Source organism: Pseudomonas lalucatii (genome assembly GCF_018398425.1).
In the GTDB taxonomy this organism is placed as follows: Bacteria; Pseudomonadota; Gammaproteobacteria; order Pseudomonadales; family Pseudomonadaceae; genus Aquipseudomonas; species Aquipseudomonas lalucatii.
This window is the reverse complement of sequence record NZ_JADPMV010000002.1, coordinates 944,874-1,000,298: the sequence shown is the minus strand read 5'-3', so window position 1 is coordinate 1,000,298 and position 55,425 is coordinate 944,874. Positions and strand designations below refer to the sequence as shown.

General features: G+C 67.4%; 53 protein-coding genes and 1 other RNA gene (2 of these 54 running past the window's edge). 41 read left to right on the top strand and 13 right to left on the bottom strand.

Going from position 1 to position 55,425, the window contains the following annotated elements; genetic code table 11:
- From I0D00_RS18100 to cysN, 3 genes are all read left to right on the top strand, one after another.
- Window positions 1-448 carry the 3' portion of a Nif3-like dinuclear metal center hexameric protein gene (locus I0D00_RS18100; RefSeq protein ID WP_213641201.1) on the top strand. Its footprint begins 311 nt before the window's first position, so the window shows 448 of its 759 coding nt (coding positions 312-759); the start codon falls outside the window, past its left edge; the stop codon is at window positions 446-448.
- A 234-nt stretch (window positions 449-682) separates the two neighbouring features.
- On the top strand, window positions 683-1,600 hold the full coding sequence (cysD, locus tag I0D00_RS18095) for a sulfate adenylyltransferase subunit CysD (protein ID WP_213641200.1): 918 nt from the start codon (window positions 683-685) through the stop codon (window positions 1,598-1,600).
- Between the two features lie 12 nt (window positions 1,601-1,612).
- Window positions 1,613-3,514, top strand: coding sequence for a sulfate adenylyltransferase subunit CysN (gene cysN, locus I0D00_RS18090; protein WP_213641199.1), 1,902 nt, complete (start codon window positions 1,613-1,615; stop codon window positions 3,512-3,514).
- Between the two features lie 94 nt (window positions 3,515-3,608).
- Here cysN and I0D00_RS18085 read toward each other — a convergent pair whose 3' ends face one another.
- Window positions 3,609-4,049: a Z-ring associated ZapG family protein gene (locus tag I0D00_RS18085; RefSeq protein WP_213641198.1), complete on the bottom strand. Its 441-nt coding sequence runs from the start codon at window positions 4,047-4,049 to the stop codon at window positions 3,609-3,611.
- Window positions 4,050-4,189: 140 nt separating this feature from the next.
- Here I0D00_RS18085 and I0D00_RS18080 point away from each other — a divergent pair, with 140 nt between their 5' ends.
- The 3 genes from I0D00_RS18080 (at window position 4,190) to zapE (ending at window position 7,458) form a co-directional block, all read left to right on the top strand.
- Window positions 4,190-4,819: an alpha/beta hydrolase gene (locus I0D00_RS18080; RefSeq protein WP_213641197.1), complete on the top strand. Its 630-nt coding sequence runs from the start codon at window positions 4,190-4,192 to the stop codon at window positions 4,817-4,819.
- Window positions 4,820-4,865: 46 nt separating this feature from the next.
- Complete coding sequence (locus I0D00_RS18075; protein WP_213641196.1) at window positions 4,866-6,224, top strand: tryptophan--tRNA ligase; 1,359 nt, start codon at window positions 4,866-4,868, stop codon at window positions 6,222-6,224.
- A gap of 139 nt (window positions 6,225-6,363) precedes the next feature.
- On the top strand, window positions 6,364-7,458 hold the full coding sequence (gene zapE / locus I0D00_RS18070; RefSeq protein WP_213641195.1) for a cell division protein ZapE: 1,095 nt from the start codon (window positions 6,364-6,366) through the stop codon (window positions 7,456-7,458).
- Between the two features lie 53 nt (window positions 7,459-7,511).
- Here zapE and I0D00_RS18065 read toward each other — a convergent pair whose 3' ends face one another.
- Window positions 7,512-8,417, bottom strand: a complete 906-nt coding sequence (locus I0D00_RS18065) for a GlxA family transcriptional regulator (protein ID WP_213641824.1) — start codon at window positions 8,415-8,417, stop codon at window positions 7,512-7,514.
- A 238-nt stretch (window positions 8,418-8,655) separates the two neighbouring features.
- On the opposite strand from I0D00_RS18065, the gene I0D00_RS18060 reads away from it, so the two are divergent.
- Window positions 8,656-9,792, top strand: a complete 1,137-nt coding sequence (locus I0D00_RS18060; protein WP_213641194.1) for an acyl-CoA dehydrogenase family protein — start codon at window positions 8,656-8,658, stop codon at window positions 9,790-9,792.
- Window positions 9,793-9,857: 65 nt separating this feature from the next.
- On the opposite strand, the gene I0D00_RS18055 is transcribed toward I0D00_RS18060, so the two are convergent.
- A complete protein-coding gene (locus I0D00_RS18055; protein WP_213641193.1) occupies window positions 9,858-10,895 on the bottom strand; it encodes an NADP(H)-dependent aldo-keto reductase in 1,038 nt (345 codons plus the stop codon).
- Window positions 10,896-11,143: 248 nt separating this feature from the next.
- Here I0D00_RS18055 and rplM point away from each other — a divergent pair, with 248 nt between their 5' ends.
- From rplM to I0D00_RS18020, 7 genes are all read left to right on the top strand, one after another.
- On the top strand, window positions 11,144-11,572 hold the full coding sequence (gene rplM, locus I0D00_RS18050) for a 50S ribosomal protein L13 (RefSeq protein ID WP_213641192.1): 429 nt from the start codon (window positions 11,144-11,146) through the stop codon (window positions 11,570-11,572).
- A 14-nt stretch (window positions 11,573-11,586) separates the two neighbouring features.
- Window positions 11,587-11,979 (top strand): 30S ribosomal protein S9, encoded by a 393-nt coding sequence (rpsI, locus tag I0D00_RS18045; RefSeq protein WP_213641191.1) that lies wholly within the window; start codon window positions 11,587-11,589, stop codon window positions 11,977-11,979.
- A gap of 254 nt (window positions 11,980-12,233) precedes the next feature.
- Window positions 12,234-12,827 (top strand): ubiquinol-cytochrome c reductase iron-sulfur subunit, encoded by a 594-nt coding sequence (gene petA, locus I0D00_RS18040; RefSeq protein WP_213641190.1) that lies wholly within the window; start codon window positions 12,234-12,236, stop codon window positions 12,825-12,827.
- Window positions 12,827-14,038 carry a cytochrome b gene (locus tag I0D00_RS18035; protein ID WP_213641823.1) on the top strand — a complete coding sequence of 404 codons (1,212 nt, stop codon included), beginning with the start codon at window positions 12,827-12,829 and terminating at the stop codon, window positions 14,036-14,038. The genes petA and I0D00_RS18035 overlap by 1 nt, the downstream gene beginning before the upstream one ends.
- A complete protein-coding gene (locus I0D00_RS18030) occupies window positions 14,038-14,817 on the top strand; it encodes a cytochrome c1 (protein WP_213641189.1) in 780 nt (259 codons plus the stop codon). The genes I0D00_RS18035 and I0D00_RS18030 overlap by 1 nt, the downstream gene beginning before the upstream one ends.
- A 92-nt stretch (window positions 14,818-14,909) precedes the next feature.
- A complete protein-coding gene (locus tag I0D00_RS18025) occupies window positions 14,910-15,527 on the top strand; it encodes a glutathione S-transferase N-terminal domain-containing protein (protein ID WP_213641188.1) in 618 nt (205 codons plus the stop codon).
- A 14-nt stretch (window positions 15,528-15,541) separates the two neighbouring features.
- Complete coding sequence (locus tag I0D00_RS18020) at window positions 15,542-15,955, top strand: ClpXP protease specificity-enhancing factor (RefSeq protein ID WP_213641187.1); 414 nt, start codon at window positions 15,542-15,544, stop codon at window positions 15,953-15,955.
- A gap of 48 nt (window positions 15,956-16,003) precedes the next feature.
- On the opposite strand, the gene I0D00_RS18015 is transcribed toward I0D00_RS18020, so the two are convergent.
- From I0D00_RS18015 to I0D00_RS18000, 4 genes are read right to left on the bottom strand one after another with little or no spacing between them, the layout of a single operon-like run.
- A complete protein-coding gene (locus I0D00_RS18015) occupies window positions 16,004-16,537 on the bottom strand; it encodes a BON domain-containing protein (RefSeq protein ID WP_213641186.1) in 534 nt (177 codons plus the stop codon).
- Window positions 16,534-17,127 carry a phosphoheptose isomerase gene (locus I0D00_RS18010; protein ID WP_213641185.1) on the bottom strand — a complete coding sequence of 198 codons (594 nt, stop codon included), beginning with the start codon at window positions 17,125-17,127 and terminating at the stop codon, window positions 16,534-16,536. Before I0D00_RS18010 ends, I0D00_RS18015 begins: the two co-directional genes overlap by 4 nt.
- Before the next feature lie 30 nt (window positions 17,128-17,157).
- Window positions 17,158-17,532, bottom strand: a complete 375-nt coding sequence (locus I0D00_RS18005; RefSeq protein WP_213641184.1) for a YraN family protein — start codon at window positions 17,530-17,532, stop codon at window positions 17,158-17,160.
- The gene (locus I0D00_RS18000; RefSeq protein ID WP_213641183.1) at window positions 17,529-19,340 is read right to left on the bottom strand and encodes a penicillin-binding protein activator; all 1,812 of its coding nucleotides are present in this window, start codon (window positions 19,338-19,340) and stop codon (window positions 17,529-17,531) included. The genes I0D00_RS18005 and I0D00_RS18000 overlap by 4 nt, the downstream gene beginning before the upstream one ends.
- A 124-nt stretch (window positions 19,341-19,464) precedes the next feature.
- Between I0D00_RS18000 and rsmI the strand changes: the two genes are divergently transcribed.
- The 18 genes from rsmI (at window position 19,465) to lpxC (ending at window position 38,785) form a co-directional block, all read left to right on the top strand.
- Window positions 19,465-20,337 (top strand): 16S rRNA (cytidine(1402)-2'-O)-methyltransferase, encoded by an 873-nt coding sequence (gene rsmI / locus I0D00_RS17995; protein ID WP_213641182.1) that lies wholly within the window; start codon window positions 19,465-19,467, stop codon window positions 20,335-20,337.
- A gap of 41 nt (window positions 20,338-20,378) precedes the next feature.
- Window positions 20,379-20,737, top strand: an RNA gene (rnpB, locus tag I0D00_RS17990) — RNase P RNA component class A.
- A gap of 306 nt (window positions 20,738-21,043) precedes the next feature.
- Entirely contained in the window at window positions 21,044-21,499 is a 456-nt protein-coding gene (gene mraZ / locus I0D00_RS17985; protein ID WP_213641181.1) for a division/cell wall cluster transcriptional repressor MraZ, read from the top strand.
- 2 nt (window positions 21,500-21,501) lie between these two features.
- A complete protein-coding gene (gene rsmH, locus I0D00_RS17980; protein WP_213641180.1) occupies window positions 21,502-22,443 on the top strand; it encodes a 16S rRNA (cytosine(1402)-N(4))-methyltransferase RsmH in 942 nt (313 codons plus the stop codon).
- Window positions 22,440-22,733, top strand: coding sequence for a cell division protein FtsL (ftsL, locus tag I0D00_RS17975; RefSeq protein WP_213641179.1), 294 nt, complete (start codon window positions 22,440-22,442; stop codon window positions 22,731-22,733). Before rsmH ends, ftsL begins: the two co-directional genes overlap by 4 nt.
- Window positions 22,730-24,460, top strand: a complete 1,731-nt coding sequence (locus I0D00_RS17970; RefSeq protein ID WP_215730971.1) for a peptidoglycan D,D-transpeptidase FtsI family protein — start codon at window positions 22,730-22,732, stop codon at window positions 24,458-24,460. Before ftsL ends, I0D00_RS17970 begins: the two co-directional genes overlap by 4 nt.
- Complete coding sequence (locus I0D00_RS17965) at window positions 24,460-25,923, top strand: UDP-N-acetylmuramoyl-L-alanyl-D-glutamate--2,6-diaminopimelate ligase (protein ID WP_213641178.1); 1,464 nt, start codon at window positions 24,460-24,462, stop codon at window positions 25,921-25,923. The genes I0D00_RS17970 and I0D00_RS17965 overlap by 1 nt, the downstream gene beginning before the upstream one ends.
- Window positions 25,916-27,286 carry a UDP-N-acetylmuramoyl-tripeptide--D-alanyl-D-alanine ligase gene (locus I0D00_RS17960; RefSeq protein ID WP_213641177.1) on the top strand — a complete coding sequence of 457 codons (1,371 nt, stop codon included), beginning with the start codon at window positions 25,916-25,918 and terminating at the stop codon, window positions 27,284-27,286. Before I0D00_RS17965 ends, I0D00_RS17960 begins: the two co-directional genes overlap by 8 nt.
- Window positions 27,287-28,369 carry a phospho-N-acetylmuramoyl-pentapeptide-transferase gene (mraY, locus tag I0D00_RS17955; protein ID WP_213641176.1) on the top strand — a complete coding sequence of 361 codons (1,083 nt, stop codon included), beginning with the start codon at window positions 27,287-27,289 and terminating at the stop codon, window positions 28,367-28,369. It abuts the gene before it with no gap.
- Window positions 28,370-28,375: 6 nt separating this feature from the next.
- Entirely contained in the window at window positions 28,376-29,722 is a 1,347-nt protein-coding gene (murD, locus tag I0D00_RS17950) for a UDP-N-acetylmuramoyl-L-alanine--D-glutamate ligase (RefSeq protein WP_213641175.1), read from the top strand.
- Entirely contained in the window at window positions 29,722-30,948 is a 1,227-nt protein-coding gene (gene ftsW / locus I0D00_RS17945) for a putative lipid II flippase FtsW (RefSeq protein WP_213641174.1), read from the top strand. The genes murD and ftsW overlap by 1 nt, the downstream gene beginning before the upstream one ends.
- Window positions 30,938-32,008, top strand: coding sequence for an undecaprenyldiphospho-muramoylpentapeptide beta-N-acetylglucosaminyltransferase (murG, locus tag I0D00_RS17940; RefSeq protein ID WP_213641173.1), 1,071 nt, complete (start codon window positions 30,938-30,940; stop codon window positions 32,006-32,008). Before ftsW ends, murG begins: the two co-directional genes overlap by 11 nt.
- A 13-nt stretch (window positions 32,009-32,021) precedes the next feature.
- On the top strand, window positions 32,022-33,446 hold the full coding sequence (gene murC, locus I0D00_RS17935; RefSeq protein WP_213641821.1) for a UDP-N-acetylmuramate--L-alanine ligase: 1,425 nt from the start codon (window positions 32,022-32,024) through the stop codon (window positions 33,444-33,446).
- Window positions 33,443-34,393, top strand: a complete 951-nt coding sequence (locus tag I0D00_RS17930) for a D-alanine--D-alanine ligase (protein WP_213641172.1) — start codon at window positions 33,443-33,445, stop codon at window positions 34,391-34,393. Before murC ends, I0D00_RS17930 begins: the two co-directional genes overlap by 4 nt.
- 3 nt (window positions 34,394-34,396) lie before the next feature.
- Entirely contained in the window at window positions 34,397-35,254 is an 858-nt protein-coding gene (locus I0D00_RS17925; protein WP_213641171.1) for a cell division protein FtsQ/DivIB, read from the top strand.
- 20 nt (window positions 35,255-35,274) lie between these two features.
- Complete coding sequence (ftsA, locus tag I0D00_RS17920; RefSeq protein WP_213641170.1) at window positions 35,275-36,522, top strand: cell division protein FtsA; 1,248 nt, start codon at window positions 35,275-35,277, stop codon at window positions 36,520-36,522.
- A gap of 54 nt (window positions 36,523-36,576) precedes the next feature.
- On the top strand, window positions 36,577-37,761 hold the full coding sequence (gene ftsZ / locus I0D00_RS17915) for a cell division protein FtsZ (protein WP_213641169.1): 1,185 nt from the start codon (window positions 36,577-36,579) through the stop codon (window positions 37,759-37,761).
- 112 nt (window positions 37,762-37,873) lie between these two features.
- Window positions 37,874-38,785, top strand: a complete 912-nt coding sequence (gene lpxC / locus I0D00_RS17910; protein WP_213641168.1) for a UDP-3-O-acyl-N-acetylglucosamine deacetylase — start codon at window positions 37,874-37,876, stop codon at window positions 38,783-38,785.
- Window positions 38,786-38,878: 93 nt separating this feature from the next.
- On the opposite strand, the gene I0D00_RS17905 is transcribed toward lpxC, so the two are convergent.
- Entirely contained in the window at window positions 38,879-39,331 is a 453-nt protein-coding gene (locus I0D00_RS17905; RefSeq protein WP_213641167.1) for a DUF721 domain-containing protein, read from the bottom strand.
- 81 nt (window positions 39,332-39,412) lie between these two features.
- Between I0D00_RS17905 and I0D00_RS17900 the strand changes: the two genes are divergently transcribed.
- From I0D00_RS17900 to I0D00_RS17870, 7 genes are all read left to right on the top strand, one after another.
- Window positions 39,413-40,339 (top strand): M23 family metallopeptidase, encoded by a 927-nt coding sequence (locus I0D00_RS17900; protein WP_213641166.1) that lies wholly within the window; start codon window positions 39,413-39,415, stop codon window positions 40,337-40,339.
- Window positions 40,340-40,457: 118 nt separating this feature from the next.
- On the top strand, window positions 40,458-43,193 hold the full coding sequence (secA, locus tag I0D00_RS17895) for a preprotein translocase subunit SecA (RefSeq protein ID WP_213641165.1): 2,736 nt from the start codon (window positions 40,458-40,460) through the stop codon (window positions 43,191-43,193).
- Window positions 43,194-43,393: 200 nt separating this feature from the next.
- The gene (gene argJ, locus I0D00_RS17890) at window positions 43,394-44,611 is read left to right on the top strand and encodes a bifunctional glutamate N-acetyltransferase/amino-acid acetyltransferase ArgJ (protein WP_213641164.1); all 1,218 of its coding nucleotides are present in this window, start codon (window positions 43,394-43,396) and stop codon (window positions 44,609-44,611) included.
- Window positions 44,612-44,749: 138 nt separating this feature from the next.
- Window positions 44,750-45,382: a glutathione S-transferase family protein gene (locus tag I0D00_RS17885; RefSeq protein WP_213641163.1), complete on the top strand. Its 633-nt coding sequence runs from the start codon at window positions 44,750-44,752 to the stop codon at window positions 45,380-45,382.
- Window positions 45,379-46,320: a Nudix family hydrolase gene (locus tag I0D00_RS17880; protein WP_213641162.1), complete on the top strand. Its 942-nt coding sequence runs from the start codon at window positions 45,379-45,381 to the stop codon at window positions 46,318-46,320. The genes I0D00_RS17885 and I0D00_RS17880 overlap by 4 nt, the downstream gene beginning before the upstream one ends.
- Window positions 46,321-46,400: 80 nt before the next feature.
- Window positions 46,401-47,519 carry an HPP family protein gene (locus tag I0D00_RS17875; protein WP_213641161.1) on the top strand — a complete coding sequence of 373 codons (1,119 nt, stop codon included), beginning with the start codon at window positions 46,401-46,403 and terminating at the stop codon, window positions 47,517-47,519.
- A gap of 145 nt (window positions 47,520-47,664) precedes the next feature.
- A complete protein-coding gene (locus I0D00_RS17870) occupies window positions 47,665-48,567 on the top strand; it encodes a pseudouridine synthase (RefSeq protein ID WP_213641160.1) in 903 nt (300 codons plus the stop codon).
- Here the strand turns inward: I0D00_RS17870 and I0D00_RS17865 are convergent.
- From I0D00_RS17865 to I0D00_RS17850, 4 genes are read right to left on the bottom strand one after another with little or no spacing between them, the layout of a single operon-like run.
- Entirely contained in the window at window positions 48,564-49,145 is a 582-nt protein-coding gene (locus I0D00_RS17865) for a cob(I)yrinic acid a,c-diamide adenosyltransferase (protein ID WP_213641159.1), read from the bottom strand. The two genes, I0D00_RS17870 and I0D00_RS17865, sit on opposite strands and share 4 nt — an antisense overlap.
- A gap of 2 nt (window positions 49,146-49,147) precedes the next feature.
- Complete coding sequence (locus I0D00_RS17860) at window positions 49,148-51,166, bottom strand: HAMP domain-containing sensor histidine kinase (protein WP_213641158.1); 2,019 nt, start codon at window positions 51,164-51,166, stop codon at window positions 49,148-49,150.
- Between the two features lie 48 nt (window positions 51,167-51,214).
- Window positions 51,215-52,144: a putative 2-dehydropantoate 2-reductase gene (locus I0D00_RS17855; RefSeq protein WP_213641157.1), complete on the bottom strand. Its 930-nt coding sequence runs from the start codon at window positions 52,142-52,144 to the stop codon at window positions 51,215-51,217.
- A 45-nt stretch (window positions 52,145-52,189) separates the two neighbouring features.
- A complete protein-coding gene (locus tag I0D00_RS17850; protein ID WP_213641156.1) occupies window positions 52,190-53,155 on the bottom strand; it encodes a GGDEF domain-containing response regulator in 966 nt (321 codons plus the stop codon).
- A gap of 150 nt (window positions 53,156-53,305) precedes the next feature.
- On the opposite strand from I0D00_RS17850, the gene I0D00_RS17845 reads away from it, so the two are divergent.
- Window positions 53,306-53,785, top strand: a complete 480-nt coding sequence (locus I0D00_RS17845; protein WP_213641155.1) for a YajQ family cyclic di-GMP-binding protein — start codon at window positions 53,306-53,308, stop codon at window positions 53,783-53,785.
- A gap of 139 nt (window positions 53,786-53,924) precedes the next feature.
- Window positions 53,925-54,752, top strand: a complete 828-nt coding sequence (locus I0D00_RS17840) for a mechanosensitive ion channel family protein (protein ID WP_213641154.1) — start codon at window positions 53,925-53,927, stop codon at window positions 54,750-54,752.
- Between the two features lie 36 nt (window positions 54,753-54,788).
- On the opposite strand, the gene I0D00_RS17835 is transcribed toward I0D00_RS17840, so the two are convergent.
- On the bottom strand, window positions 54,789-55,425 hold the 3' portion of the coding sequence (locus I0D00_RS17835) for a lipopolysaccharide kinase InaA family protein (RefSeq protein WP_213641153.1). 77 nt of this gene lie beyond the right edge of the window; the window shows 637 of its 714 coding nt (coding positions 78-714); its start codon lies off the right edge, out of view — the gene reads right to left on this strand; the stop codon is at window positions 54,789-54,791.

Genomic DNA, 55,425 nt, shown 5'->3' with positions numbered 1-55,425 from the left:
GCATCCAGAGGTCGGCAACAACGTGCAGCTGGCGCAACAGCTGGGGATCACCGTCGAGGGGCCGCTGGAGCCGGACAACCCGCGCACCGTCGGGCTGCTCGGCTCCCTGGCCGAGCCCATGAGCGCCCGTGATTTTGCCCGGCGGGTGGGGCAGGTGCTCGGCCGCGAGCCGCTGCTGGTCGAGGGGGCGGGCCTGGTCCGCCGGGTCGGCTGGTGCACCGGCGGCGGCCAGGGCTACATCGACCAGGCGATCGCCGCCGGGGTGGACCTGTACCTGACCGGGGAGGCTTCCGAGCAGACCGTCCATAGTGCCCGGGAGAACGGCATCAGCTTCATCGCCGCCGGTCACCACGCCACCGAGCGCTACGGTGTCCAGGCCCTGGGCGACTACCTGGCGCGGCGCTTCGCCCTGGAGCACCGCTTCATCGATTGTCCCAACCCGGTCTGAGCCAGGTGCGACAGGGGCGGGCGCCGCGCCCTTCCCCTGTCTCGGCATGGCCTGCCGGCCGGGGACTCCAGGGTGAGCGGGGGGGGCGGCGCGCCTCGGGCGTGCGAAACTGCCGGCATAAAGCTAGATTTTTTTGATCTAACTGCTCGCCTGTATAGAAGCTTGTGTCGTGCTAGAGTGCGGCCTCGTCCCCCCGGCCCGCCGGCCCAATCACTCAGCAATCCGTGAGTAGCCATGCTCGACAAACTGACGCACCTCAAACAGCTGGAGGCGGAGAGTATCCACATCATTCGTGAAGTGGCCGCCGAATTCGACAACCCGGTGATGCTCTATTCCATCGGTAAAGACTCCGCCGTGATGCTGCATCTGGCGCGCAAGGCGTTCTTTCCCGGCAAGCTGCCGTTCCCGGTGCTGCACGTCGATACCCGTTGGAAGTTTCAGGAGATGTACCGCTTCCGCGAGCAGATGGTCAACGAGTATGGACTGGACCTGCTCACCCACATCAACCCCGATGGTGTGGCCCAGGACATGAACCCCTTCACCTACGGCAGTGCCAAGCACACCGACGTGATGAAGACCGAGGGCCTCAAGCAGGCGCTGGACAAGTACGGCTTCGATGCCGCCTTCGGCGGTGCCCGGCGCGACGAGGAGAAGTCCCGGGCCAAGGAGCGCGTCTACTCCTTCCGCGACAGCAAGCACCGCTGGGACCCGAAGAACCAGCGCCCCGAGCTGTGGAACGTGTACAACGGCAAGGTCAAGAAGGGCGAGTCGATCCGCGTGTTCCCGCTGTCCAACTGGACCGAGCTGGACATCTGGCAGTACATCTACCTGGAGCAGATCCCGATCGTGCCGCTGTACTTCGCCGCCGAGCGCGAGGTGATCGAGAAGAACGGCACCCTGATCATGATCGACGACGAGCGCATCCTCGAGCACCTGTCGGACGAGGAGAAGGCCCGCATCACCAAGAAGATGGTGCGCTTCCGTACCCTCGGTTGCTACCCGCTGACCGGCGCGGTGGAATCCACCGCCACGACCCTGCCGGAGATCATCCAGGAGATGCTCCTGACCCGCACCTCGGAGCGCCAGGGCCGGGTCATCGACCACGACGCCGCCGGTTCGATGGAAGAGAAAAAACGCCAGGGCTACTTCTAAGGATTCCGCACCATGAGTCATCAGTCTGATTTGATCGGCGAGGACATCCTCGCCTACCTGGCCCAGCACGAACGCAAGGAACTGCTGCGCTTCCTCACCTGCGGCAACGTCGACGACGGCAAGAGCACCCTGATCGGGCGCCTGCTGCACGACTCCAAGATGATCTACGAGGATCACCTGGAGGCCATCACCCGCGACTCGAAGAAGGTCGGCACCACCGGCGAGGACGTCGATCTGGCGCTGCTGGTCGACGGCCTGCAGGCCGAGCGCGAGCAGGGCATCACCATCGACGTGGCCTACCGCTACTTCAGCACGGCCAAGCGCAAGTTCATCATCGCCGACACGCCGGGCCACGAGCAGTACACCCGCAACATGGCCACCGGCGCCTCGACCTGCGACCTGGCGATCATCCTGGTCGATGCGCGCTACGGCGTGCAGACCCAGACCAAGCGGCACAGCTTCATCACCTCGCTGCTGGGCATCAAGCACATAGTCGTCGCGGTCAACAAGATGGACCTCAAGGACTTCGATCAGGGCGTGTTCGAGCAGATCAAGGCCGACTACCTGAAGTTCGCCGAGCGTGTCGACCTCAAGCCGACCACCCTGCACTTCGTGCCGATGTCCGCGCTCAAGGGCGACAACGTGGTCAACAAGTCCGCGCGCTCGCCTTGGTACGAGGGCCAGTCCTTGATGGAGATCCTCGAGACCGTGGAGGTCGCCGGCGACCGCAACTTCGACGACATGCGCTTCCCGGTGCAGTACGTCAACCGGCCGAACCTGAACTTCCGCGGCTTCGCCGGCACCCTGGCCAGCGGCATCGTGCACAAGGGCGACGAGGTGGTGGTGTTGCCGTCGGGCAAGGGCAGCAGGGTCAAGTCCATCGTCACCTTCGAGGGCGAGCTGGAGCAGGCCGGGCCGGGCCAGGCGATCACCCTGACCCTGGAAGACGAGATCGACGTGTCCCGCGGCGACATGCTGGTGCATGCCGACAACCGTCCGCAGATCCGCGACAGCTTCGACGCCATGCTGGTATGGATGGCCGAGGAGCCGATGCTGCCGGGCAAGAAGTACGACATCAAGCGGGCCACCAGCTACGTGCCGGGGACCATCGCCACCATCGCCCACCGGGTCGATGTGAATACCTTGGAACAGGGCGCGGCCAGCAGCCTGCAGCTCAACGAGATCGGCAAGGTCAAGATCGCCCTGGATGCGCCGATCGCCCTCGACGGCTATGACTACAACCGCACCACCGGCGCTTTTATCGTGATCGATCGCCTGACCAACGGCACGGTCGGCGCCGGCATGATCGTGGCCGAGCCGCGCGCCGCGCAGAGCGTCCAGGGTCATCACGGCAAGTTGGCCCACGTCGCCACCGAGGAGCGCGCCGCACGCTTCGGCCAGCAGCCGGCCACCGTGCTGTTCAGCGGCCTGTCCGGCGCCGGCAAGAGCACCCTGGCCTACGCCGTGGAGCGCAAGCTGTTCGACATGGGCCGCGCGGTCTACGTGCTGGACGGCCAGAACCTGCGCCACGACCTGAACAAGGGCCTGCCCCAGGATCGCAGCGGGCGTACCGAGAACTGGCGTCGTGCCGCCCACGTGGCGCGGCAGTTCAACGAGGCCGGCCTGTTGACCCTGGCCGCCTTCGTCGCCCCGGACGCCGAGGGGCGCGAGCAGGCCAGGGCGCTGATCGGCGCCGAGCGCCTGATCACCGTGTACGTCCAGGCCTCGCCGCAGGCCTGCCGCGAGCGCGATCCGCAGGGCCTGTACGCCGCGGAGGGCGACAACATCCCGGGCGAGTCCTTCGCCTACGACGTGCCGCTGGATGCCGATCTGGTGATCGATACCCAGAGCCTGTCGGTGGAGGAGGGGGTCAAGCAAGTGCTGGCGCTGCTGCGCGAGCGCGGCGCGATCTAAGCGTCCGCCCGGCAACGAAAAAGCCCCGCTCTCGAGCGGGGCTTTTTCGTGTTGCGGACATCGGTGCGGGTGTTTCCGCTTGTGCCGGCAGGCGTTACTTCTTGTTCTTCAGGCCGTAGCTTTCGTCGAGCATGCCCGGTACATCGGCACTTTTCGGCGCATAGTCCTTGGGCATTTCCTGGTGCGCCGGCGCCTTCAGGCGCTCGCGCTTCTCGCCGCCCTCGCTGGCGAGCAGGGTGGCCAGCAGGCGCTGCCGGGTCAGCTCGTCCAGGGCCAGGCGGTTGGCGCCTTCGGACAGGTGCTGTTGCACCTCCTGCTGGCTCTGGCTGAGCTTCTTCACCAGGCTGGCGGTGGTGTTGAAGTGGGTCACCACCTCGCTCTGGTAGGCGTCGAAGCGCGACTGGATTTCGTCCAGCCGGCGCTGCGTGCGGTTTGGCGCCGCATTGGGGGCCAGGCGGGCGATCAGGAAGCCGATGGCGACACCGACTACCAGGGTGAGGGCTGGCACCAGCCAGGCTGTGAGTGTCTGTTCCACGAGTCCTTCCTCTCTAAACGGCTTTGCTTTACGTTAACGGCTCGAACCTGCGCTGTATACCGCAATGCAATGCCCGGATGTGTGCGGCGCAGGCTGTCAGCTAGACGTGTCGACCCTGCCTGGGGTCACGGAGTTAACCGTTGCTCAGTCGCGAAACCCCTCTCTTCATCGATGGCCCCTGCGGCCAGCTGGAAGCCCTGTCCCTCGCCGTGGCCGACGCCCGGGGCGTGGCGTTGATCTGCCACCCCAATCCGGTGCAGGGCGGCACCATGCTCAACAAGGTGGTCTCGACCCTGCAGCGCACCGCCCGCGACGCCGGCCTGGCCACGCTGCGCTTCAACTACCGGGGCGTCGGTGCCAGCGCCGGCAGCCATGACCTGGGCGGCGGCGAGATCGACGACGCCGAGGCCGCGGCGCAGTGGTTGCGTGACCGGTATCCGCAGCTGCCCCTGACCCTGCTGGGCTTCTCCTTCGGCGGTTTCGTCGCCGCCAGCCTGGGCGCCCGCCTGGAACACCAGGGTATCGAGCCGGCCCACCTGTTCATGGTGGCGCCAGCGGTGCAGCGCCTGAGCGCCGAGCACCCGGCGGCCGCGCGCTGCCCGCTGACCCTGATCCAGCCGGAGGACGACGAGGTGATCGAGGCGCAGGCGGTGTATGACTGGTCGGCGGCGCTGCAGCGTCCCCATGAGCTGCTGAAAGTGGCAGAATGCGGGCACTTTTTTCACGGCAAGCTGACCGACCTCAAGGAACTGCTCGCGCCGCGACTCTGACTTTCGATTGCCGCCTGCCAGGCGCCTCAGACAACAAGCGAACGCCATGACCACTCGTATCCTCACCGGCATCACCACCACCGGCACCCCCCATCTGGGCAACTACGCCGGCGCCATCCGCCCGGCCATAGTCGCCAGCCGCGCCGCGGATGCCGATTCCTTCTACTTCCTGGCCGACTACCACGCCCTGATCAAATGCGACGACCCGGCGCGCATCCAGCGTTCGCGTTTGGAGATCGCCGCCACCTGGCTGGCCTGTGGCCTGGACGTCGACAGGGCGACCTTCTACCGCCAGTCCGACATCCCCGAGATCCCCGAGCTGTGCTGGCTGCTGACCTGCGTCGCCGGCAAGGGCCTGCTCAACCGCGCCCACGCCTACAAGGCCTCGGTGGACAAGAATGTCGAGGCCGGCGAGGACCCGGATGCCGGCGTGACCATGGGCCTGTTCAGCTACCCGGTGCTGATGGCGGCGGACATCCTGATGTTCAACGCGCACCGGGTGCCGGTCGGCCGCGACCAGATCCAGCACGTGGAGATGGCCCGCGACATCGCCCAGCGCTTTAACCACCTGTTCGGCCAGGGCAGGGAGCTGTTCACCCTGCCCGAGGCGGTGATCGAGGAAGACGTGGCGACCCTGCCGGGCCTTGACGGGCGCAAGATGAGCAAGAGCTACGACAACACCATCCCCTTGTTCGGCAGCGCCAAGCAGCTCAAGGACGCCGTCGCCCGCATCGTCACCGACTCGCGCGCCCCGGGCGAGGCCAAGGACCCGGACAGCGCCCACCTGTTCACCCTCTACCAGGCCTTCGCCACGCCGGCGCAGCAGGCCGCGTTCCGCGCCGAGCTGCTGGACGGGCTGGCCTGGGGCGAGGCCAAGCAGCGCCTGTTCCAGCTGCTCGACGGCGAGCTGGGCGAGGCCCGCGAGCGCTACCAGGCGCTGATCGCCAAACCGGGCGACCTGGAGGACGTGCTGCAGGCCGGCGCGGCCAAGGCGCGCAGGATAGCCACGCCCTTCCTCGGCGAACTGCGCGAGGCGGTCGGCCTGCGCTCGTTCCGCGAACAGGTGCAGGTCGCCGCCAGCGCCAAGAAGAAGGCGGCCAAGAGCGCGCGCTTCGTCAGCTTCCGCGAGCAGGACGGCAGCTTCCGTTTTCGCTTTCTCTCCGCCGAGGGCGATGAACTGCTGCTCTCGCGCCCGTTCGCCGATCCCAAGCTGGTCGGCGCCATCAGCCAGAGGCTGGTTGCCCAGGGCCCCGACGCCCTGGAGCTGCGCGAGGACGAGGGCGACCAGTTCACCCTCTGGCTGGACGGCGAGTGCCTGGCCGACAGCCCGGCCTATCCCGATCCCGAGGAGCTGGACGCGGCCATGCTGCGCCTGCGCGACGCCATCGCTGGGCTGGCCGGCTAGGTCATCCGCAGTCGCCGTCTCGCTCGTGCGGGGCGGCGACGTGGCCGGGCCGTCGTCGCCATGGGCGATGCTCTCGATTGCCAAGCGCGGAGGGCGTCGCTAAAGTGTCGGCCCCATTTTTGTTGCCCAGCTAACGAATATGACACCCCTAGAGCGCTACCAGGCAGACCTCAAACGCCCCGACTTCTTCCATGACGCGGCCCAGGAAACTGCGGTGCGCCACCTGCAGCGCCTATACGACGACCTGATCGCCGGCGAGGCGAGCAAGCCCGGGCTGTTCGGCAAGCTGTTCGCCCGCAGGCCCCAGGGGCCGGTCAAGGGCCTGTACTTCTGGGGCGGGGTCGGACGCGGCAAGACCTACCTGGTCGACACCTTCTTCGATGCGCTGCCGTTCGAGCAGAAGATGCGCACCCACTTCCACCGCTTCATGAAGCGGGTGCACGAGGAAATGAAGACCCTCAAGGGCGAGAAGAACCCGCTGGTGATCATCGGCAAGCGGTTCGCCGACGAGGCGCGGGTGATCTGCTTCGACGAGTTCTTCGTCTCCGACATCACCGACGCGATGATCCTCGCCACCCTGCTGGACGAGTTGTTCAAGAACGGCGTGAGCCTGGTGGCGACCTCCAACATCGTGCCGGACGGCCTGTACAAGGACGGCCTGCAGCGCGCGCGCTTCCTGCCGGCCATCGCCCTGCTCAAGGAGCACACCGAGATCGTCAACGTCGACAGCGGCGTCGACTACCGCCTGCGCGCCCTGGAGCAGGCCGAACTGTTCCACTGGCCGCTGGATGCGGCGGCCGAGGAGAGCCTGGACAAGAGCTTCAGCAGCCTGCTGCCCGAGCACTGCACGGTGCAGGAGAACGAGGCGCTGATGATCGAGAATCGGCCGATCACCGCGCGCAAGGTCGGCGACGACGTGGCCTGGTTCGAGTTCCGCGAGCTGTGCGACGGTCCGCGCAGCCAGAACGACTACATCGAGCTGGGCAAGATCTTCCACGCCGTGCTGCTGGCCAATGTCGAGCAGATGGGCGTGGCCAAGGACGACATGGCGCGGCGCTTCATCAACCTGGTGGACGAGTTCTACGACCGCAACGTCAAGCTGATCATCTCCGCCGAGGTCGAGCTCAAGGACCTCTATACCGGCGGCCGCCTGACCTTCGAGTTTCAGCGCACCCTCAGCCGCCTGCTGGAGATGCAGTCCCACGAGTTCCTGGCGCGGCCGCACAAGCCCTGAGCGCCCGAGCGTACAAGGAGGCTGCCCGCGGGTGGCCTTTTTTGTGCGCGGGCCTAGGCGTGGGTGTCCTTGTGCTGGAACTGCCGGCGGTACTGGTTGGGCGACAGCGTGGTGTGCTGGCGGAATAGCCGGGCGAAGAAGCTGGCGTCGTCATAGCCGACTTCGTAGCTGATGGTCTTGATGCTCTTGCGGGTGGCGCTGAGCAGGCCCTTGGCCGTCTCGATGCGCAGGCGCTGCAGGTAATGCAGGGGCTTGTCGCCGGTGGCGGCCTGAAAGCGGCGCATGAAGTTGCGGATGCTCATGCCGTGTTCGCGGGACACGTCCTCGAAGCGGAACTTGTCGCAGAAGTGCTCCTCCAGCCACTGCTGGATCTGCAGTATGGTCAGGTCGTGGTGCAGTTTCTGCCCGCCGAAGCCGATGCGCCCGGGGGTATAGCTGCGCTGCACCTCATAGAGGATGTCGCGGGCCACGCCCTGGGCCACGCCGGCGCCGCAGAAGCGTTCGATCAGGTAGATGTACAGGTCGCAGGCCGAGGTGACGCCGCCGGCGCAGTACAGGTTGTCGGCATCGGACAGGTGCTTGTCCTGGTTGAGCTGCACCTTGGGAAAACGCTCGGTGAACTCGTTGAAGAAGCGCCAGTAGGTGGTCGCCTCCTTGCCGTCGAGCAGGCCGGCCTGGGCCATCCAGAACACCCCGGTGGCTTCGCCGCAGATGGCGCTGCCGGCGGCGTGGCGCGTGCGGAGCCAGTCCAGCACCTGGGGATGGCGCTGGCAGAGGGCGTCGAAATCGTCCCAGAAGGCTGGCAGGATGATCACGTCGGCGCTTTCCAGTGGGCCGTCCACAGGAATCAGCACATCGCTGAAGCTGCGCACCGGCTGGCCGTCCGGGCTGACCAGGCGGATCTCGAAGGAGGGCGTCAGGCCGCGGCCCAGTTGCTTGCCATGGCGCAGGCTGGCCATGTGGAAGAAATCCTTGGCCTGCATCAGGGTCGAGGCGAAGACCCCCTCGGTGGCGAGGATGCTGACGCGCTTGAGTGGCTCGGGCGATGGGTTGGGCATAGGCTGATTCTTGTTAGGGCTAAGTGGTCAAGTAACGGCTGGATCGTCTTATTTATTGGCGCTTGTGTCCAGTGCGACCAAGCGTTTGCTTGGCTAGAGTCGAGGTCATCCAAACCTACCTTCTATGTCAGGTGCCAAGATGATCCCCAGAACCCTGTTCAGTTCCGACCATGAGCTGTTTCGCGACAGCGTGCGCAAGTTCCTCGAGCAGGAGGCGGTGCCCTTCCATCGGCAGTGGGAGAAGGACGGTCATGTCGATCGCCGCCTGTGGAACAAGGCCGGGGAGGCGGGGATGCTCTGCTCGCACATCCCGGAAGAGTACGGCGGCATGGGGGCGGACTTCCTCTACAGCGCGGTGGTGATCGAGGAGGTCGGCCGGCTCGGTTTGACCGGAATCGGCTTCTCCCTGCACTCGGACATCGTCGCCCCCTACATCCTGCATTACGGTTCCGAGGCGCTGAAGCACAAGTACCTGCCCAGGCTGGCGTCCGGCGAGCTGGTCAGCGCCATCGCCATGACCGAGCCGGGCGCCGGCTCCGACCTGCAGGGGGTCAAGACCACCGCGGTGCTGGAGGGCGACGAGTACGTGATCAACGGCTCGAAGACCTTCATCACCAACGGCTATCTGGCGGACCTGGTGATCGTGGTGGCCAAGACCGACCCGCAGGCGGGGGCCAAGGGCACCAGCCTGTTCCTGGTCGAGGCCGACACCCCGGGGTTCGCCAAGGGCAAGCGCCTGGAGAAGGTCGGCATGAAGGCGCAGGACACCTCCGAGCTGTTCTTCCAGGACGTGCGGGTACCCAAGGAGAACCTGTTGGGGCAGGCCGGCATGGGCTTCGCCTATCTGATGCAGGAGTTGCCCCAGGAGCGCCTGACCGTCGGCGTTAGCGCCCTGGCCTCGGCCGAGGCGGCGCTGCAGTGGACCCTGGACTATACCCGCGGGCGCAAGGCGTTCGGCAAGGCCATCGCCGAGTTCCAGAACACCCGCTTCAAGCTGGCGGAGATGGCCACCGAGATCCAGGTGGGTCGGGTGTTCGTCGACCGCTGCCTGGAGCTGCACCTGCAGGGCAAGCTGGATGTGCCGACCGCGGCGATGCTCAAGTACTGGGGCACCGATCTGCAGTGCAAGGTGCTGGACGAGTGCGTGCAGCTGCACGGCGGCTACGGCTTCATGTGGGAGTACCCGGTGGCGCGGGCCTGGGCCGATGCCCGGGTGCAGCGCATCTATGCCGGCACCAACGAGATCATGAAGGAAATCGTCGCCCGTTCCCTGTAGGGCGCGGCCGCCAAGGAGAGGCCCGGCGCAGGCCGGGCTTTCTCGTCGCGCCCGCGCGGTTGGCGTCAGGGCGCCGGGTTCGGCTGCGACCTGTGGATGGCCTCGATGCCGGCCAGGACCTCGTCGCCGAGCGCCAGCTCGATGCTGGTCAGATCGGCTTCCAGCTGTTCCGGGGTGGTCGCGCCAATGATGGTGCTGGTGACGAAGGGCTGGGCGGTGACGAAGGCCAGGGCCATCTGCGCCGGGTCCAGGTCGTGCGCGCGGGCCAGGGCCACATAGCGCGAGCAGGCGGCCCGCGCCTGCGGGTTGGTGTAGCGGGTGAAGCGGCTGAACAGGCTGAGCCTGGCGTTGGCCGGTTGCGCGCCGTTCTCGTACTTGCCCGACAGCATGCCGAAGGCCAGGGGCGAGTAGGCCAGCAGGCCGCACTGCTCGCGGATGGCGATCTCCGCCAGGCCGACCTCGAAGCTGCGGTTGAGCAGGTTGTAGGGGTTCTGGATCGACACCGTGCGCGGCCAGCCGCGGCTCTCGGCCAGTTGCAGAAATCTCATCGTGCCCCAGGAGGTCTCGTTGGACAGGCCGATCTGGCGGATCTTGCCGGCCCTGACCTGCCCGTCCAGCGCCTCCAGGGTTTCCTCCAGCGGGGTGAAGGCGCTGTCCTGGTGGCGGTAGCCGAGTTGGCCGAAGAAGTTGGTCGAGCGTTCCGGCCAGTGCAGCTGGTACAGGTCGATCCAGTCGGTCTGCAGGCGCTTGAGGCTGGCATCCAGGGCGGCGACTATGTGCGCGCGGTCGTGCTTGAGTCGGCCGTCGCGAATGTAGTCGATGCCGTTGCCGGGGCCGGCGATCTTGCTCGCCAGCACCCAGTCGCCGCGGCCGCCGTGCTGGCGCAGGTAGTCGCCGATGATCTGTTCGGTCCTGCCGTAGGTCTCGGCGCGTGGCGGTACCGGGTACATCTCGGCGGTGTCGATGAAGTTGACGCCGTGGGCCTTGGCCCGCGCGACCTGCGCAAAGGCGTCGCGGGCGTCGTTCTGTTCGCCCCAGGTCATGGTGCCCAGGCACAGGGCGCTGACCCGAATATCGGTTCGGTCAAGCTGGCGATATTGCATGGAGTGCTCCTTCTGCGAGGGGCACCATACAAGCAGGTTGAATTTATTCGCGCAATCTGCATAATTGCGCACCTCTTTCTGCAGTGGAAGTGATGCGCCGCCTGCCGAAGAATCTTGCCGTGTTACGGACGCGCTGACCCGAGCCCCCGACAGCGTCTGTGTTCGGCTGCCTTTGACTTGTCAAAGTACGCACTATTCAGTAAGATCCGCCGTCTTATTTATCAGGGCGGCCCCTGAGGCTATAAAGAATGAAGACTTTTACTGCTAAACCGGAAACAGTAAAGCGCGACTGGTTCGTCGTCGACGCTGCTGGTCAGACCCTGGGTCGTCTGGCTACCGAAATTGCCACCCGTCTGCGTGGCAAGCACAAGCCCGAGTACACTCCGCACGTTGATACCGGCGACTACATCGTCGTGATCAATGCCGAGCAGGTGCGTGTCACCGGTGCCAAGACCACCGACAAGATGTACTACTCTCACTCCGGTTTCCCGGGCGGCATCAAGTCGATCAACTTCGAGAAGCTGATCGCCAAGGCGCCTGAGCGTGTGATCGAGACCGCGGTTAAAGGCATGCTGCCGAAGAACCCGCTGGGTCGCGACATGTACCGTAAGCTGAAGGTGTACAAGGGTGCCGCTCACCCGCACACCGCTCAGCAGCCCCAAGAACTGAAGATTTAACGGAATAGTTCATTATGTCGGCGACTCAAAATTACGGCACTGGCCGTCGCAAGACTGCAACCGCTCGCGTATTTCTGCGTCCGGGTACTGGCAGCATCTCCATCAACAACCGCACCCTGGACACCTTCTTCGGTCGTGAAACTGCCCGCATGGTAGTTCGCCAGCCGCTGGAGCTGACCGAGACCACCGAGAAGTTCGACATCTTCGTCACCGTCATCGGTGGTGGTGTGAGCGGTCAGGCTGGTGCGATCCGTCACGGTATCACCCGCGCCCTGATCCAGTATGACGAGACCCTGCGCAGCTCGCTGCGTAAGGCCGGTTTCGTGACTCGCGATGCCCGTGAAGTCGAGCGTAAGAAGGTTGGCCTGCGCAAGGCGCGTAAGCGTCCGCAGTACTCCAAGCGTTAATTCGCTATCTGCGTTCAAAAGCGCCCAGTTTCCTTACGGAGCTGGGCGTTTTTTATGGGCGCTCGGCTGTTCTGCGACATCATGCCGCAGTCCTGGAGGCCGCGCCCTGCAAGGTGTTGAGAGGCTTCAGGCGGGGTAATTACCTTGTCAGAAAAGGGGCTTTTCTTTACCATTTGGCGAATTTTTTGCGCTACCCGATTTTTACCTAGTAGAGGCCTGAACAACAGGCCACAAAGCTGATGGGAGACGACTGAATGAGCAATGACGGCGTGAATGCAGGCCGGCGTCGCTTCTTGGTGGCAGCCACTTCTGTGGTGGGTGCTGCTGGAGCGGTGGGTGCCGCGGTCCCGTTCGTGGGGTCATGGTTCCCGAGCGCCAAGGCCAAGGCTGCCGGTGCACCTGTAAAGGTGAACGTCAGCAAGATCGAGCCGGGCCAGCAGATGGTTGCCGAATGGCGGGGGCAGCCGGTGTTCATCGTGCGCCGTACCGAGGAGATCCTGGGTAACCTGGTCAAGCTCGAGCCGCAATTGGCTGATATAGACTCCCAGGCGTCCGTGCAGCCGACCTATGTCGATCCGAAGACCCGTTCGATCAAGCCGGAAGTGTTGCTGCTGGTCGGCCTGTGCACCCACCTGGGCTGCTCGCCGTCCTTCCGCCCGGAAGTGGCGCCTGCCGATCTCGGGGCCGAGTGGGTAGGTGGCTACTTCTGCCCGTGCCACGGTTCCCGCTACGACCTCGCCGGCCGTGTCTACAAGGCGCAGCCTGCCCCCTTGAACCTGCCGGTACCGCCGCACATGTACGAGTCGGATGATGTGATCGTCATCGGTGTGGATCAGGAGCAAGCATGATGAGCAAATTCATGGAGTGGATGGATGCGCGCTTCCCCGCGACCAAGATGTGGGAAGACCATCTGAGCAAGTACTACGCGCCGAAGAACTTCAACTTCTTCTACTTCTTCGGCTCGCTGGCCCTGCTGGTGCTGGTCAATCAGATCGTCACCGGTATCTGGCTGACCATGAGCTTCACCCCGTCGGCCGAGGAGGCGTTCGCCTCGGTCGAGTACATCATGCGCGATGTCGAGTACGGCTGGATTCTGCGCTACCTGCACTCCACCGGCGCCTCGGCGTTCTTCGTCGTGGTCTACCTGCACATGTTCCGTGGCCTGCTCTATGGCTCCTACCAGAAGCCGCGCGAGCTGGTGTGGATCTTCGGCATGCTGATCTACCTGCTGCTGATGGCGGAAGCCTTCATGGGCTACCTGCTGCCGTGGGGGCAGATGTCCTACTGGGGTGCCCAGGTGATCATCTCGCTGTTCGGCGCCATCCCGGTGATCGGCGACGACCTGACCCAGTGGATCCGTGGTGACTACCTGATTTCCGGGATCACCCTGAACCGTTTCTTCGCCCTGCACGTCGTGGCGCTGCCGATCGTGATTCTCGGCCTGGTGGTGCTGCACATCCTGGCACTGCATGAGGTGGGTTCGAACAACCCGGACGGCGTCGACATCAAGAAGAAGAAGGACGAGAACGGCGTACCGCTGGACGGCATCGCCTTCCACCCCTATTACACCGTGAAGGATATCGTCGGTGTGGTGGTGTTCCTGTTCATCTTCTGCTTCGTGGTGTTCTTCTTCCCGGAAATGGGCGGTTACTTCCTGGAGAAGCCCAACTTCGAGCAGGCCAACCCGTTCAAGACCCCCGAGCACATCGCGCCGGTGTGGTACTTCACCCCGTTCTACGCGATCCTGCGTGCCGTTCCGGACAAGCTGCTCGGCGTGATCGCCATGGGCGCGGCCATCGCGGTGCTGTTCGTGCTGCCCTGGCTGGACCGTAGCCCAGTCAAGTCGATGCGCTACAAGGGCTGGATGAGCAAGATCTGGTTGCTGGTGTTCTGCGTGTCCTTCGTCATCCTGGGCGTCCTGGGTGTGCTGGCGCCGACTCCCGGCCGTACGCTGCTGTCGCAGGTGTGTACCTTCCTGTACTTCGCGTACTTCATCCTGATGCCGTTCTACACCAGGATGGAAAAAACCAAACCGGTTCCGGAAAGGGTGACAGGCTGATGAAGAAGCTATTCGCTGCACTGATTTTCGCTGCAATGCCTGCCCTGGCTCTGGGGGCGGGCGGCAACTATCCGCTGGACAAGGTCGATATCGATCTGACCGACAAGGCGGCCATGCAGGACGGTCTGCGTACCTTCGCCAACTACTGCATGGGCTGCCATGCGGCCAAGTTCCAGCGCTACGAGCGGGTTGCCGATGACCTCGGCATTCCCCATGAGCTGATGCTGGACAATCTGGTGTTCAACGATGCCAAGATCGGCGACCACATGAAGATCGGCATGAAGCCCGAGGACGCCAAGACCTGGTTCGGCGCGGCGCCGCCGGATCTGACCCTGGTCGCTCGCGTGCGTGGCACCGACTGGCTGTATACCTACCTGCGCACCTTCTACGAAGACCCGAGCCGTCCGCTGGGGGCGAACAACAAGGTCTTCCCGAACGTCGGCATGCCGAACGTGCTGGCCGAGCTGCAGGGGCGCCAGTACATCGGTTGCAAGCAGGTGCAGGTGGTCGAGGACGGCAAGAAGCAGTTCGATCCGCTGACCGGCACGCCCATCACGCACGAGGCCTGCGATCAACTCACCATCGAGCCGAAGACCGGTGAGTTGACCGAGGAGCAGTTCGACGAGAAGATCAAGAACCTGGTGACCTTCCTGGCCTACTCGGCCAACCCGGTCAAGCTGGAGAGTCAGCGCATCGGTACCTATGTGCTGCTGTACCTGGCCTTCTTCTTCGTGTTCGCCTACCTGCTCAAGCGTGAATACTGGAAGGACGTGCATTAACATCGTCACAGCTTCCGTCACTGACCTGCGCGCCCTCCTGGGCGCGCAGGTCTTTCTGCTTCAGATAACTTTTATAAGCGAGGAGGATCGCCATGGGCGTGACCAATAGGTTGGCCTGTTATTCCGACCCCGCCGACCACTACTCCCACCGTGTACGTATCGTGCTCGCCGAGAAGGGTGTCGGCGCCGAGATCATCAGTGTCGAGCCGGGCCGCTGCCCGCCTCAGCTGCTGGAGGTCAATCCCTATGCCAGCCTGCCGACCCTGGTCGACCGCGATCTGGCGCTGTACGAGTCGACGGTGGTGATGGAGTATCTGGATGAGCGCTACCCCCATCCGCCGCTGCTGCCGGTCTATCCGGTGGCCCGGGCCAACAGTCGCCTGTTGATCCATCGCATTCAGCGGGACTGGTGTGCGCTGGTGGATCTGATTCTCGATCCGCGCAGCAAGGAGCCGGCCCGGGTGCAGGCGCGCAAGGAATTGCGCGAAAGCCTGACCGGTGTCTCGCCGTTGTTCGCCGACAAGCCGTACTTCCTCAGCGAGGAGTTGAGCCTGGTGGACTGCTGCCTGCTGCCGATCCTCTGGCGCCTGCCGCTGCTGGGGATCGAGCTGCCGAAGCCGGCCAAGCCGTTGCTCGATTACATGGAGCGCCAGTTCGCCCGCGAGGGTTTTCGCGCCAGTCTGTCCGCCGCCGAGCGCGAGATGCGTTAATTGAGGAGGTTTTGATGAACTCCAGTCGTCCCTATTTGGTTCGTGCCCTCTACGAGTGGATCGTCGACAACGACTGTACCCCCCACCTGCTGGTCAACGCCGATTTCGCCGGGGTGCAGGTGCCGCCGGGCTTTGCCAGCGACGGGCAGATCGTGCTGAACGTATCGCCCGGGGCGGTGCGTCACCTGCATATGGATAACGAGGCGGTGAGCTTCGAGGGACGCTTCGGCGGGGTGGCGCACAGCCTGTACATCCCTTCCGCGGCGGTGCTGGCGATCTATGCCCGGGAAAACGGCCAGGGCATGGTCTTCGATCTGGAGCCGCCGGTGCCGGACGACGAGGATGGTGATGGGCCCGACGACCAGGGGCCGCCGGATGGCGAGCCGCCGCGGCCGAGCGGCCGACCCAGTCTGAAGGTGGTCAAGTAAACGAAAAAGGCGATCCGAGGATCGCCTTTTTCGTGGGCCGGCCGGGCGTCAGTTGATGTACTGGAACAGTTTGACGATCTTCTGCACGCCGGAGACGCTCTGTACCAGGGCGGTGGCCTGGTTGGCCTCCTGGCGCGAGACCAGGCCCAGCAGGTAGACGATGCCGTTCTCGGTGACCACCTTGATGCGCGAGCCGGGCACGCTGGCGTCCGCCAGCATCTGCGTCTTGATCTTGCTGGTCAGCAGGGTGTCGTTGCTGCGGGCCAGCAGGGAGGTCGGCTGCAGCACCTGCAGCTCGTTGTGCACCTTGGTCACGTTCTGCACCCGGCGTGCGGCCTGTTCGGCCATGGCCTTGAGGTCGCTGCGCGGGGTCTGGCCGGCGAGCAGGACCACGCCGTTGTAGCTGGTCACCACGATGTGCGAGGTGGGGCTGGTCAGGTCGACGTGGGCGCGGGCGATGTTGTTCTCGACCGCGGGGGCGATGAACTGGTCGTCGATCTTGTTGCCGATGCTGCGGCTGCCGCAACCCGCCAGGGTCAGGGTAAGCGCCAGGGCGGCGAGGATCAGTGGATTGCGCGTCATTCTTCACTCCCGAACAGTTGGCTGTCGATCAGGTCGCACAGGCAATGGATGGCCAGCAGGTGCACTTCCTGGATGCGTGCGGTGATCCGCGACGGCACACGGATCTCCACGTCTTCCGGCAGCAGCAGCGAGGCCATGCCGCCGCCGTCGCGGCCGGTCAGGGCGACCACGATCATCTCGCGGTCGTGGGCGGCCTGGATGGCCTGGATCACGTTGGCCGAGTTGCCACTGGTGGAGATCGCCAGGAGGACGTCGCCGGGCTGGCCGAGGGCGCGGATCTGCTTGGAGAACACCTCGTTGTAGCTGTAGTCGTTGGCGATCGAGGTGATGGTCGAGCTGTCGGTGGTCAGGGCGATCGCCGGCAGGCTGGGGCGCTCGCGCTCGAAGCGGTTGAGCAGCTCGGAGGAGAAGTGCTGGGCATCGCCGGCCGAGCCGCCGTTGCCGCAGGTGAGGATCTTGCCCTCGCTGAGCAGCGCCTGAACCATGACCTGGCTGCCTTGCTCGATAAAGGGCGCGAGCACTTCCATGGCCTGTTGCTTGGTCTCGATGCTGGCTTGGAACAGCTGGCGAATACGGGCTTGCATGTCCATCGGAGATATAACCTTCAGTGGGGTGGCTGCTCAGGTGTCAAAGGCGTTGCGAATCCAGTCCAGTCGCGGGATCGCACTGCCGTGGGCATCGATGGCGATCACGTCGAAGCGGCAGGGGTGCTTTGCCCAGCGGCTCTCCTGCTGGAGAAAGTGCAGGGCGGCGGTCGCCAGCTTGTCACGCTTGCGCGCGTCGACACTGGCGGCGGCGCCGCCCCAGGCGGCATGCCGCCGGTAGCGTACCTCGACGAATACTACTGTATCGCTGTCGAGCATGACCAGATCGAGCTCGCCGCGCCGGCAGCGCCAGTTCTGCGCCAGCAGGCGCAGGCCGTGCCGTTCCAGGTGACGGCGGGCCAGGGCCTCGGCGGCCTGACCGCTGTCCTGGGGGCTGTCGCGCTCGCTCAATTGAGGCCGTCGGGCAGTGGCCGAACCTGGCCGTCGTGGAACTCCGCCCAGGGCAGCTGGCGCTCGATGCGCTGCGCCGGGTTCAGGCTGAGGCTGCCGGAGAGGCCGTCGACCCGGCTGTCGGGCAGGGCCTTGAGCTGGTCCAGGCGCGGGGTCAGGCGGTAGGCGTCGATGCCCATGGCGTAGAGGCGGCCGAGGCTGCCGCCGGCCTGCGGCCACTGGCTGCTGACCTGCTGGCGCAGGGGTTCGTCGGCATTCAGCAGCCAGGGGGTTTCGCAGAAGCGGATGCCGTTCAGGTCCAGGTACTGGGCCTGGCTGTGGTTGCCGGTAAACAGGTGCGAAGTGGCGTAGACAGGGACGTCGCCGGCGTACTGGAAGGCCAGCGTCGGCTTGATCTGCTGGGCCTGCTGCGGCGTGGCGGCGAGGAAGATGAAATCGACGTCCTGGCGCCGCGACGGCTGTGCCGCTACGGCGACGCCCAGGGTGTTGCGCAGGCGCCGGGCGCGCGCTTCGCTCTGGCGCAGCTGGAACAGGTCGGCGATCTGCTGCGCCAGTTCCACCGGCTGGTCGACGTGCTCGGCGGCGATCAGGCTGCCGCCCGCCGCCTGCCAGCTCTCGCGGAAGGCGGCCAGTACCCGGTCGCCCCAGTCGCCGCGGGGTACCAGGGCGACGGCCCGGCGCATGCCGTCGGACCAGGCGCGGCGCGCCACTTCGCGGGCCTCGTCCTCGGCGGCCAGGCCGAACTGGAACAGTTGCGCCGGTGCCTCCTGGGCGGATTCGCTGTAGTTCAGCGCCAGGGTGGTGATCGGCAGCTGCTCCCGGGTGCTGAGCTGGGTCACCAGGTGCTTCTCCAGGGGGCCGACCACCAGTTGCACGCCGTCGGCCTGGGCCTGGCGGTAGAAGTCGTCCAGCGAGCGCAGTTGGGCGCTGTCGTACAGGTGGATGTTGGGCGGGTTCTGCCCGGCCTGCTGGGCCTGGTAGTGGGCGGCGAGGAAGCCGTCGCGCAGGGCGCGGGCGACCGAGGCGAGCTGGCCGTTCTGTGGCAGCAGCAGGGCGATCTCGGTCAGCGGCTGGCTGGACAGCTCCTGCAGCTGGCGCAGCGGGGCGGGCAGGCGCAGGGCCGCCGGGTGCTGTGGGTGCTGCGCACGCCAGAGGTCGATGGCCGTCTGCTGGGCCTGCAGGGGGCCTGCGGTCTTGGCCGCCTGGGCCAGGCTCAGCCAGCCGCCCAGGTCGGCTTCGCCATTGGCCTGTAGCTGCTCGGTGGGCAGGCTGGCGACCAGCTCCCAGATGCTCTCGTGGTTGCGCTCGACCGCGTCAGGGGGCAGCAGCGGGGCGATGAAGATGCGTTCGCGGGCGGCGGCGAGGGGCTGACCGTCCTCCTCCAGGGCCTTGGCGCGTGTCAGCTGGGTGCGCACCTGTTGCTCGACCGGCAGCTCGCCCAGGCGGGCCAGGCTGGGATGCTCGAGGGCCCGGAGCGCGGCCTTGGAATTGTCGCGGGTCAGCGCCAGTTCGGCGGCCAGGGTGCTGGCGTAGACCTGCTGGGCCGGCTTGAGGCCGTCGAGGCTCACCTGTTCGAGAATGGCGGAGGCGCGGGCGAAGTTCTTCTGCTGGTAGGCCAGGTCGGCGGCCGACAGGCGCAGCAGGTTGGCGGGCTCGGACTGGCTGTCACCGGCCTGCTGCAGCAGCTGCTCGACGCTGGCTTGAGGGGTGCGCGGCAGCTCGCCAAGGGTGGCGCCGGGCGGGCTGGCGCAGGCGGCCAGCAGGCCGGCGAGGCTGAGTGCATAGAGCGGGCGCAGGCAAGCGATCATGTAGGCCTTCCTGAAACTTGGGCAAATGAGCGGCGAATTGTACCCAAGCCCCGCAGGCGGTGCGATGTCGATGCCGTGAAACGGGCTACAATGCGCGCTTTCGCGAATTCGAGAGGCGCATGCTGTGACCGTTCCCGGTGCTCCGACCCCCGCCCTTGGTACCCTCTATGTGGTGGCCACGCCGATTGGCAATCTGGACGACATCGGTGCGCGGGCGCTCAGGGTGCTCGGCGAGGTGGCGCTCATCGCGGCCGAGGACACCCGGCACTCGGCGCGGTTGCTGCAGCATTTCGGCATCGCCACGCCCCTGGCCGCCTGCCATGAACACAACGAGCGCGACCAGGGCGGGCGCTTCCTCGCCCGGCTACAGGCGGGCGAGGATGTGGCGCTGATCTCCGACGCCGGCACGCCGCTGATCTCCGACCCGGGCTACCACCTGGTGCGCCAGGCGCGGGCGGCGGGAGTGCCGGTGGTGCCGGTGCCGGGCGCCTGCGCCCTGATCGCGGCGCTGTCGGCGGCAGGCCTGCCCTCCGACCGCTTCATCTTCGAGGGCTTCCTGCCGGCCAAGGCGGTGGGGCGTCGCGCGCGCCTGGAGCAGGTGCGGGAGGAGCCGCGCACCCTGATCTTCTACGAGGCGCCCCATCGGATCCTCGAGTGCCTGCAGGACATGCGGGCGGTGTTCGGCGACGGGCGTCCGGCGCTGCTCGCCCGGGAGCTGACCAAGACCTTCGAGACCCTCAAGGGGTTGCCGCTGGGCGAGCTGTGCGCCTGGGTGGCGGCCGACAGCAACCAGCAGCGCGGCGAGTGCGTGGTGCTGGTGGCGGGCTGGCAGGCGCCGGAGGGCGAGGCGGCGGTCAGCGCCGAGGCGCTGCGCGTGCTCGACCTGCTGCTCGGCGAGATGCCGCTCAAGCGTGCGGCGGCACTGGCGGCGGAGATCACCGGGGTGCGCAAGAACCTGCTCTATCAGGCCGCCCTGGAGCGCCAGCCGCGCGACTAGGCCTTGTCCTATCGAGGGCGCGCCGTTACCCTTGGCGGCGGAGAGTCGATCGGACAGTCGCTGCCGTGTTTCGTTCTGCGGGACGCGGGGGAGGAAAGTCCGGGCTCCATAGGGCGGAGTGCCAGGTAATGCCTGGGGGGCGTGAGCCTACGGAAAGTGCCACAGAAAATAACCGCCTAAGCGCTTCGGCGCCGGTAAGGGTGAAAAGGTGCGGTAAGAGCGCACCGCGCGGCTGGCAACAGTCCGTGGCTAGGTAAACCCCACTCGGAGCAAGACCAAATAGGGTTCCATTGGCGTGGCCCGCGCTGGAACCGGGTAGGTTGCTAAAGGCGTGCAGTGATGTACGTCGTAGAGGAATGACTGTCCTCGACAGAACCCGGCTTACAGATCGACTCTCCACCTTTTCCTTCTATCTGCTTTGCTGTTTCCCTCGCGTTCTCATGCCTAAAAAATCTTACTCTTGATAAATCACTTTAACTTTGTGATTGAGCTTATTGCCCTGGCTGATTTTTATTCGATTTAGCCCTTCCCCAGGCTTCGAGTCCTCCCTCTCTGATTCGCTAAATTGCCGTCCTGTAAGGATTTTTCCCTTCTGACCCGCCTTGACGGTGGGGTGGGCGCGTTCCTATAGTGTGCTCAGGTGGTAAGAAGTGGCATGAAGTGGGTTTTTTTGGGCATGGATAGCTAGTTACGGGGGAGTGCAGCCGTGTTTCGCGGAGCCAACGCCATCAGTCTCGACGCCAAAGGGCGACTCGCGATGCCAAGTCGGTATCGGGACGAGCTCGTGTCGCGCTGCTCCGGCCAGCTCATCGTGACCATCGATGCCATTGACCCTTGCCTCTGCGTCTATCCCCTGCCGGAATGGGAACTGATCGAAAGCAAGCTGCGCGAGCTGGCCTCCTTTCGCGAGGAAAACCGCCGCCTGCAGCGTCTGCTGATCGGCAACGCCGTCGACCTCGAGCTGGATGCCAGTGGCCGTTTCCTGGTGCCGCCCCGTCTGCGCGAATACGCCAAGCTGGACAAGCGCGCGATGCTGGTCGGCCAGCTCAACAAATTTCAACTGTGGGACGAGGATGCCTGGAATGCCGTGGCGGACGCCGATCTGGCCGCCATCAAACAGCCCGGTGCCCTGTCCGACGAACTACGTGACCTGATCCTGTGACCATGACCGATAGCCTCCGCCATATCACCGTCCTGCTCGACGAAGCCGTCGCCGGACTCGCCGTGCGCGCCGATGGCTGCTACCTGGACGGCACCTTCGGGCGCGGCGGGCATAGCCGGCTGATTCTCGAGAAGCTCGGCCCGGATGGGCATCTGTTGGGGTTCGATAAGGACCCCCTGGCGATCGCGACGGGGAATGCGCTGGCGGCCGAAGACGGCCGCTTTGTCGTTGTGCAGCGCAGTTTTGCGGAACTCGGCGAGGAAGTCGCTGTCCGCCGGCTGGCCGGCAAGGTCGCCGGGGTCCTGCTGGACCTGGGCGTCTCCTCGCCGCAGCTGGACGACGCCGCGCGCGGCTTCAGCTTCCTCCACGACGGCCCGCTGGACATGCGCATGGACCCGGCCCGCGGCGTCAGCGCCGCGCAGTGGATCGCCAGCGCCGCCGAGGACGAGATCGCCCGGGTGTTCAAGGAGTACGGCGAGGAGCGCTTCGCCAAGCGCATGGCGCGAGCCGTGGTGCAGCGGCGTGCCGAACGGCCGTTCGAGCGCACCGCCGACCTGGCCCAGGTGCTGACCGACGCCAACCCGGCCTGGGAGAAGGGCAAGCATCCGGCCACCCGGGCCTTCCAGGGGCTGCGCATCCATATCAACAACGAGCTGGGCGATCTCGAGCAGGGCCTGGATGCCGCCCTGGAGGCCCTCGAGGTCGGGGGGCGGCTGGTGGTGATCAGCTTCCACTCCCTCGAGGACCGCATCGTCAAGCAGTTCATGCGCCGCCATGCCAAGGGCGAGCAGGACAAGTTGCCGCGTGACCTGCCGATCATTCCCAAGGCCTTCGAGCCGCGCCTGAAGCTGGTCGGCAAGCCGCAGTACGCCTCGGATGCCGAGCTCAAGGCCAACCCGCGCTCGCGCAGTGCGGTGATGCGCGTGGCGGAGAAGGTGCGATGAGCACGCTGTTCGCCAAGCCGTTGCCGGCGGGCAGCCCGCTGCTGCTGGTGCTGTTCCTGGCGGTGCTGGGCTCGGCGCTGGCGGTGTCCTTCTCTGCCCACTGGAACCGCCAGTTGCTCAACGGCCTGTACGCCGAGCTGAGCGTGCGCGACAAGGCGCAGGCCGAGTGGGGCCGGCTGATCCTCGAGCAGAGCACCTGGACGGCGCACAACCGTATCGAGACCCTGGCCAGCGAGCGGCTGAAGATGCGCATTCCCGATGCCGCCGAAGTGCGCCTGGTGACGCCATGATCCGTCTCGAAGGCGCGCTCTACCCCTGGCGCTTCCGCCTGGTGCTGCTGCTCCTGGCGCTGATGGTCGGTGCGATCGTCTGGCGCGTCGTCGACCTGCAGCTGATAGACCGCGACTTCCTTCAGGCCCACGGCGACGCGCGCAGCGTGCGGCATATCCCGATTCCGGCGCACCGCGGCCTGGTTACCGACCGCAACGGCGAGCCGTTGGCGGTCAGCACCCCGGTGACCACCCTGTGGGCCAACGGCCGGGAGTTGCAGGCGGCCGCGGCGCAGTGGCCGGCGTTGGCGGCGGCCCTGGGGCAGGAGCCGAAGGCCTTCGCCGAGCGGCTGCGGGCCAATGCCGAGCGTGAATTCCTCTACCTGGTGCGCGGCCTGACCCCGGAGCAGGGGCAGCGCGTGCTCGACCTCAAGGTGCCTGGGGTGTACGCCATCGAGGAGTTCCGGCGGTTCTATCCGGCCGGCGAGGTGGCCGCCCATGTGGTCGGCTTCACCGATGTCGACGATCGCGGGCGCGAGGGCATGGAGCTGGCGTTCGACGAGTGGCTGGCCGGCGTGCCGGGCAAGCGCCAAGTGCTCAAGGACCGCCGCGGCCGGCTGATCAAGGACGTCCAGGTCGCCCAGAATGCCAAGGCCGGCAAGGCCCTGGCGCTGTCGATCGACCTGCGCCTGCAGTACCTGGCCCACCGCGAGCTGCGCAATGCCCTGGTGGAGTTCGGCGCCAAGGCCGGCAGCCTGGTGATGGTCGACGTGAAGAGCGGCGAGGTGCTGGCCATGGTCAACCAGCCGACCTACAACCCGAACAACCGCCGCAGCCTGCAGCCGGCGGCCATGCGCAACCGGGCGCTGATCGACGTGTTCGAGCCGGGCTCGACCGTGAAGCCGCTGTCCATGATCGCGGCCCTGGAAAGCGGGCGCTGGAAGCCGAGCGACACGGTGGACGTCTACCCGGGCTCCCTGCGCATCGGCCGCTATACCATTCGCGACGTCTCGCGCGCCACCGGCCCGCTGGACCTCACCAGCATCCTGATCAAGTCGAGCAACGTCGGCATGAGCAAGATCGCCTTCGATATCGGCGGCGAGTCGATCTTTTCCCTGATGCAGCAGGTCGGCCTGGGTCAGGACACCGGCCTGGGCTTCCCCGGCGAGCGGATCGGCAACCTGCCCAATCACCGTAACTGGCGCAAGGCGGAGACCGCCACGCTGTCCTATGGCTACGGCCTGTCGGTGACGGCGGTGCAGCTGGTGCACGCCTATGCGGTACTGGCCAACTCCGGGCGCAATGTGCCGCTGTCGCTGACCCGTGTCGACCGCACCCCCGAGGGCGTGCAGGTGATCCCGGAAGATGTGGCCAGGATCATGCAGGGCATGCTGCAGCAGGTGGTCGAGGCACCGAGCGGCGCGCACCGGGCCAAGGTGCCGGGCTATCACGTCGGCGGCAAGAGCGGTACCGCGCGCAAGGCCAGCGTGGGCAGCAAGGGCTATACGGAAAACGCCTATCGCTCGCTGTTCGCCGGCTTCGGGCCGATGAGCGATCCGCGCATCGCCGTCGCCGTGGTCATCGACGAGCCGAGCGAGGGCGGCTATTACGGCGGCGTGGTCTCGGCGCCGGTGTTCGGCAAGGTGATGGCCGGCGCCCTGCGCCTGATGAACATCGTTCCCGACAACCTGCCGCCCGTCGAATCCCGGGAACTGGCAGTGAACACCGGCACAGGAGGGCGCCTCTGATGCCCATGCCTCTTAATCAGCTATTACCGCAGGCAGGCAGCAGCCTGCTGATCCGTGAACTGACCCTGGACAGCCGCAAGGTGCGGCCGGGGGATCTGTTCCTCGCCGTGCCGGGTGGCCAGCAGGATGGTCGCCTGCACATCGCCGACGCCATCGCCCGTGGCGCCGCCGCGGTGGCCTACGAGGCCGAGGGGGCGCCGGCAATCGACGCCGGTGCCGCCGAACTGGTGGCGATCAAGGGCCTGGCCGGGCAGCTGTCGGCGATCGCCGGGCGCTTCTACGGCGAGCCGAGCCGCGGCCTGCACCTGGTCGGCGTCACCGGCACCAACGGCAAGACCAGTGTGACCCAGCTGCTGGCCCAGGCCCTGGACCAGCTTGGCCAGCCCTGCGGCATCGTCGGTACCCTCGGCAACGGCTTCTACAACGCCCTGGCGCTCGGCCGCCACACCACGCCCGATCCGATCGGCGTGCAGGCCACCCTGGCCGACCTGAAGAAGGCGGGCGCCCGCGCGGTGGCGATGGAGGTCTCCTCCCACGGCCTGCATCAGGGGCGGGTGGCGGCCCTGGCGTTCGATGTGGCGGTGTTCACCAACCTGTCGCGCGATCATCTGGACTACCACGGCACCATGGAGGCCTATGCCGACGCCAAGGCCATGCTGTTCAGCGTACCGGGCCTGCGTTGCCGGGTGCTCAACCTGGACGACGCGGCCGGGCGCAAGCTGGCCCGGGACGCGCGGGAGTCGCGCCTGATCAGCTACAGCCTGGAGGATGCCGGCGCCTACCTGTACTGCCGCGAGGCCCAGTTCGACGACCAGGGCGTGCGTGCCCGGCTGGTCACCCCGCGCGGCGAGGGCAGCCTGCGCAGCTCGCTGCTCGGTCGTTTCAATCTGAGCAACCTGCTGGCGGTGGTCGGCGCGTTGCTGGCCATGGACTATCCGCTGGACGAGATCCTCAAGGTGTTGCCGCGCCTGCAGGGGCCTGTGGGGCGCATGCAGCGCCTGGGCGGGGTGTCGCAGCCACTGGTGGTGGTCGACTACGCCCATACCCCGGACGCCCTGGAGAAGGTGCTCGAGGCATTGCGCCCCCATGTGAAGGGGCGCCTGCTGTGCCTGTTCGGCTGCGGCGGCGACCGCGATCGCGGCAAGCGCCCGCTGATGGCGGCGGCGGCCGAGCGCCTGGCCGATGCCGTGCTGGTCACCGACGACAACCCGCGCAGCGAGGCGCCGGAGCAGATCTTCGCGGACATTCGCGCCGGCTTCCTGGTCCCCGAGCGTGCCGGCTTCGTGCATGGTCGCGGCCAGGCCATCGCCCAGCTGATCGCCCAGGCCAGCGCGGACGACGTGCTGGTGCTGGCCGGCAAGGGACACGAGGACTATCAGGAGATCAACGGCGAGCGTCAGCCGTTCTCCGATCTGGACGAGGCGGCCAAGGCCCTGGTCGCCTGGGAGGCTGCCCATGCTTAAAGCGTTGCGCTTGAGCGAAGTGGCGGATGCGCTGGACGGCCGCCTGATCGGCGCGGACGTGGCATTCGACGCGGTCGGCAGCGACAGCCGGGCGATCCGCCCGGGGCAGTTGTTCGTGGCCCTGGTCGGTCCGCGTTTCGACGGTCACGACTACCTGGCCGAGGTCGCCGCCAAGGGTGCGGTGGCCGCACTGGTCCAGCGCGAGGTGGCGGATGCGCCGCTGCCGCAGCTGCTGGTCGCCGATACCCGCCTGGCCCTGGGGCGCCTCGGCGCCCTGAACCGCCAGGCCTACGACGGCCCGCTGGTGGCGGTGACCGGCTCCAGCGGCAAGACCACGGTCAAGGAGATGCTCGCCAGCATCCTGCGCGCCGGGTTGGGCGGCGTCGTGCTGGCCACCCGCGGCAACCTGAACAACGACCTCGGCGCGCCATTGACCCTGCTGGAGCTGGCGGCCGGGCACCGGGGGGCGGTGATCGAGCTGGGCGCCAACCATGTCGGCGAGATCGCCTACACCGTCGCCCTGACCCGGCCGCAGGTGGCCATCATCACCAACGCCGGTAGCGCCCACGTCGGCGAGTTCGGCGGGCCGGAGAAGATAGTCGAGGCCAAGGGCGAAATACTCGAGGGCCTGGGCGAGGGCGGCGTCGCCGTGCTCAACCTGGACGACCAGGCCTTCGCCATCTGGCAGCGCCGGGCCAAGGGGCGCCGGGTGCTGAGCTTCGCCCTGGGCAATGCGGCGGCGGACTTCTACGCCGACGCCCTGGCCCGCGACGCCCGCGGTTGTCCGGCCTTCACCCTGCACTGCACGGCGGGCCAGGCGCGCATCCAGCTCAACCTGCTGGGCGAGCACAACGTGGCCAACGCCCTGGCCGCCGCCGCTGCGGCCCAGGCCGTGGGCGTACCGTTGGTCGATATCAAGGCCGGGCTGGAAAGCCTGCAGCCGGTCAAAGGCCGCGCCGTAGCGCAGCTGGCGACGAATGGCATGCGGGTGATCGACGACAGCTACAACGCCAACCCTGCTTCGATCTGTGCGGCCGTTGATATACTCGCCGGCTTCTCCGGGCGCACCGTCCTGGTGCTCGGCGATATCGGGGAATTGGGCGAATGGGCCGAGCAGGGCCATCGCGAGGTGGGGCGCTACGCCGCCGGCAAGGTGGATGCGCTCTATGCAGTGGGGCCGCTGATGGCTCATGCGGTCGAGGAATTCGGAACAAATGGCCGGCATTTCGCCGATCAAGCCAGCCTGATCTCGGCGCTTGGCGTCGAGCAGGGCGATACCACCATTCTAATCAAAGGGTCACGCAGTGCCGCGATGGAGAACGTCGTGGCGGCGCTGTGTGGCGCATCGGGGGAGAGTCACTAAATGCTGCTGCTGCTGGCGGAGTACCTGCAACAGTTCCACAAGGGTTTCGCCGTGTTCCAGTACCTGACACTGCGCGGCATTCTCGGCGTATTGACCGCCCTGGCGCTGGCGCTGTGGCTGGGCCCCTGGATGATCCGCACCCTGCAGATCCGCCAGATCGGTCAGGCGGTGCGCCATGACGGCCCGCAGTCGCACCTGTCGAAGAAGGGCACGCCGACCATGGGCGGCGCCCTGATCCTCTCGGCCATCGCCATCAGCACCCTGCTCTGGGCCGACCTGTCCAACCGCTACGTGTGGGTGGTGCTGGCAGTGACGCTGCTGTTCGGCGCCATCGGCTGGGTCGACGATTACCGCAAGGTGATCGAGAAGAACTCCCGCGGCCTGCCGAGCCGCTGGAAGTATTTCTGGCAGTCGGTGTTCGGCCTGGGCGCGGCCGTCTTCCTCTATCTGACTGCACAGAGCCCGGTGGAGACCACCCTGATCCTGCCCCTGCTCAAGGACGTCAGCATCCCCCTGGGCGCGGGCTTCGTGGTGCTGACCTACCTGGTCATCGTCGGTTCGAGCAACGCGGTCAACCTGACCGACGGCCTGGATGGCCTGGCGATCCTGCCCACCGTGATGGTCGGCGGCGCCCTGGGCATCTTCTGCTACCTGTCGGGCAACGTGAAGTTCGCCGAATACCTGTTCATCCCCTATGTGCCCGGCGCCGGCGAGCTGATCGTGTTCTGCGCCGCACTGGTCGGCGCCGGCCTGGGTTTCCTCTGGTTCAACACCTACCCGGCCCAGGTGTTCATGGGCGACGTCGGCGCCCTGGCCCTGGGCGCCGCCCTCGGCACCATCGCCGTGATCGTCCGTCAGGAAGTGGTGCTGTTCATCATGGGCGGGGTGTTCGTCATGGAGACCCTGTCGGTGATCATCCAGGTGGCGTCCTTCAAGCTGACCGGCAAGCGGGTGTTCCGCATGGCGCCGATTCACCACCATTTCGAATTGAAAGGCTGGCCCGAGCCACGGGTGATCGTGCGTTTCTGGATCATCACCGTAATCCTGGTGCTGATCGGCCTGGCCACCCTGAAACTGAGGTAATAGACAGTGTCGTTGATCGCTTCCGACCAGTTCCGCATCGTTGTCGGCCTCGGCAAGAGCGGCATGTCCCTGGTGCGCTTCCTGGCGCGGCAGGGCATGCGCTTCGCCGTGGTCGATACGCGGGCGAACCCGCCGGAACTGGCCACCCTGCGTGAGCAGTTCCCGCAGGTGGAGGTGCGCTGCGGCGAGCTCGACGTGGACTTCCTCTGCCGGGCCAGCGAACTGCTGGTCAGCCCCGGCCTGGCCGTCGCCACCCCGGCGCTGCAGGCGGCTGCGGCCCGCGGGGTGAAACTGTCCGGGGACATCGATCTGTTTGCCCGCCATGCCAAGGCGCCGATCGTCGCCATCACCGGCTCCAACGCCAAGAGCACCGTGACCACCCTGGTCGGCGAGATGGCGGCCGCGGCCGGCAAGCGCGTCGCGGTGGGTGGCAACCTGGGTACCCCGGCCCTCGACCTGCTGGACGAGGAGGTCGAGCTGTACGTGCTGGAGCTGTCCAGCTTCCAGCTGGAGACCACCGAGCAGCTCAATGCCGAGGTGGCCACCTGCCTGAACATCAGCGAAGACCATATGGATCGCTACGCCGATCTGCAGCATTACCACCTGGCCAAGCATCGCATCTTCCGCGGCGCGCGCCAGGTGGTGGTGAACCGCGACGATCCGCTGTCGCGGCCGCTGATCGCCGATCAGGTGCCGTGCTGGAGCTTCGGCCTGGGCAAGCCGGACTTCAAGCGCTTCGGCCTGATCGAGGAGGACGGCGAGAAGTTCCTGGGCTACCAGTTCGACCGCCTGCTGCCGACCGCAGCGCTGAAGATTCGCGGCGCCCACAACCAGTCCAACGCCCTGGCCGCTCTGGCCCTGGGGCATGCCGTCGGCCTGCCGCTGGCGCCGATGCTGGACGCCCTCAAGCGCTTCGCCGGCCTGCCGCATCGCTGCCAGTGGCTGCGCGAGCTGCGCGGCGTGGGGTACTACGACGACTCCAAGGCCACCAATGTCGGCGCGGCCCTGGCCGCCATCGAGGGTCTCGGCGCGGATGTCGCCGGCCGGCTGCTGCTGATCGCCGGCGGTGACGGCAAGGGCGCCGACTTCTCCGCCCTGGCCGCGCCCGTGGCGCGCTACTGTCGCGCCGTGCTGCTGCTCGGCCGCGACGCCGAGCGCCTGGCCGCGGCGCTGGGCGACGCGGTGCCGCTGATTCGCGTGCAGAGCCTGGAGCAGGCGGTGCAGCGCTGTGCCGAGCTGGCCGAGCCCGGCGATGCCGTGCTGCTGTCGCCGGCCTGCGCCAGCCTGGACATGTTCAAGAACTTCGAAGAGCGCGGACGCCTGTTCGCCCAGGCCGTGGAGGGTTTGCAGTGATGCTCGGGCAACTGCTCGCCGGCCCCTCGCCGCTGCGCACGCGGCGCGGCATCGACCTGGACTTCCCGCTGCTGGCCGGCTGCCTGGCGCTGCTCGGCCTGGGCCTGGTGATGATCGCCTCGGCGTCCTCGGAAGTGGCCGCGGCCTCGACCGGCAACCCGTTCTACTACATGGTGCGCCACCTGATCTACCTGGCGATCGGGGTGACCGCGGCCCTCGCTACCCTGAGCATTCCCATGGCCCTGTGGCAGCGCTTCAGCGGCGGCCTGCTGCTGCTGGCCTTCGTCCTGCTGGTCCTGGTGCTGCTGCCGGGCATCGGCCGCGAGGTCAACGGCGCCAAGCGCTGGATCGGCTTCGGCCTGTTCAACCTGCAGCCATCCGAGCTGGCCAAGCTGTTCACCGTGATGTTCATCGCCGCCTATCTGGTGCGCCGTCAGGCCGAGGTGCGCGAGAAGCTCACCGGCTTCCTCAAGCCGCTGCTGGTGCTGGGCCCCATGGCCATGCTGCTGCTGGCCGAGCCGGACTTCGGCGCCACCGTGGTGCTGGTCGGGGCGTCCATCGCCATGCTGTTCCTCGGCGGGGTCAACCTGTTGCGCTTCATCCCGCTGGCCGCCGGGGTGCTGGCCGCCGGGGTGCTGGTGATGACCAGCCAGGCCTATCGCCTGGAGCGCCTGACCAACTTCATCGATCCCTGGGCCGACCAGTACGGTGCCGGCTACCAGCTGAGCCAGGCGCTGATCGCCTTCGGTCGCGGCGAATGGTTCGGCGTCGGCCTGGGCAACAGCATCCAGAAGCAGTTCTACCTGCCGGAGGCGCACACCGACTTCGTCTTCGCCGTGCTGGCCGAGGAGCTGGGTATGGTCGGCGCTTTGGTGACAGTGGCGCTGTTCGTCTTCGTCAGCGTGCGTGCCCTGTATATCGGCCTGTGGGCGGAGAAGGCCAAGCAGTTCTTCTCGGCCTACGTGGCCTATGGCCTGGCCTTCCTGTGGATAGGCCAGGTGCTGATCAATATCGGCGTGAACGTCGGCCTGCTGCCGACCAAGGGCCTGACCCTGCCGTTCCTCAGCTACGGCGGCAGCTCTCTGGTGATCTGCTGCGTCAGCCTGGCGCTGCTGCTGCGCATCGAGTGGGAGCGGCGCACCCAGCCGGGCAGCGCCGAGGTCGAGTTCGACGAGGCGGACTTCGCCGAGGCGGACGATTCCGCGGAGGTGGCCCATGCCCGGTAACGTGCTGATCATGGCCGGTGGCACCGGCGGCCACGTGTTCCCGGCGTTGGCCTGTGCCCGCGAGTTCCAGGCGCGCGGCTACCGCGTGCACTGGCTGGGTACGCCGCGTGGCATCGAGAACGAGCTGGTGCCGGCGGCCGGTCTGCCGCTGCACCTGATCCAGGTCTCGGGCCTGCGCGGCAAGGGCAGGCTGTCCCTGCTCAAGGCGCCGCTGCAGCTGCTCAAGGCGCTGTGGCAGGCGCGCAAGGTGGTGCGCGAGCTGGAGCCGGTCTGCGTGCTCGGCATGGGCGGCTACGTCACCGGCCCTGGCGGCCTGGCGGCCCGGCTCTGTGGCGCGCCGCTGGTCATTCACGAGCAGAACGCCGTGGCCGGCACCGCCAACCGCAGCCTGGTGCCGTTCGCCAGCCGCGTCTGCGAGGCCTTCCCGGAAACCTTCGCCAGCAGCGCCAAGCGCCGTACCACCGGCAACCCGGTACGCGAGGAGCTGTTCCTCGAGACCCCGCGCGCGGCCTTGCGCAATCGCCGTCCACGCCTGCTGATCCTCGGCGGCAGCCTGGGCGCCGAGCCGCTCAACAAGCTGCTGCCCGAGGCGCTGGCCCGGGTCGGCGCGGAGCTGCGCCCGGAAGTGTTCCATCAGGCCGGCAAGCAACATGCCGAGGTCACCGGCGAACGTTATCGCGCCGCCGGCGTCGAAGCGCAGGTCGCGCCCTTCATCGGCGACATGGCGCGGGCCTACGCCTGGGCCGACCTGGTGGTGTGCCGCGCCGGTGCCCTGACCGTGAGCGAACTGGCCGCCGCCGGGCTGCCCTCGTTCCTCCTGCCGCTGCCCCATGCCATCGACGATCACCAGACGCAGAACGCCGGCTACCTCGCCCGTGAAGGCGCCGCCGTGCTGCTGCCGCAACGCTCCACTGACGCCGCCACGCTGGCCGCGCAGCTGACCGAGGTTCTGATGCACCCCGAACGATTGAACGACATGGCGCGCACCGCGCGCCGCCTGGCCAAACCCGACGCCACCCGCAACGTGGTCGAGATCTGCCTGGAGGTGGCCCGTGGTTGAGAGTCGCAAAGCCATGCCGCAACCGGAGATGCGCCGCATCCGCCGTATCCACTTCGTCGGCATCGGCGGCGCCGGCATGTGCGGCATCGCCGAAGTGCTGCTGAACCTGGGTTACCAGGTGTCCGGTTCCGACCTCAAGGGCTCGGCGGTGACCGAGCGCCTGGAGAAGTTCGGTGCGCAGATCTTCCTCGGCCACCGCGCCGAGAACGCCGAGAGCGCCGACGTGCTGGTGGTCTCCAGCGCCATCAATACCGCCAACCCGGAAGTGGCCACCGCCCTGGAACGGCGTATCCCGGTGGTGCCGCGGGCCGAGATGCTCGCCGAGCTGATGCGCTACCGCCACGGCGTCGCGGTGGCCGGCACCCACGGCAAGACCACCACCACCAGCCTGCTGGCCTCGGTATTCGCCGCCGGCGGCCTGGACCCGACCTTCGTCATCGGTGGCCGCCTGAACGCCGCCGGCACCAACGCCCAGCTCGGCACCAGCCGCTACCTGATCGCCGAGGCGGACGAGAGCGACGCCAGCTTCCTGCACCTGCAGCCGATGGTCGCCGTGGTCACCAACATCGATATGGACCACATGAGCACCTACGAGGGCGACTTCAACAAGTTGAAGAAGACCTTCGTCGAGTTCCTCCACAACCTGCCGTTCTACGGCCTGGCGGTGGTCTGCGTGGACGACCCGGTGGTGCGCGAGATCCTGCCGCAGGTGGCGCGCCCGACCGTGACCTACGGCTTCGGCGAGGACGCCGACGTGCGTGCGATCAACGTGCGCCAGCAGGGCATGCAGACCCACTTCACCGTGCTGCGCCGCGAGCGCGAGCCGCTGGAGGTGTCGGTCAACATGCCGGGCAACCACAACGTGCTGAATGCCCTGGCGACCATCGCCATCGCCACCGACGAGGGCATCAGCGACGCGGCCATCGTCCAGGGCCTGTCCGGCTTCCAGGGCGTCGGCCGGCGCTTCCAGGTCTACGGCGAGCTGCCGGTGGACGGTGGCAGCGTGATGCTGGTCGACGACTACGGCCACCACCCGCGCGAGGTCGCCGCGGTGATCAAGGCCGTACGTGGCGGCTGGCCGGAGCGGCGCCTGGTGATGGTCTACCAGCCGCACCGCTTCAGCCGTACCCGCGACCTGTACGACGACTTCGTGCAGGTGCTGGCCGATGCCAACGTGCTGCTGCTGATGGAGGTCTACCCGGCCGGCGAGGAGCCGATTCCCGGCGCCGACAGCCGCCAGCTATGCCACAGCATCCGCCAGCGCGGCCAGCTGGACCCCATCTACATCGAGCGCGGCATCGAGCTGGCGCCGCTGATCAAGCCGCTGCTGCGCGCCGGCGACATCCTCCTCTGCCAGGGCGCCGGCGACATCGGCGGGCTGGCCCCGCAACTGCTGCAGAGCCCGCTGTTCGCGGCGGCCGGAGGTGAGTCGAAATGAGCGCCGAGAACCTGAAATCGCAACTGCCGGTGGCGGCCTTCGGCCGCGTGGCCGTGCTGTTCGGCGGCAAGAGCGCCGAGCGCGAGGTGTCGCTGAAGTCCGGCAACGCCGTGCTGCGTGCCCTGCAGGCGGCCGGCGTGGAGGCCTTCGGCATCGATGTCGGCGACGACCTGCTGCAGCGCCTGACCGGCGAGCGGATCGACCGCGCCTTCATCGTCCTGCACGGCCGCGGTGGCGAGGACGGCAGCATGCAGGGCCTGCTCGAGTGCGCCGGCATCCCCTACACCGGCAGCGGCATCCTCGCCTCGGCCCTGGCCATGGACAAGCTGCGCACCAAGCAGGTGTGGCAGAGCCTGGGCCTGCCGACCCCGCGCCACGCGGTGTTGGCCAGTGCCGATGACTGCCGTGCGGCCGCGGCCGAACTGGGCTTCCCGCTGATCGTCAAGCCGGCCCACGAGGGCTCCAGCATCGGCATGGCCAAGGTCGCCGATCTCGACGCCCTGGTCGCCGCCTGGCAGGCCGCAGGCCAGTACGATTCGCAGGTGCTGGTCGAGCAATGGATCAGCGGCCCCGAGTTCACCGTGGCCGTGCTGCGCGGCCAGGTGCTGCCGCCGATCGCCCTGGGCACCCCCCACAGCTTCTACGACTACGACGCCAAGTACCTGGCCAGCGATACCCAGTACCGCATTCCCTGCGGCCTGGACGCGGCCAAGGAGGACGAACTCAAGGCCCTCAGCGTGCGCGCCTGCGAGGCGGTCGGCACCCAGGGCTGGGCGCGGGTCGACGTGATGCAGGACGTCGACGGCCGCTTCTGGCTGTTGGAGGTCAACACCGTGCCGGGCATGACCGACCACAGCCTGGTGCCGATGGCCGCCCAGGCCGCCGGCCTGGACTTCCAGCAACTGGTGTTGGCGATCCTCGCCGACAGCCTCGAGGCGCGGGGTTAAGCCATGGGCGCCATCCTTCGTCATCAGCCGGACTCGCCACGCATTCCCCTGCGTGGCAAGGCTGTGCCGCGCGGCGCCAGCCGCCTGGTGGCCAAGGAGCCGATCGGCGCGCGCCTGCCCAAGCCCAGTTTCGCTCTGCTCAAGCGCATCACCTGGCCGCTGCTGCTGTTGCTGCTCGGTTTCGCTGCCTACGAGCTGGCCCAGCGCCTGCTGCCCTATGCCGACCGGCCGATCGCCAAGATCAGCGTCGAGGGCGACCTGAGCTATATCGGCCAGCAGGCGGTGCAGCAGCGCATCGCGCCCTTCGTCAGCGCCAGCTTCTTCAGCGTCGACCTGCTGGGCATGCGCCACGAGCTGGAGCAGATGCCCTGGATCGCCAGCGCCGAGGTGCGCCGGGTCTGGCCGGACCAGGTGCTGGTGCGTCTCGAGGAACAGCTGCCGATCGCTCGCTGGGGCGACGAGGCGCTGCTCAACAACCAGGGCCAGGCCTTCGCCCCGCGCGAGCTGGCGCACTACGAGCACCTGCCGCAGCTGTACGGGCCCAAGCGCGCGCAGCAGCAGGTGATGCAGCAGTACCAGGTGCTCAGCCAGATGCTGCGGCCGATGGGCTTCTCGGTGGCGCGCCTGGAGCTGCGCGAGCGCGGCAGCTGGTTCCTGTCCACCGCCCAGGGCATCGAGCTGCTGCTCGGGCGCGACCATCTGGTGGAGAAGATCCGCCGTTTCAGCGCCATCTACGACAAAGAGCTGAAGGCGCAACAGACGAATATCGCGCGCATCGACCTGCGCTACGCCAACGGCCTGGCCGTGGCGTGGCGCGAGCCGATCGCCCCCGCGGCGGCCGACCAGGTGGCCGTGCAGTGAATCAGGAGAAGACAGGACAAATGGCAAACGTGCAGAGCGGCAAGATGATCGTCGGCCTGGACATCGGCACCTCCAAGGTGGTGGCGCTGGTGGGCGAGGTCACGGCCGATGGCCAGCTGGAAATCGTCGGTATCGGTACCCACCCCTCGCGCGGCCTGAAGAAGGGCGTGGTGGTGAACATCGAGTCCACCGTGCAGTCGATCCAGCGCGCGGTGGAGGAGGCCCAGCTGATGGCGGGCTGCCGCATCCACTCGGCCTTCGTCGGGGTGGCCGGCAACCATATCCGCAGCCTCAACAGCCATGGCATCGTCGCCATCCGCGATCGAGAGGTCAGCCCGGCCGACCTCGAGCGGGTGCTCGACGCCGCCCAGGCGGTGGCCATTCCCGCCGACCAGCGGGTGCTGCACACCCTGCCGCAGGACTACGTGATCGATAACCAGGAGGGCGTGCGCGAGCCCCTGGGCATGTCCGGCGTGCGCCTGGAGGCCAAGGTGCATGTGGTCACCTGTGCGGTGAACGCGGCGCAGAACGTCGAGAAGTGCGTGCGCCGCTGCGGCCTGGAGGTCGACGACATCATCCTCGAGCAGTTGGCCTCGGCCTATGCCGTGCTCACCGACGACGAGAAGGAGCTGGGCGTGTGCCTGGTCGACATCGGCGGCGGCACCACCGACATCTGCATCTTCACCGAGGGGGCGATCCGCCACACCGCGGTGATCCCGATCGCCGGCGACCAGGTGACCAACGACATCGCCATGGCCCTGCGCACGCCGACCCAGTACGCCGAGGAAATCAAGATCCGCTACGCCTGCGCCCTGGCCAAGCTGGCCGGCGCCGGCGAGACCATCAAGGTGCCCAGCGTCGGCGACCGGCCGCCGCGGGACCTGTCGCGCCAGTCCCTGGCCGAGGTGGTCGAGCCGCGCTACGACGAGCTGTTCACCCTGATCCAGGCGGAACTGCGCCGTAGTGGCTACGAGGATTTGATCCCGGCGGGCATCGTGCTCACCGGCGGCACGGCGAAGATGGAAGGCGCGGTCGAGCTGGCCGAGGAGATCTTCCATATGCCGGTGCGCCTGGGCCTGCCCCACGGCGTCAAGGGTCTGGCCGACGTGGTACGCAATCCGATTTATTCCACCAGCGTGGGCCTGCTGCTCTATGGCCTGCAGAAGCAGGCCGACGGCATTTCCATGTCGGCGGTCGGCGGCTATGGCGAGGAACCCAGGGCACCGGTACTGGAACGGCTGAAGCGCTGGGTCCAGGGCAATTTCTGATGTACAGCGGCGTGTGCAGTAGGCGTTAAAACTAGAACAGGAAGGAGAGGGAAAATGTTCGAACTCGTAGACAATGTCCCGCAAAGCGCGGTCATCAAGGTAATAGGCGTGGGTGGCGGCGGCGGCAACGCGGTCAACCACATGGCGAAGAACAACATCGAGGGCGTCGAGTTCATCTGCGCCAACACCGATGCCCAGGCGCTGAAGAACATCGGTGCGCGCACCGTGCTGCAGCTCGGCCCGGGCGTGACCAAGGGCCTGGGCGCCGGCGCCAATCCGGAGGTCGGCCGTCAGGCCGCGCTGGAAGATCGCGAGCGCATCGCCGAGGTGCTGCAGGGCACCGACATGGTGTTCATCACCACCGGCATGGGCGGCGGCACCGGCACCGGTGCCGCGCCGGTGATCGCCGAAGTGGCCAAGGAGCTGGGCATCCTCACCGTGGCGGTGGTCACCCGGCCGTTCCCGTTCGAGGGCCGCAAGCGCATGCAGATCGCCGACGAGGGCATCCGTGCGCTGTCGGAAAGCGTCGACTCGCTGATCACCATCCCCAACGAGAAGCTGCTGACCATTCTCGGCAAGGACGCCAGCCTGCTGTCGGCCTTCGCCAAGGCGGACGACGTGCTGGCCGGCGCGGTGCGCGGCATCTCCGACATCATCAAGCGTCCGGGCATGATCAACGTCGACTTCGCCGACGTGAAAACGGTCATGAGCGAGATGGGCATGGCGATGATGGGCACCGGCTGCGCCAGCGGCCCGAACCGCGCCCGCGAAGCCACCGAGGCGGCGATCCGCAACCCGCTGCTGGAAGACGTCAACCTGCAGGGTGCCCGCGGCATCCTGGTCAACATCACCGCCGGTCCCGACCTGTCCCTGGGTGAGTACTCGGACGTCGGTAACATCATCGAGCAGTTCGCCTCCGAGCACGCCACCGTCAAGGTGGGTACCGTGATCGATCCGGACATGCGCGACGAGTTGCACGTCACCGTGGTCGCCACCGGTCTGGGTGCGCGCATCGAGAAGCCGGTCAAGGTGGTCGACAACACCGTGCAGGTCACCGCCAGCGCGGCGCCCCAGGCGGCCCCGGCGCGTGCCGAGCAGAGCGTCAACTACAAGGACTACGAGCGGCCTACCGTGCAGCGCCAGAGCCATGGCGGTGCCGCGGCAGCAGCCAAGATGAACCCGCAGGACGACCTGGATTATCTGGACATCCCGGCCTTCCTGCGTCGCCAGGCCGATTGATGGAATGTATCAGGAGTATTGGGGTGATTGGTGTTCAGCAAAGGCCGGTTCTGCTATCATCGCCGGCCATTGTTGAAAACAATTCGCAACTAGTGCTATAGCGGCCAGAGCCATGATCAGACAACGCACCCTGAAGAACATTATCCGCGCCACCGGCGTCGGCCTGCATTCCGGGGAGAAGGTATACCTGACCCTGAAGCCGGCACCTGTGGACACCGGGATCGTGTTCCGTCGTACCGATCTCGACCCCGTGGTGGAAATCGCCGCGCGGGCGAGCAATGTCGGTGAAACCACCATGTCGACCACCTTGGTCAATGGTGACGTCAAGGTGGATACGGTAGAGCACCTGCTTTCGGCCATGGCTGGCCTGGGCATCGATAACGCCTACGTCGAACTCTCCGCGTCCGAAGTGCCGATCATGGATGGCAGCGCCGGTCCCTTCGTGTTCCTGATTCAATCCGCCGGCCTGCAGGAGCAGGAGGCGGCGAAGAAGTTCATCCGCATCATCCGTGAGGTCACGGTGGAGGAGGGCGACAAGCGCGCCACCTTCGTGCCCTTCGATGGTTTCAAGGTGACCTTCGAGATCGATTTCGATCACCCGGTGTTCCGCAACCGCACGCAGTCGGCCAGCGTCGACTTCTCCAGCACCTCCTTCGTCAAGGAAGTCAGCCGGGCGCGCACCTTCGGCTTCATGCGCGACATCGAGTTCCTCCGCTCGCAGAACCTGGCGCTCGGCGGCAGCGTGGATAACGCCATCGTGGTGGACGAGTACCGCGTGCTCAACGAAGACGGCCTGCGTTACGAGGACGAGTTCGTCAAGCACAAGATCCTCGACGCCATCGGCGACCTCTACCTGCTGGGCAACAGCCTGATCGGCGAGTTCAAGGGCTTCAAGTCGGGGCATGCGCTGAACAACCGCCTGCTGCGCACCCTGATCGAGCAGACCGATGCCTGGGAGACGGTCACGTTCGAGGACGCCACGACCGCGCCCATCTCCTACATGCGCCCGGTAGCGGCCGTGTAAGCGACACCTCCTTCCGTTGTTGATTCGAGGCCACCCCCGGGGTGGCCTCTTTTTTTGCCGCGGATGTCGGGATGGAAGGCGGCGAGCCGGCGCTCAGTCGGCGCCGCGGTGCTTGGCCAGGCGCTCGAGGGCGGCGCGCAGCTTGGGGTCGCTGATGCCCTCGGCGGTGGCCTGAATATTCTCTGCGGCGCTCTCGGACAGGTTGATAGTGCGACGGGGTGCACGCCTTTCAGCGGTCGGCGGTTGCACCTTGAAGAGGATTTTCGCTAAGGTCGCGAACTCTTCGAGTGCCTGCAACTGCCTGAGCAGGCGCCGTTGCTGGTAACGCAAGCGGGTGGCCCAGTGGCCATCGGTGACGATAAGAAGCAGGCAACCCTCGCGCCACGACGCCACATGGCAGTGCTCGCGGGCCGCGGGTTGCAGCTGGCTCTCCAGCAAGCGCTGCAGGTGATCGAGGCGTTGCGCCTGATTGAACAGCGCTTTCAAGGGCTTCGCCTCGCGCAGCAGCGCGGCGGGGGCTCGAGCCGGCAAGGGACGAAAGGTCATGGCAGGACGCCTGAAATTGTGGAGCCGCCATGGTAGCAGAAACCCTGCTGCCGACTTGGGCTCCACCTTATAGGGGAAGCCATGCAAATCATCTTACTCAGTCGGCGCCACGGCGCCGCGCGCTCGCTCAGCCTGGATTTACACTGGCTGCTGATGGCGCTGGCCGTACTGGTCGTCGCCGCGCTCGGCAGTGGGGTGGCGGTCGGTGCCTGGTGGGCGCCCCAGGCACCCAGGCTGCAGGATAGCGCGCAGATCACCGAGGCATTGGATCGCCAGCGCGCCGAGGTCGGTGCGGTGCGCGTCGATGCCCAGCGCCAGCTGGACGCCTTCGCCGCCCATGTCGCCGAGTTGCAGGCGCGCCTGACCCGCCTGGATGCCCTGGGCGAGCGCCTGACCGAACTGGCCGAGCTGGACTCCAGCGAGTTCGACTTCTCCCTGGATGTCGGCCAGGGCGGCCCGGAGGAAATCCTCGGCGGCGCCGCCTATGCGCCGCCGCCCTTCATCAGCACCCTGGATGACTTGGCCCTGCGTCTGGACAGCCGCGAGCAGCAGCTCGAGGTGCTGGAGCAGCTGCTGGCCGAGCGGCGTCTCGACGAGGCCGAGTACCTGGCCGGGCGCCCGGTGCTGCAGGGCTACATCTCTTCTCCGTTCGGCCGGCGCACCGACCCCTTGAGCGGGCGCCTGAGCATGCACAAGGGCGTGGACTTCGCCGCCAAGGCCGGCAGTGACGTGGTGGCGGTGGCGGCCGGGGTGGTCACGGCGTCGGGGCGTCGTTCCGGCTACGGCAACACGGTGGAGATCAGCCATGCCGACGGCTATGTCACCCTCTACGCCCACAACCGCAGTAACCTGGTCCAGGTCGGCGACCTGGTGCAGCGCGGCCAGACCATCGCCAAGGTCGGCAGCACCGGTCGTTCCACCGGCTATCATGTGCACTTCGAAGTCAGCAAAAATGGCCGTGTGATCAACCCCGCCAGCTTCATCGCGCGGGTCAGCGGCGTGGAATAACGCCGCTTTCCTCATCTTCGTTTCCGGGTAGAATGCCCCCTTCGCACGCAGCCATGAGGGCTGCAATGGGCCGTCCGCGGGCCGCCCTTCATCCATACGCCTGGAAGATCCTGTCGATATGTTTGCGCCTTTGTTGAAGAAACTCTTTGGAAGCAAGAATGAGCGTGAAGTCAAACGCATGCTCAAGATGGTGCAAACCGTCAATGCCTTCGAGGAGCAGATGCTCGCACTCTCGGACGAGCAGCTGCGCGCCAAGACCGACGAATTCAAGGCCCGCCTGGCGCAAGGCGAAACCCTCGATCAACTGCTGGCCGAAGCCTTCGCCGTAGCCCGCGAGGCGGGCAAGCGGGTGATGGGCATGCGCCACTTCGACGTGCAGCTGATCGGCGGCATGACCCTGCACGAAGGCAAGATCGCCGAGATGCGCACCGGCGAAGGCAAGACCCTGGTGGCGACCCTGGCGGTCTACCTCAACGCGCTGTCCGGCAAGGGCGTGCACGTGGTCACGGTCAACGACTACCTGGCCCGTCGCGACGCCAACTGGATGCGCCCGCTGTACGAATTCCTCGGCATGTCGGTGGGCATCGTCACGCCCTTCATGCCGCCGGAAGAGAAGCGCGCGGCCTATGCCGCCGACATCACCTACGGCACCAACAACGAATTCGGCTTCGACTACCTGCGCGACAACATGGCCTTCAGCCTGGACGAGAAGTTTCAGCGCGAGCTGAACTTCGCGGTGATCGACGAAGTCGACTCGATCCTCATCGATGAGGCGCGCACCCCGCTGATCATCTCCGGCCAGGCCGAGGACAGCTCCAAGCTGTACACCGAGGTCAACAAGCTGATCCCGCGCCTCAAGCAGCACATCGAGGAAGAGGAGGGCGTGGTCACCCAGGAGGGCCACTACAAGGTCGACGAGAAGAGCCGCCAGGTCGAGCTCAACGAGGCCGGCCACCAGTTCGTCGAGGACCTGCTGACCCAGGCCGGGCTGCTGGCCGAGGGCGAGAGCCTCTACTCGGCGCACAACCTCGGCCTGCTGACCCACGTCTATGCCGGCCTGCGCGCCCACACCCTGTTCCAGCGCAACGTCGAGTACATCGTGCAGAACAACCAGGTGCTGCTGATCGACGAGCACACCGGCCGCACCATGCCGGGACGGCGCCTGTCCGAGGGCCTGCACCAGGCCATCGAGGCCAAGGAAGGGCTGCCGATCCAGGCCGAGAGCCAGACCCTGGCCTCGACCACCTTCCAGAACTACTTCCGCCTCTATACCAAGCTCTCCGGCATGACCGGCACCGCCGACACCGAGGCCTTCGAGTTCCACCAGATCTATGGCCTGGCCGTGGTGGTGATCCCGACCAACCGGCCGCTGGCGCGCAAGGACTTCAACGACCTGGTCTACCTGACCCAGGAGGAGAAGTACGCGGCGATCATCACCGACATCAAGGAGTGCCAGGCCCAGGGCCGGCCGATCCTGGTCGGCACCGCCTCGATCGAGACCTCCGAGTACGTCTCCGCGCTGCTCGACAAGGAAGGCATCGAGCACAAGGTGCTCAACGCCAAGTTCCACGAGAAGGAAGCCGAGATCATCGCCCAGGCCGGTCGCCCGGGTGCGCTGACCATCGCCACCAACATGGCCGGTCGCGGTACCGACATCCTCCTGGGCGGCAACTGGGAGGTCGAGGTGGCGGCGCTGGAGAATCCCAGCGCCGAGCAGGTCGCGCAGATCAAGGCCGAGTGGCAGAAGCGCCACCAGCAGGTGATCGAGGCCGGCGGCCTGCACGTGATCGCCTCCGAGCGCCACGAGTCGCGGCGCATCGACAATCAGCTGCGTGGCCGTTCCGGCCGTCAGGGCGACCCGGGCTCCAGCCGCTTCTACCTGTCGCTGGAAGACAGCCTGATGCGCATCTTCGCCTCCGACCGGGTGAAGAACTTCATGAAGGCCCTGGGCATGCAGGCCGGCGAGGCCATCGAGCACCGCATGGTGACCAACGCCATCGAGAAGGCCCAGCGCAAGGTCGAGGGACGCAACTTCGACATGCGCAAGCAGCTGCTGGAGTTCGACGACGTGGCCAACGAGCAGCGCAAGGTGATCTACCACATGCGCAATACGCTGCTGGCCGCCGACGACATCGGCGAGACCATCGCCGACTTCCGCCGCGAGGTGCTGGACGGCACCATCAACACCTATATCCCGCCGCAGTCGATGCCCGAGCAATGGGACATCCCCGGCCTGGAAGAGGCGCTGCACGGCAGCTTCGCGGCGAAACTGCCGATCCAGCAGTGGCTCGACGAGGACGCCAAGCTGTACGAGGAGACCCTGCGCGAGCGCATCCTCCAGGAGTTGATCGCCGCCTACAACGAGAAGGAGGAGCTGGCCAGCGCCGAGGCCCTGCGCACCTTCGAGAAGCAGATCCTGCTGCGGGTGCTGGACGACCTGTGGAAGGACCACCTGTCGACCATGGACCACCTGCGCCACGGCATCCACCTGCGCGGCTACGCACAGAAGAACCCCAAGCAGGAGTACAAGCGCGAATCCTTCACCCTGTTCCAGGAGCTGCTCGACTCGATCAAGCGCGACACCATCCGCGTGCTGTCCCACGTCCAGGTGCGCCGCGAAGACCCGGCCGAGGAAGAGGAGCGCCTGCGCCGCGAGGCCGAGGCCCTGGCCCAGCGCATGCAGTTCCAGCACGCCCAGGCCTCCGCCCTGGCCCAGCCCGAGGCCGCGGCCGAGGAGGGCGACGTGGCGGTGGCCGCGGCGCCGGTGCGCACCGAGCAGAAGATCGGCCGCAACGAGCCATGCCCCTGTGGCTCCGGCAAGAAGTACAAGCACTGCCACGGCCAGGTCAGCTAGGGCCAGGCCAGGCATCGCCAGGCAGGCCTCGGCTATGCTTGGTCCAGGCTTGCAACGCCGCGAACGGTCGACACCGCTCGCGGCGTTTTACCATCGAATCCGGTCCTGTCCGCTGGCAGGTCCTTTATCCACGGGGCGTCGATGCCGGGCGAAGCTCGCCGCGTTCGACGTCCAGTTCTGCATACTCAAGGAGCACTTTCATGGCTGTTGGTCTTGGCCCGCTGTCTACCCTGCACCCGGTTCCAGGTTTCGAGCTGGGCATCGCCTCGGCCGGCATCAAGCGCCCCGGGCGCAAGGATGTGGTGGTGATGCGCTGCGCCGAAGGCTCCAGCGTCGCCGGGGTGTTCACCCTCAACGCCTTCTGCGCCGCGCCGGTGCTGTTGGCCAAGCAGCGCGTCTCGGGCGCCGTGCGCTACCTGCTGACCAACACCGGCAACGCCAACGCCGGTACCGGCGAGGCGGGCCTGCAGAACGCGGCACGCACCTGCGCCAGCCTGGCCAAGCTGGCCGGGGTCGAGGCGGAGGCGGTGCTGCCGTTCTCCACCGGGGTGATCGGCGAGCCGTTGCCGGTGGAGAAGATCGAGGGCGCCCTGCAGGCGGCCCTGGACGACCTGGCGGAGGACAACTGGGCCGAGGCCGCCACCGGCATCATGACCACCGACACCCTGCCCAAGGGCGCCAGCCGCCAATTCGAGCACGACGGCGTCACCGTCACCGTCACCGGCATCAGCAAGGGCGCCGGCATGATCAAGCCGAACATGGCGACCATGCTCGGCTACATCGCCACCGACGCCAAGGTCGCCCAGGGTGTGCTGCAGGACCTGCTGCGCGACGCGGCGAACAAGTCGTTCAACCGCATCACCATCGACGGCGACACCTCGACCAACGACTGCTGCATGCTGATCGCCACCGGCCGGGCGCCGCTGGCGGAGATCAGCCAGGCCAGCGGCGCGCTGTTCGCCAAGCTGAAGGAGGCGGTATTCGCGGTGTGCATGGAGGTGGCCCAGGCCATCGTCCGTGACGGCGAGGGTGCGACCAAGTTCGTCACGGTTACGGTCAACGGCGGCGCGACCCACCAGGAGTGCCTGGATGTCGGCTACGCCGTGGCCCATTCGCCGTTGATCAAGACCGCGCTGTTCGCCTCCGACCCGAACTGGGGGCGCATCCTCGCCGCGGTCGGCCGTGCCGGCGTGGCGCAGTTGGACGTGAGCAAGATCGATGTCTTTCTCGGCGACGTGTGCATCGCCAGCCGCGGCTGCCGCGCGGCCAGCTACACCGAGGAGCAGGGCGCGGCGGTGATGGCCCGGGAGGAGATCGGCATCCGCATCGAGCTGGGCCGCGGCGCCTGCAGCGAGACCATCTGGACCACCGACCTGTCCCACGAGTACGTCAAGATCAACGCCGAGTACCGCACCTGATCGCGGCGAGCGCCTAGCGGCCGTGACCCTATTCCCGTTGTTCATGGGCCCATGAACAACGGGAATTTGCTATTGACCGGGCCGCCTCTTACCGTCGTTTGAGCTTTCCCTATTCAGTCACGCAAGGAGCGGCCCCCCGTGTCCCTGACCCTGGTCATCGGCGATAAAACCTACTCGTCCTGGTCGCTGCGCGCGGCCCTGGCCCTGGAATTGGCCGAGGCGCCCTATACGGAAGTGTTGATCCCGCTGGATCGTCCGGACAGCAAGGCGCGCATCCTCGAGCACTCGCCCAGCGGCAAGGTGCCGCTGCTGAAGACCGAAGCCGGTCCGGTGTGGGACTCGCTGGCGATCGGCGAATACCTCGCCGAGCGCTTTCCCGAAGCCCACCTGTGGCCGCGGGGCGAATACGCCCGCGCCCTGGCCCGCAGCCTGTGTGCGGAGATGCACAGCGGCTTCGCGGCCCTGCGCAGCCATCTGCCCATGGACCTCAAGCGCGACCAGGCGCTGGACAGGATGCCGGCCGAGGCCCAGGCCGACATCGAGCGCATCTGCGCGCTGTGGGCACAGTGCCGTGAGCGCTTCGGCCAGGATGGCCCCTTCCTGTTCGGCCACGCCAGCCTGGCGGACGCCTTCTTCGCCCCGGTGGCGGCGCGCCTGCGCGGTTACCGGGTCGAGCTGCCCGAGGCGGCCGCGGCCTATGTCGCGACCCTCTACCAGTGGCCGGCCTTTCAGCGCTGGTACCGGGCGGCGCAGACGGAGCGACTGGAATGAAGCGTGTGCATGTGGCGGCGGCGGTGATCCGCGCCGCGGATGGTCGGGTGCTGATCGCCAAGCGCCCGGACGACAAGCACCAGGGCGGCCTGTGGGAATTTCCCGGCGGCAAGGTGGAGGCCGGGGAGGCGGTGCCGACGGCCCTGGCCCGGGAGCTGGAGGAGGAGCTGGGCATTTGCCCGACGGCGGCGCGGCCGCTGATCCAGGTGCGCCACGACTATCCGGACAAGCAGGTGCTGCTGGATGTCTGGGAGGTCTCGGCCTTCTCCGGCGAGCCCCACGGCGCCGAGGGCCAACCGCTGGCCTGGGTCGCTCCGCGGCAGCTGGGCGACTACGAGTTTCCCGCGGCCAACCGGCCGATAGTCGCCGCGGCCCGGCTGCCCGAGCGTTACCTGATCACCCCGGACGGCCTGGCGGCGCCGACCCTGCTGCGCGGCGTGCAGGCTGCGCTGGCCGACGGCATCCGCCTGTTGCAGTTGCGCGCACCGGCGATGTTCGACGCCCAGTACCGCGACCTGGCGGTGGATGTCCAGGGGCTGTGCGCCGGGCGCGCCCAGCTGATGCTCAAGGGACCGCTGGAGTGGCTCGGCGATTTCCCCGCCGCCGGCTGGCACCTGACCTCCGCGCAGCTGCGCCAGCTGGCGGCGGCCGGGCGGCCGCTGCCGGCGCAGCGCTGGCTGGCCGCCTCCTGCCACGGCGCCGAGGAGCTGGCCCTGGCCGCGCAGCTGGGGGTGGACTTCGTCACCCTGTCGCCGTTGCAGGCCACCGCCAGCCACCCCGGGGCGCAGCCCCTGGGCTGGGCGCGGGCCCGCGAGTTGCTGCAGGGCTTCGATCGGCCGGCCTACCTGCTCGGCGGCGTCGGCCCGGCGGACGTCGAGCGGGCCTGGCAGGTCGGGGCGCAGGGCGTGGCCGGTATTCGCGCGTTCTGGCCGGGCTGAGCGGCGGCTTGACGCGGGGCGCGACTGGCGCTGTATAGTGCCTGCCCCGAAATGGTGCGCGAGAGGTGGAAGTTCCGGTGGTGAATGGCGTTAAAGGCTGGTTGCGGGCGTTCTGGCCGGAGCCCATGGCCGTCAGCCATGGCGAGCAACTGCTGAGCAGCCTCGGCGTGCTGCTGGGGCTGCTGTTCAGTGGCTGGGTCGCGCGTCAGGCCCTGGGCGACGCCGGTCTCTGGCTGGTAGCCCCCATGGGCGCCTGTGCCGTGCTGCTGTTCGCCGTGCCCTCCAGCCCGCTGGCCCAGCCCTGGTCGGTGCTGGGCGGTAACCTGGTCACCGCCCTGGTCGGCGTCGCCTGTGCCCACTGGCTGGGGCACAGCCTGCTGGCCGCCGGGGTGGCGGTGGCCATCGCCCTGGTGGCGATGTTCGTGTCGCGCTGCCTGCATCCGCCGGGTGGCGCGGTGGCCCTGACCGCCGTGCTGGGCGGCGAGGAGGTCGCCCAACTGGGCTACTCGTTCGCCTTCTATCCGGTGGCGCTCAACAGCCTGGGCCTGCTGGTCATCGCCCTGGTGTTCAACAACGCCTTCCGCCGCCGCTATCCCCATCGCGCTACCCAGGCGGCCAACCCGCACAAGACCCGCGACCTGCCGCCGCGCGACCGCCTCGGCTTCACCGTCGCCGATCTGGACGAGGTGCTGGCCGAGCGCGACGAGCTGCTCGACATCGCCCGCGAGGACCTGGTGCAGATCCTCCGTCAGACCGAGGAACGCGCCTACCGCAGACGCTTCGGCGAGGTACGCTGCGCCGACATCATGTCCCGCGACGTGCTGTGCCTGGCGCCGGATACCAGCCGGGCCGAGGCCTGGACGAAGATGCAGGAGCATCGCCTGACCGCCATGCCGGTGCTGAACCCGCGGCGCCAGTTGCTGGGCATGCTCTACCTGCATGACCTGCTCCAGGGCGGGGACGCCGCCGACGACGCGCCGGTGCGGGCCCTGATGCGCACCCAGGTGCCGAGCTGTGGCCCGGATTGGCCGAGCATCCAGCTGGTACAACGCCTGGCCAGCGGCGAGGTGCACAAGGTGCCGGTGCTGGACGAGGACGGCGTGCTGCTGGGTATCGTCACCCAGACCGATCTGGTGACGGCGCTCTACCGCCGCGCCCTGGAGCGCGAGCCGGCGCCGGCCGCCGATCGCGCCGATTAGGGCCGCCGGCGGCCGGGCATGGCCCTGGAGTTCATGCTCAGGGGCCGGGCAGTAAAGCCTGCAGGTGCCGACGCGCGGCTTTGACGCCGGGCCGCGGGCTGCGGCCTAATAGCGGCCCCGCCTGCCGCCGCCCGCCGACTCGCTCATGTCCGTACCCGCCCGTTCCCCGTCCAACCTGCGCCCGAGCACCCTGCACCTGCCCCAGGGCAACTGGGCCACGGTGCTCGACTGCCTGGCCGGGCACTTTCCGGCGGTCGGTCGCGAACAGTGGCTGCAGCGCATGCTCCGTGGCCGGGTGCTGGATGCCCAGGGTGCGCCGATCGATCCGCAGCAGCCCTACCGGGTCGGGCTGCGGGTGCATTACTTCCGCGAGGTGGCGGCCGAGACGCCGATACCCTTCGAGGAGACTGTGCTGCACCTCGACGAGCACCTGCTGGTGGCCGACAAGCCGCACTTCCTGCCGGTGATGCCGGCCGGCGAGTATGTCGAGCAGACCCTGCTGGCGCGTCTGGCCAAGCGCCTGGGCAATGCCGACCTGGTGCCGCTGCACCGCATCGACCGGCATACCGCCGGGTTGGTGCTGTTCTCCACCAATCCAGAGAGCCGCGGTCGCTACCAGGCGCTGTTCCGCGAGCGGCGCATCGACAAGTGCTACGAGGCGCTGGCGCCGGCGCTGCCGCAGCTGGACTTCCCGCTGCTGCGCCACACCCGGCTGGCGCCCGGCGAGCCGTTCTTCCGCATGCGCGAGGTGGCCGGGGCGGCCAACAGCGAGACGCGCATCGAGGTCGCCGAGCGGCTGGGCGCACTGTGGCGCTACGCGCTCTATCCGATCACCGGCAAGAAGCACCAGCTGCGCGTGCACCTGGCCGCCCTCGGCGCGCCGATCTGCAACGACCCCTTCTATCCCGAGGTGAGCGCCGCCGCCGATGCCGCGGACGACTATGCCAAGCCGCTCAAGCTGCTGGCCAGGGGCCTGGCGTTCGTCGATCCGCTCAGCGGCGAGCCGCGTCGCTTCGAGAGCCGCCTCAGCCTGCTCCCCCGAGGCTAGGCGTCGGGCTTGGCGGCCTCCTGCCAGAGCACTTCATCGACCTGCTGGCGCCGGGCGATCAGCCGCGCGGCGACGAACAGCAGGTCGGACAGGCGGTTGACGTAGGCCAGGCCGACGCCGCGCAGCGGCTCCAGGGCGTTGAGCTGCTGGCAGCGGCGTTCGGCGCTGCGCGCCAGGCTGCGGCAGACGTGGGCCTGGGCGACCAGGCGGGAGCCGCCGGGGAGGATGAAGTTCTGCAGCGGGCCGAGCTCGGCGTTCCAGCGGTCGATCGCCGCCTCCAGGCGTTCGACCTCGGCCGCGTGCAGGGCCTGGTACGCCGGCATCGCCAGTTCGCCGCCGAGGTCGAACAGGCGGTGCTGACAGGGCGCCAGCACCTCGATTAGCTCGCCCAGCGCCGGACAGGCGGCGAGCGCTTCGGCCAGTTCGGCCAGCAGCAGGCCGAGCTGGCTGTTGAGGCCGTCCAGCTCGCCCATGGCTTCCACCCGCGGGTGGTCCTTGGGCACCCGGCGACCGTCGCCCAGGCCGGTCTCGCCGGCGTCGCCGGTGCGCGTGTAGATCTTCGACAGTCGATTGCCCATGTTCAGGACTCCGTATGTTCGACGGCGGTGGCCAGCGGCAGGCGCAGGGTGAAACAGGTGCCATGGCCGCGCTTGGACTGCACCTCCATCTGCCCCTTGTGGTTGTTGGTGATGATGAAGTAGGAGACCGACAGCCCCAGCCCGGTGCCCTGGCCGACTTCCTTGGTGGTGAAGAACGGCTCGAAGATGCGCTTGCGCACCGCCTCGGGCATGCCGATGCCGTTGTCTTCCACCTGGATCTCCGCCCAGGGCGGCGCCAGGCGGGTGCGCAGGGTGATCTGCCCGGGGACGCTGGTGTTCTCGCGCTGGTGGATGGCCTGGGCGGCGTTCTTCAGCAGGTTGAGCAGCACCTGCTCCAGTTCGTTGGCGGTGCCGGGCACCGGCCCCAGCTCCGGGTCGAATTCGCGCTGGATCAGCAGGCTCTTGAAGTCGAAGCTTTCGGTCAGGTCGAAGTCGTTGCCGGCGATCTCCAGGGCCTGGTCGATCAGCGCCGGCAGGGTGCAGGGCGCCAGCTGGCGACTGCTGCGCCGGCTGAAGCTGAGCATGTGGCTGACGATGCGCGCGGCGCGGGTGCCGGCCTGCTGGATGCCGTCGAGCAAGGGCGGGATCTTGCGGGCCTGCAGGTACTGGTCGATGGCCTCCAGGCACAGGCCCAGCTGCGCGGCCTGTTCACGGTTCTTCTCCAGCTCCGGCGACAGGCGCCGGCGGATGTTCTGCACGTTGTGCAGGATGGCGCCCAGGGGGTTGTTGATCTCGTGGGCCATGCCGGCGGCCAGGCTGCCGACCGAGAGCATCTTCTCGGACTGCACCATCATCTCCTCCAGGCTCAGGCGCTGGGTGATGTCGTCGATGCGGATCACCACGCCGCGCCCGGCGCCGCCCATCAGCGGGTAGAAGGTCAGGGCGTAGTGGCGCGGCTCCTCGTCCTTGCTCCAGGTCACCCGCTCGATCTTCTCTACCCGGTGCTGCTCGGCGGTGCGTCTGAGCTGGGCGAGAAACGGCTTGAGCGGCGGGAAGGCGAGGAACACCGGCTGGTTCAGCGCCTCGCTCAGGGAGGTGCCGGACAGGGCGCTGGCCTCCTGGTTCCACTGGGTGACGTAGAGCTGCTCGTCGAGGGCAATCAGCGCCGAGGGCATGGAGTCGATGATGCTGTTGAGGTAGTTCTGAAAGCCGGTGAGCTTCTTCTCGATCTTGCTGCGCACCTGCACCTCCAGCTCCAGCTTGCGGTTGGAGTGGCGGGTCTCCTCGGCCAGGCTCTGGGCCTGGTCGAAGGCCGCCTGGGCGTCGTCGCGGGCGCGCTTGAGCTGTTGTTCGCGCGCCTCCATGCGCATCAGCATGGTGTTGAAGGCATCGGCCAGGCTGCCGATCTCGTCGCGGTGGCCGCGGCGGGCGCGCAGCGCGTAGTTTTCCTCGCGGGTGACCTGGCGCGACAGCTCCTCCAGCTTGCGGATCGGCTTGGTCACCAGCCGGCGTATCTGCCGCGCGACTATCAGCCAGAGCAGCACGCTGAAGGCCAGGATCGCCCCGCTGGCGGTCAGGGTGCCGGTGTAGAAGGCGCCGGGCAGCTCCCCCGAGGCGATCAGCAGCAGGTAGCCGGAGCGCTGGCCCGGTTGCGCCAGCTCGACCAGGTGGGTGGTGCGGAACTCGTGCCGGCGCCAGTTCTCCAGCTCCTCGATGCGCTGCGGCAGCTGCAGCCGCTCGCCGCGCTGCAGCTGCGCCAGGCTGGCGCCGTCGCTGCCGTAGAGCACCGCCGCGCGCAGCGGCGGGTAGTCGTCCAGGCGGCCGAGCAGGCGTTCGGCGGCGTCCGCCGAGCTCAGGGCCTCGTGGCTCAGCGGCGGGCTGGCGATCAGCCGGCCGAGGGTGTGCAGGGCCTGGGGGGCGACGCTCTGCTGGGAGATCCAGTAGGCGGCGCTGATGAACGCCAGGTTGGCCGCCAGCAGCACCGCCGCCAGCAATACCAGGAGGGCGGCGAGCAGTTTGCGGCCGACCGGCAGGTTTTCGAGGCGCTGGCGCAGGGGCATGGGCGGGCGAGTCGCGGTGGCGGAGGTGCGGGCAGGTTAACGCGGGCCTCAGTGGCTGGGCAATCCGCGTGCGGCCAGGTGGCGGAGCAGGCGCTGGTGCAGGGTCGTCAGGTGCGGCAGCACCAGGCGGTGACGCGCGGCCGCGGCGCAGGCGTGGCCCAGCAGGTAGGCGATCTCGGTGCGGCGGCCCTGGGCGACATCCTGGTGCATCGACGAATAGTTCGCCGCGGTGGCCTGGATCACCCGTTGCACCTCGTCGTGCAGCGCGCTGGCGGCACTGGGCTGGCCGCAGCGCTGCAGCAGCTCGGCGAGCTCTTCGCAGAGCGTGGCGACTTCCGCCGGGTGTTCCAGCAGGCCGCCGTTGCGGCAGTCGTAGAGTACCGTCAGCGGATTGATCGCGCAGTTCAGGGCCAGCTTGCGCCACAGCCGGGCGAGGATGTCCAGGCTCCAGTCGTGGACGATGCCGGCGCGCTGCAGGTCCGCCAGCCAGGTCGGCGGGGCCAGGTCCTGCGGGTCGCCGAGCCAGGTGTGGCCATGGCCGGCGAACACCACGCGAAAGTCACCGTCGCGAAAGGCGCCCTCGGTGCTGGAGGCGAGGATGCAGCGGGCCTGGGGCAGCCGCGCGGCGACCGCGTCCTGGCTGCCCAGGCCGTTCTGCAGCAGGATCACCTCGGCCCCCGCGGCCAGGCGCGGCGCCAGGCCGGCGATGGCGTCCGCGGCGTCGTAGGCCTTGCAGGCCAGCAGCAGGCGGCGGATCGGCGCGGGTTCGGCGGCGGTCTGCGCCTGCAGGGGGTAGAGCCGGGCGGCGCCCCGTTCGACCAGGGTCAGGCCGCCGGCGCGGCGATAGGCGGCCAGGCGCTCTGGGCTGCGCAGGATCAGCCGCAGCGGCACACCGGCGCGGGCCAGGCGTACCGCCCACAGACAGCCGAGGCTGCCGGCGCCGAGTATGTGCCAGGTGCTTGCATGGCTTTCGTTCATGGGTGGCAAGTCTATCGCGGCGCGCCCCGGCATGCTCGCGGCGCGCTAGTGCCGCGGCGGCAGGCGCAGGGCGGCGATCCGGCCGCTGGCATAGGACTCGGGCAGCAGGCGGGCGGCCTGCTGAAGCAGGCTGTCCGGGTCGACCGGCAGGGTCTTGCCGTCGAGGCTGACCAGGCTGAGGCCGGCCTTGAGGCCGATGAAGCCCTCGCTGGTCTTGAACGCCTTGAGGTTCAGGCCTTCATGCAGGCGGCGGAAGCTGCCGGGCGAACAGTCCTGCAGGTCGACGGGGAGGGTGAGCAGGGCGAAGTGCCGGTCGTCCAGGCGCACCAGCACGTCCAGCGGCCGCACCAGCTGCTGCAGGCGTCGGGCGGCGCCGTGCAGCAGCTCGTTGTAGAGGTCCTGGCCGTGCTGGCGCCGCAGCGCTTCGGCCTCCTGCAGGCCGATCAGCAGGTAGCACAGCGCACCGCCGCGGGATTCGATCTGGCGCAGGCTGTCTTGCAGCTTCTGCTGCAGATAGCGCGAATTGCCCAGGCCGGTCAGCGGGTCGACCAGATTGCGCTGCTCCAGGCTGGAGATGTTCTGCGTCAGCAGGCGATTCTCCTGGAGCAGGCGCTGCAGGGTGTTGCACAGGCGGTCGGCGGCGAATACCCGCGGCACCAGCTGTTCGTTCATCGCCGCCTTGCTGACGAAGTCGTCCACACCGCGGTCGAAGGCCTCGCCCAGCACGTTCTCGCCTTCCTTGCCGGTCAGCAGCATGACGTAGGTGTAGTGCTCGGTCATCTCGTCCAGCTGGCGTACCCGTCCGGTCAGCTCGAGGCCGTCCATCTCCGGCATCAGCCAGTCCGCCAGCAGCACGCTGGCCGGGCGCTGCTCGAGCTGCCGGATGGCCTCGGCGGCGCTGTTGGCGAAGCGCAGGTCCTGGTAGCCGGCCTGGCTCAGGGCGCGGCCGATCATGGCGCTGGAAAACTTGGCGTCATCCACCACCAGGATGCTGAGATGAGGGTTGGGCATGGCGGCAGGCTCGCAGGAAAGTCACGTGGGCCCGGTACTTCGCCGGGCAGTGTGTATGGCTAAGGATATATACTGGCTCGGTTTTTTCACCGTCAAGCCAGGCGTGCCCGGTCCGTGATTTGGGTCGCGCCGTTTATCAGGAGGAAGCCCATGCCCTCATTCGACGTGGTGTCCGAGCTGGACAAACACGAAGTCACCAACGCCGTGGACAATGCCATCAAGGAGCTGGAGCGCCGCTACGACCTGCGTGGCAAAGGCAGCTTCGAGTTGAAGGAACTGACCGTCAACCTGACCGCCGATGCCGATTTCCAGCTGGAGCAGATGCTGGAGATTCTCAAGCTCTGCCTGGTCAAGCGCAAGGTCGACGTGCAGTGCCTGGAGTTCAAGGACGCCTACCCCTCGGGCAAGAGCGTCAAGCAGGAGGTGACCCTGCGCGAAGGCATCGACAAGGAGCTGGCGAAGAAGATCGTCGCCCATATCAAGGACGGCAAGCTCAAGGTGCAGGCCGCGATCCAGGGCGAGCAGGTGCGCATCACCGGCAAGAAGCGCGACGACCTGCAGGAGTGCATCGCCAGCCTGCGCGCCAAGGACTTCGGCATGCCGCTGCAGTTCAACAATTTTCGCGACTGACTGCGAATGATTGAACCTCTGCGCGGCGCGGGCGTCGCAGCAAGGGTGATAGCACTTTGACCGCCATGGCTCGCCATGGCGGTCGTGTTTCATGGGTTGGCAGACCCATGGCGGACGAACGAGCGAGAAGGAGCGGAGAATGGAAATGAGCCTCGAGCAACTGCTGAAGATGTCGGAGACCTGGCTGCCGGTGGTACTGAACTACAGCGGCAAGCTGACCCTGGCGCTGCTGACCCTGCTGATCGGCTGGTGGCTGATCAACACCCTGACCCGCAAGGTCGGCGGCCTGATGGCCAGGCGCAACGTCGACCGTGCCCTGCACGGTTTCATCGGCAGCCTGGCCGGCATCATCCTCAAGGTGCTGCTGCTGGTCAGCGTGGCCTCGATGGTGGGGGTGGAGACCACCTCGTTCATCGCGGCGATAGGTGCCGCCGGCCTGGCCATCGGCCTGGCCCTGCAGGGCAGCCTGGCGAACTTCGCCGGCGGCGTGCTGATCCTGCTGTTCCGCCCGTTTCGCGCCGGCGACTGGATCGAGGCGCAGGGCGTGTCCGGCAGCGTCGACAGCATTCAGATCTTCCACACCACGCTGAAGACCGCGGACAACAAGGTGGTGATAGTGCCCAACGGCAGCCTGTCCAACGGCCACATCACCAATTATTCCCGTGAGCCGAAGCGCCGTGCCGAGATCAAGGTGGGCATCGACTATTCCAGCGATATCAAGAAGGCCCGCGAGGTGTTGCTGCAGATCGCCGAGGACGCGCGGGTGCTCAAGGACCCGGCGCCGGTGGTCTACGTGGTGGGCCTGGGCGAGAGCTCGGTCGACCTGGCGCTGCGGGTGTGGGTGGAGACGGCGGACTTCTGGCCGGTGACCTTCGAGTTCACCGAACTGGCCAAGGAGCGCCTGGAGCAGGCTGGCATCGGCATTCCGTTCCCGCAGCGGGTGGTGCACCTGCTGCAGGCGGGCTGAGCGCCCGCATCCAGATGACCTCGGGGCGAGCCCGATCTAGCTCGGCAAACCCCTGAGGTCGCGGCCATAGGCCGCGCGATAGGCGTCGAGCAGCCGTTGCCAATCGGCCTCGCTCCACGAGGAGTGGCGCCTGAGCTGACGCATATCGTGCAGGGCGGCCCGGGCCGGCGTCAGCCGGCGGCGGCATTTCTCCAGGTCGAGCAGCGCGGCTTCCGCGCGGGCGCTCTCGCCCTCGCCGCTGACCCTCACGAAGATGTGCTTGATATACAGGCAGCCATGCTGCCAGCGGGCCCGGTGCAACTGGGCCAGGTTGCTGGCCACCTGCTGCAGCAGCCGGCTGTGCAGGCGTTCGCCGTGGCGCTCGCGCCCCCCCTCGGCGTACCAGTCCTCGATTGGCTGGAAGCCCTCCAGGGCGGCGGTGACCAGCAGGCCGCGCCAGCCCTGGCGGCCGTGCTCGGCGGCGCAGTAGACGATCTCGGGCACCCGGACCCCGGCCCGGTGGGCGCCGCGCAGGGCATCGAACTCGCGCAGCACGGTGGGGCGGCCGAAGGGGTGGCGCAGGCTGCGGTAGAGGTGGCCGGTCTGGCGCTTGGCATAGAGCAGGCGGTTCTGCTCGTCGCGGATGCGCTGCACGCCGCTGGCGCCGCCGCGCCGCTCGTTGGGGGGCTCTACC

What these genes read in the sequence shown, in the direction of transcription:
- cysD (WP_213641200.1), top strand. Translation starts at nt 683, where the DNA reads ATGCTCGACAAACTGACGCACCTCAAACAGCTGGAGGCGGAGAGTATC.
- cysN (WP_213641199.1), top strand. Translation starts at nt 1,613, where the DNA reads ATGAGTCATCAGTCTGATTTGATCGGCGAGGACATCCTCGCCTACCTG.
- I0D00_RS18075 (WP_213641196.1), top strand. Translation starts at nt 4,866, where the DNA reads ATGACCACTCGTATCCTCACCGGCATCACCACCACCGGCACCCCCCAT.
- zapE (WP_213641195.1), top strand. Translation starts at nt 6,364, where the DNA reads ATGACACCCCTAGAGCGCTACCAGGCAGACCTCAAACGCCCCGACTTC.
- I0D00_RS18065 (WP_213641824.1), bottom strand. Translation starts at nt 8,417, where the DNA reads ATGGCCAGCCTGCGCCATGGCAAGCAACTGGGCCGCGGCCTGACGCCC.
- I0D00_RS18060 (WP_213641194.1), top strand. Translation starts at nt 8,656, where the DNA reads ATGATCCCCAGAACCCTGTTCAGTTCCGACCATGAGCTGTTTCGCGAC.
- I0D00_RS18055 (WP_213641193.1), bottom strand. Translation starts at nt 10,895, where the DNA reads ATGCAATATCGCCAGCTTGACCGAACCGATATTCGGGTCAGCGCCCTG.
- rplM (WP_213641192.1), top strand. Translation starts at nt 11,144, where the DNA reads ATGAAGACTTTTACTGCTAAACCGGAAACAGTAAAGCGCGACTGGTTC.
- rpsI (WP_213641191.1), top strand. Translation starts at nt 11,587, where the DNA reads ATGTCGGCGACTCAAAATTACGGCACTGGCCGTCGCAAGACTGCAACC.
- petA (WP_213641190.1), top strand. Translation starts at nt 12,234, where the DNA reads ATGAGCAATGACGGCGTGAATGCAGGCCGGCGTCGCTTCTTGGTGGCA.
- I0D00_RS18035 (WP_213641823.1), top strand. Translation starts at nt 12,827, where the DNA reads ATGAGCAAATTCATGGAGTGGATGGATGCGCGCTTCCCCGCGACCAAG.
- I0D00_RS18030 (WP_213641189.1), top strand. Translation starts at nt 14,038, where the DNA reads ATGAAGAAGCTATTCGCTGCACTGATTTTCGCTGCAATGCCTGCCCTG.
- I0D00_RS18025 (WP_213641188.1), top strand. Translation starts at nt 14,910, where the DNA reads ATGGGCGTGACCAATAGGTTGGCCTGTTATTCCGACCCCGCCGACCAC.
- I0D00_RS18020 (WP_213641187.1), top strand. Translation starts at nt 15,542, where the DNA reads ATGAACTCCAGTCGTCCCTATTTGGTTCGTGCCCTCTACGAGTGGATC.
- I0D00_RS18015 (WP_213641186.1), bottom strand. Translation starts at nt 16,537, where the DNA reads ATGACGCGCAATCCACTGATCCTCGCCGCCCTGGCGCTTACCCTGACC.
- I0D00_RS18010 (WP_213641185.1), bottom strand. Translation starts at nt 17,127, where the DNA reads ATGGACATGCAAGCCCGTATTCGCCAGCTGTTCCAAGCCAGCATCGAG.
- I0D00_RS18000 (WP_213641183.1), bottom strand. Translation starts at nt 19,340, where the DNA reads ATGATCGCTTGCCTGCGCCCGCTCTATGCACTCAGCCTCGCCGGCCTG.
- rsmH (WP_213641180.1), top strand. Translation starts at nt 21,502, where the DNA reads ATGACCGATAGCCTCCGCCATATCACCGTCCTGCTCGACGAAGCCGTC.
- ftsL (WP_213641179.1), top strand. Translation starts at nt 22,440, where the DNA reads ATGAGCACGCTGTTCGCCAAGCCGTTGCCGGCGGGCAGCCCGCTGCTG.
- I0D00_RS17970 (WP_215730971.1), top strand. Translation starts at nt 22,730, where the DNA reads ATGATCCGTCTCGAAGGCGCGCTCTACCCCTGGCGCTTCCGCCTGGTG.
- I0D00_RS17965 (WP_213641178.1), top strand. Translation starts at nt 24,460, where the DNA reads ATGCCCATGCCTCTTAATCAGCTATTACCGCAGGCAGGCAGCAGCCTG.
- I0D00_RS17960 (WP_213641177.1), top strand. Translation starts at nt 25,916, where the DNA reads ATGCTTAAAGCGTTGCGCTTGAGCGAAGTGGCGGATGCGCTGGACGGC.
- mraY (WP_213641176.1), top strand. Translation starts at nt 27,287, where the DNA reads ATGCTGCTGCTGCTGGCGGAGTACCTGCAACAGTTCCACAAGGGTTTC.
- ftsW (WP_213641174.1), top strand. Translation starts at nt 29,722, where the DNA reads ATGCTCGGGCAACTGCTCGCCGGCCCCTCGCCGCTGCGCACGCGGCGC.
- murG (WP_213641173.1), top strand. Translation starts at nt 30,938, where the DNA reads ATGCCCGGTAACGTGCTGATCATGGCCGGTGGCACCGGCGGCCACGTG.
- murC (WP_213641821.1), top strand. Translation starts at nt 32,022, where the DNA reads ATGCCGCAACCGGAGATGCGCCGCATCCGCCGTATCCACTTCGTCGGC.
- I0D00_RS17930 (WP_213641172.1), top strand. Translation starts at nt 33,443, where the DNA reads ATGAGCGCCGAGAACCTGAAATCGCAACTGCCGGTGGCGGCCTTCGGC.
- I0D00_RS17925 (WP_213641171.1), top strand. Translation starts at nt 34,397, where the DNA reads ATGGGCGCCATCCTTCGTCATCAGCCGGACTCGCCACGCATTCCCCTG.
- ftsA (WP_213641170.1), top strand. Translation starts at nt 35,275, where the DNA reads ATGGCAAACGTGCAGAGCGGCAAGATGATCGTCGGCCTGGACATCGGC.
- ftsZ (WP_213641169.1), top strand. Translation starts at nt 36,577, where the DNA reads ATGTTCGAACTCGTAGACAATGTCCCGCAAAGCGCGGTCATCAAGGTA.
- lpxC (WP_213641168.1), top strand. Translation starts at nt 37,874, where the DNA reads ATGATCAGACAACGCACCCTGAAGAACATTATCCGCGCCACCGGCGTC.
- I0D00_RS17905 (WP_213641167.1), bottom strand. Translation starts at nt 39,331, where the DNA reads ATGACCTTTCGTCCCTTGCCGGCTCGAGCCCCCGCCGCGCTGCTGCGC.
- I0D00_RS17900 (WP_213641166.1), top strand. Translation starts at nt 39,413, where the DNA reads ATGCAAATCATCTTACTCAGTCGGCGCCACGGCGCCGCGCGCTCGCTC.
- secA (WP_213641165.1), top strand. Translation starts at nt 40,458, where the DNA reads ATGTTTGCGCCTTTGTTGAAGAAACTCTTTGGAAGCAAGAATGAGCGT.
- argJ (WP_213641164.1), top strand. Translation starts at nt 43,394, where the DNA reads ATGGCTGTTGGTCTTGGCCCGCTGTCTACCCTGCACCCGGTTCCAGGT.
- I0D00_RS17880 (WP_213641162.1), top strand. Translation starts at nt 45,379, where the DNA reads ATGAAGCGTGTGCATGTGGCGGCGGCGGTGATCCGCGCCGCGGATGGT.
- I0D00_RS17870 (WP_213641160.1), top strand. Translation starts at nt 47,665, where the DNA reads ATGTCCGTACCCGCCCGTTCCCCGTCCAACCTGCGCCCGAGCACCCTG.
- I0D00_RS17865 (WP_213641159.1), bottom strand. Translation starts at nt 49,145, where the DNA reads ATGGGCAATCGACTGTCGAAGATCTACACGCGCACCGGCGACGCCGGC.
- I0D00_RS17860 (WP_213641158.1), bottom strand. Translation starts at nt 51,166, where the DNA reads ATGCCCCTGCGCCAGCGCCTCGAAAACCTGCCGGTCGGCCGCAAACTG.
- I0D00_RS17855 (WP_213641157.1), bottom strand. Translation starts at nt 52,144, where the DNA reads ATGAACGAAAGCCATGCAAGCACCTGGCACATACTCGGCGCCGGCAGC.
- I0D00_RS17850 (WP_213641156.1), bottom strand. Translation starts at nt 53,155, where the DNA reads ATGCCCAACCCTCATCTCAGCATCCTGGTGGTGGATGACGCCAAGTTT.
- I0D00_RS17845 (WP_213641155.1), top strand. Translation starts at nt 53,306, where the DNA reads ATGCCCTCATTCGACGTGGTGTCCGAGCTGGACAAACACGAAGTCACC.
- I0D00_RS17840 (WP_213641154.1), top strand. Translation starts at nt 53,925, where the DNA reads ATGGAAATGAGCCTCGAGCAACTGCTGAAGATGTCGGAGACCTGGCTG.